This is a genomic window from Salinisphaera japonica YTM-1 (assembly GCF_003788585.1).
In the GTDB taxonomy this organism is placed as follows: domain Bacteria; phylum Pseudomonadota; class Gammaproteobacteria; order Nevskiales; family Salinisphaeraceae; genus Salinisphaera; species Salinisphaera japonica.
In genome coordinates, this window is the sequence record NZ_AYKG01000013.1 from 1 (window position 1) to 57,671 (window position 57,671).

50 protein-coding genes, 4 tRNA genes, 2 other RNA genes and 1 pseudogene (1 of these 57 running past the window's edge) are annotated in these 57,671 nt (G+C 65.2%); 20 read left to right on the top strand and 37 right to left on the bottom strand.

Annotation, left to right across the window (positions count from 1 at the left end; all coding sequences use genetic code 11):
• The 13 genes from SAJA_RS05550 to SAJA_RS05610 all read right to left on the bottom strand — a co-directional run.
• Nucleotides 1-283: GTP-binding protein (locus SAJA_RS05550; RefSeq protein WP_245963236.1), on the bottom strand; the 283-nt coding region annotated here is incomplete at its 3' end.
• 105 nt (nt 284-388) lie between these two features.
• A tRNA-Thr gene (locus SAJA_RS05555) sits at nt 389-463 on the bottom strand.
• A 32-nt stretch (nt 464-495) separates the two neighbouring features.
• Nucleotides 496-569, bottom strand: a tRNA-Gly gene (locus tag SAJA_RS05560).
• Nucleotides 570-678: 109 nt separating this feature from the next.
• Nucleotides 679-814, bottom strand: a non-coding RNA gene (locus SAJA_RS05565) — RtT sRNA.
• A gap of 45 nt (nt 815-859) precedes the next feature.
• Nucleotides 860-995: non-coding RNA, RtT sRNA (locus tag SAJA_RS05570), on the bottom strand.
• 45 nt (nt 996-1,040) lie between these two features.
• Nucleotides 1,041-1,125: transfer RNA gene (locus tag SAJA_RS05575), tRNA-Tyr, on the bottom strand.
• A gap of 74 nt (nt 1,126-1,199) precedes the next feature.
• Nucleotides 1,200-2,189, bottom strand: a complete 990-nt coding sequence (locus SAJA_RS05580; protein ID WP_123657678.1) for a transporter — start codon at nt 2,187-2,189, stop codon at nt 1,200-1,202.
• A 249-nt stretch (nt 2,190-2,438) separates the two neighbouring features.
• Nucleotides 2,439-2,514 (bottom strand) — tRNA-Thr (locus tag SAJA_RS05585).
• Between the two features lie 141 nt (nt 2,515-2,655).
• Nucleotides 2,656-3,663: a biotin--[acetyl-CoA-carboxylase] ligase gene (locus tag SAJA_RS05590; RefSeq protein ID WP_123657679.1), complete on the bottom strand. Its 1,008-nt coding sequence runs from the start codon at nt 3,661-3,663 to the stop codon at nt 2,656-2,658.
• On the bottom strand, nt 3,660-4,256 hold the full coding sequence (gene plsY / locus SAJA_RS05595) for a glycerol-3-phosphate 1-O-acyltransferase PlsY (protein ID WP_123657680.1): 597 nt from the start codon (nt 4,254-4,256) through the stop codon (nt 3,660-3,662). The genes SAJA_RS05590 and plsY overlap by 4 nt, the downstream gene beginning before the upstream one ends.
• Nucleotides 4,253-6,097 carry an AMP-dependent synthetase/ligase gene (locus SAJA_RS05600; RefSeq protein WP_184999759.1) on the bottom strand — a complete coding sequence of 615 codons (1,845 nt, stop codon included), beginning with the start codon at nt 6,095-6,097 and terminating at the stop codon, nt 4,253-4,255. The genes plsY and SAJA_RS05600 overlap by 4 nt, the downstream gene beginning before the upstream one ends.
• Before the next feature lie 4 nt (nt 6,098-6,101).
• Nucleotides 6,102-7,904, bottom strand: coding sequence for a M61 family metallopeptidase (locus SAJA_RS05605; protein ID WP_123657682.1), 1,803 nt, complete (start codon nt 7,902-7,904; stop codon nt 6,102-6,104).
• 115 nt (nt 7,905-8,019) lie between these two features.
• Nucleotides 8,020-8,679 (bottom strand): HAD family hydrolase, encoded by a 660-nt coding sequence (locus tag SAJA_RS05610; protein WP_123657683.1) that lies wholly within the window; start codon nt 8,677-8,679, stop codon nt 8,020-8,022.
• Between the two features lie 131 nt (nt 8,680-8,810).
• Here SAJA_RS05610 and murB point away from each other — a divergent pair, with 131 nt between their 5' ends.
• The 6 genes from murB (at nt 8,811) to SAJA_RS05640 (ending at nt 16,381) form a co-directional block, all read left to right on the top strand.
• Entirely contained in the window at nt 8,811-9,788 is a 978-nt protein-coding gene (murB, locus tag SAJA_RS05615; protein WP_123657684.1) for a UDP-N-acetylmuramate dehydrogenase, read from the top strand.
• Between the two features lie 198 nt (nt 9,789-9,986).
• Nucleotides 9,987-11,663 (top strand): acyl-CoA dehydrogenase family protein, encoded by a 1,677-nt coding sequence (locus SAJA_RS05620; RefSeq protein ID WP_123657685.1) that lies wholly within the window; start codon nt 9,987-9,989, stop codon nt 11,661-11,663.
• A 104-nt stretch (nt 11,664-11,767) separates the two neighbouring features.
• Nucleotides 11,768-12,205, top strand: coding sequence for a MarR family winged helix-turn-helix transcriptional regulator (locus SAJA_RS05625; protein ID WP_184999760.1), 438 nt, complete (start codon nt 11,768-11,770; stop codon nt 12,203-12,205).
• Nucleotides 12,205-13,599, top strand: coding sequence for a TolC family protein (locus SAJA_RS05630; RefSeq protein ID WP_123657687.1), 1,395 nt, complete (start codon nt 12,205-12,207; stop codon nt 13,597-13,599). Before SAJA_RS05625 ends, SAJA_RS05630 begins: the two co-directional genes overlap by 1 nt.
• Nucleotides 13,596-14,786 carry an HlyD family secretion protein gene (locus tag SAJA_RS05635; RefSeq protein ID WP_123657688.1) on the top strand — a complete coding sequence of 397 codons (1,191 nt, stop codon included), beginning with the start codon at nt 13,596-13,598 and terminating at the stop codon, nt 14,784-14,786. Before SAJA_RS05630 ends, SAJA_RS05635 begins: the two co-directional genes overlap by 4 nt.
• Nucleotides 14,783-16,381, top strand: coding sequence for a DHA2 family efflux MFS transporter permease subunit (locus SAJA_RS05640; RefSeq protein WP_123657689.1), 1,599 nt, complete (start codon nt 14,783-14,785; stop codon nt 16,379-16,381). The genes SAJA_RS05635 and SAJA_RS05640 overlap by 4 nt, the downstream gene beginning before the upstream one ends.
• 5 nt (nt 16,382-16,386) lie before the next feature.
• On the opposite strand, the gene SAJA_RS05645 is transcribed toward SAJA_RS05640, so the two are convergent.
• Together SAJA_RS05645 and SAJA_RS05650 are read right to left on the bottom strand one after the other, a co-directional pair.
• Nucleotides 16,387-17,235: an MBL fold metallo-hydrolase gene (locus SAJA_RS05645; protein WP_123657690.1), complete on the bottom strand. Its 849-nt coding sequence runs from the start codon at nt 17,233-17,235 to the stop codon at nt 16,387-16,389.
• Nucleotides 17,232-17,894 carry an NUDIX hydrolase gene (locus tag SAJA_RS05650; protein WP_184999761.1) on the bottom strand — a complete coding sequence of 221 codons (663 nt, stop codon included), beginning with the start codon at nt 17,892-17,894 and terminating at the stop codon, nt 17,232-17,234. Before SAJA_RS05650 ends, SAJA_RS05645 begins: the two co-directional genes overlap by 4 nt.
• Nucleotides 17,895-17,935: 41 nt before the next feature.
• On the opposite strand from SAJA_RS05650, the gene SAJA_RS05655 reads away from it, so the two are divergent.
• From SAJA_RS05655 to msrA, 3 genes are all read left to right on the top strand, one after another.
• The gene (locus SAJA_RS05655) at nt 17,936-18,313 is read left to right on the top strand and encodes a gamma-glutamylcyclotransferase family protein (protein ID WP_123657692.1); all 378 of its coding nucleotides are present in this window, start codon (nt 17,936-17,938) and stop codon (nt 18,311-18,313) included.
• A 30-nt stretch (nt 18,314-18,343) separates the two neighbouring features.
• The gene (locus SAJA_RS05660) at nt 18,344-19,699 is read left to right on the top strand and encodes an MFS transporter (RefSeq protein ID WP_221180136.1); all 1,356 of its coding nucleotides are present in this window, start codon (nt 18,344-18,346) and stop codon (nt 19,697-19,699) included.
• Between the two features lie 76 nt (nt 19,700-19,775).
• Nucleotides 19,776-20,414, top strand: coding sequence for a peptide-methionine (S)-S-oxide reductase MsrA (msrA, locus tag SAJA_RS05665; protein WP_123657693.1), 639 nt, complete (start codon nt 19,776-19,778; stop codon nt 20,412-20,414).
• A 285-nt stretch (nt 20,415-20,699) separates the two neighbouring features.
• On the opposite strand, the gene SAJA_RS05670 is transcribed toward msrA, so the two are convergent.
• Entirely contained in the window at nt 20,700-21,743 is a 1,044-nt protein-coding gene (locus SAJA_RS05670; protein ID WP_123657694.1) for an NAD(P)H-dependent flavin oxidoreductase, read from the bottom strand.
• 156 nt (nt 21,744-21,899) lie between these two features.
• On the opposite strand from SAJA_RS05670, the gene SAJA_RS05675 reads away from it, so the two are divergent.
• Nucleotides 21,900-22,514, top strand: coding sequence for a Fic family protein (locus SAJA_RS05675; protein ID WP_184999765.1), 615 nt, complete (start codon nt 21,900-21,902; stop codon nt 22,512-22,514).
• Between the two features lie 327 nt (nt 22,515-22,841).
• Here the strand turns inward: SAJA_RS05675 and SAJA_RS05680 are convergent, their stop codons facing one another.
• Genes SAJA_RS05680 through pyk form a run of 4 tightly spaced genes read right to left on the bottom strand, consistent with a single transcriptional unit; the run spans nt 22,842 to nt 26,909 of the window.
• The gene (locus tag SAJA_RS05680) at nt 22,842-23,771 is read right to left on the bottom strand and encodes a bile acid:sodium symporter family protein (protein WP_123657696.1); all 930 of its coding nucleotides are present in this window, start codon (nt 23,769-23,771) and stop codon (nt 22,842-22,844) included.
• Complete coding sequence (locus tag SAJA_RS05685; protein WP_245963237.1) at nt 23,768-24,376, bottom strand: Maf family protein; 609 nt, start codon at nt 24,374-24,376, stop codon at nt 23,768-23,770. Before SAJA_RS05685 ends, SAJA_RS05680 begins: the two co-directional genes overlap by 4 nt.
• 30 nt (nt 24,377-24,406) lie before the next feature.
• Entirely contained in the window at nt 24,407-25,480 is a 1,074-nt protein-coding gene (locus SAJA_RS05690; RefSeq protein ID WP_123657697.1) for a patatin-like phospholipase family protein, read from the bottom strand.
• Between the two features lie 7 nt (nt 25,481-25,487).
• Nucleotides 25,488-26,909 carry a pyruvate kinase gene (pyk, locus tag SAJA_RS05695; protein WP_123657698.1) on the bottom strand — a complete coding sequence of 474 codons (1,422 nt, stop codon included), beginning with the start codon at nt 26,907-26,909 and terminating at the stop codon, nt 25,488-25,490.
• A gap of 158 nt (nt 26,910-27,067) precedes the next feature.
• On the opposite strand from pyk, the gene SAJA_RS05700 reads away from it, so the two are divergent.
• A complete protein-coding gene (locus SAJA_RS05700) occupies nt 27,068-28,114 on the top strand; it encodes a LacI family DNA-binding transcriptional regulator (protein WP_221180137.1) in 1,047 nt (348 codons plus the stop codon).
• Nucleotides 28,115-28,120: 6 nt separating this feature from the next.
• On the opposite strand, the gene SAJA_RS05705 is transcribed toward SAJA_RS05700, so the two are convergent.
• Nucleotides 28,121-28,540, bottom strand: coding sequence for a cupin domain-containing protein (locus tag SAJA_RS05705; RefSeq protein WP_123657699.1), 420 nt, complete (start codon nt 28,538-28,540; stop codon nt 28,121-28,123).
• Nucleotides 28,541-28,594: 54 nt separating this feature from the next.
• Here SAJA_RS05705 and SAJA_RS05710 point away from each other — a divergent pair, with 54 nt between their 5' ends.
• Entirely contained in the window at nt 28,595-28,909 is a 315-nt protein-coding gene (locus SAJA_RS05710; protein WP_123657700.1) for a hypothetical protein, read from the top strand.
• Between the two features lie 1,063 nt (nt 28,910-29,972).
• Here the strand turns inward: SAJA_RS05710 and SAJA_RS05715 are convergent.
• Nucleotides 29,973-31,082: a nucleoside hydrolase gene (locus SAJA_RS05715; RefSeq protein ID WP_221180138.1), complete on the bottom strand. Its 1,110-nt coding sequence runs from the start codon at nt 31,080-31,082 to the stop codon at nt 29,973-29,975.
• 223 nt (nt 31,083-31,305) lie between these two features.
• Here SAJA_RS05715 and SAJA_RS05720 point away from each other — a divergent pair, with 223 nt between their 5' ends.
• Nucleotides 31,306-32,043 (top strand): lipid-binding SYLF domain-containing protein, encoded by a 738-nt coding sequence (locus SAJA_RS05720; RefSeq protein WP_123657702.1) that lies wholly within the window; start codon nt 31,306-31,308, stop codon nt 32,041-32,043.
• Between the two features lie 71 nt (nt 32,044-32,114).
• Here SAJA_RS05720 and nadA read toward each other — a convergent pair whose 3' ends face one another.
• The 4 genes from nadA to SAJA_RS05740 form a co-directional block, all read right to left on the bottom strand.
• Complete coding sequence (gene nadA / locus SAJA_RS05725; protein ID WP_123657703.1) at nt 32,115-33,059, bottom strand: quinolinate synthase NadA; 945 nt, start codon at nt 33,057-33,059, stop codon at nt 32,115-32,117.
• Nucleotides 33,060-33,130: 71 nt separating this feature from the next.
• The gene (nadC, locus tag SAJA_RS05730) at nt 33,131-33,979 is read right to left on the bottom strand and encodes a carboxylating nicotinate-nucleotide diphosphorylase (protein WP_123657704.1); all 849 of its coding nucleotides are present in this window, start codon (nt 33,977-33,979) and stop codon (nt 33,131-33,133) included.
• Nucleotides 33,948-35,567, bottom strand: a complete 1,620-nt coding sequence (locus SAJA_RS05735) for an L-aspartate oxidase (protein WP_123657705.1) — start codon at nt 35,565-35,567, stop codon at nt 33,948-33,950. Before SAJA_RS05735 ends, nadC begins: the two co-directional genes overlap by 32 nt.
• Before the next feature lie 59 nt (nt 35,568-35,626).
• Nucleotides 35,627-37,165, bottom strand: a complete 1,539-nt coding sequence (locus SAJA_RS05740; protein WP_123657706.1) for a hypothetical protein — start codon at nt 37,163-37,165, stop codon at nt 35,627-35,629.
• Between the two features lie 205 nt (nt 37,166-37,370).
• On the opposite strand from SAJA_RS05740, the gene SAJA_RS05745 reads away from it, so the two are divergent.
• Nucleotides 37,371-38,795 carry an MATE family efflux transporter gene (locus SAJA_RS05745; RefSeq protein ID WP_184999762.1) on the top strand — a complete coding sequence of 475 codons (1,425 nt, stop codon included), beginning with the start codon at nt 37,371-37,373 and terminating at the stop codon, nt 38,793-38,795.
• A gap of 43 nt (nt 38,796-38,838) precedes the next feature.
• Nucleotides 38,839-39,612 (top strand): hypothetical protein, encoded by a 774-nt coding sequence (locus tag SAJA_RS05750; RefSeq protein ID WP_123657707.1) that lies wholly within the window; start codon nt 38,839-38,841, stop codon nt 39,610-39,612.
• A gap of 56 nt (nt 39,613-39,668) precedes the next feature.
• Here SAJA_RS05750 and SAJA_RS05755 read toward each other — a convergent pair whose 3' ends face one another.
• From SAJA_RS05755 to sthA, 3 genes and pseudogenes are all read right to left on the bottom strand, one after another.
• The gene (locus SAJA_RS05755) at nt 39,669-40,604 is read right to left on the bottom strand and encodes a VOC family protein (RefSeq protein WP_123657708.1); all 936 of its coding nucleotides are present in this window, start codon (nt 40,602-40,604) and stop codon (nt 39,669-39,671) included.
• Between the two features lie 48 nt (nt 40,605-40,652).
• Complete coding sequence (locus SAJA_RS05760) at nt 40,653-41,045, bottom strand: hypothetical protein (protein WP_123657709.1); 393 nt, start codon at nt 41,043-41,045, stop codon at nt 40,653-40,655.
• A gap of 146 nt (nt 41,046-41,191) precedes the next feature.
• A pseudogene (gene sthA / locus SAJA_RS05765) lies at nt 41,192-42,580 on the bottom strand (Si-specific NAD(P)(+) transhydrogenase); the annotation flags it as partial.
• 113 nt (nt 42,581-42,693) lie between these two features.
• Here sthA and SAJA_RS05770 point away from each other — a divergent pair.
• Nucleotides 42,694-43,281, top strand: coding sequence for a C1orf50 family protein (locus SAJA_RS05770; protein ID WP_123657711.1), 588 nt, complete (start codon nt 42,694-42,696; stop codon nt 43,279-43,281).
• Here the strand turns inward: SAJA_RS05770 and SAJA_RS05775 are convergent.
• From SAJA_RS05775 to SAJA_RS05790, 4 genes are all read right to left on the bottom strand, one after another.
• Nucleotides 43,218-44,336, bottom strand: a complete 1,119-nt coding sequence (locus SAJA_RS05775) for a 3-deoxy-7-phosphoheptulonate synthase (protein WP_123657712.1) — start codon at nt 44,334-44,336, stop codon at nt 43,218-43,220. The two genes, SAJA_RS05770 and SAJA_RS05775, sit on opposite strands and share 64 nt — an antisense overlap.
• A 323-nt stretch (nt 44,337-44,659) precedes the next feature.
• Nucleotides 44,660-46,681 carry a bifunctional tRNA (5-methylaminomethyl-2-thiouridine)(34)-methyltransferase MnmC2/FAD-dependent 5-carboxymethylaminomethyl-2-thiouridine(34) oxidoreductase MnmC1 gene (mnmC, locus tag SAJA_RS05780; RefSeq protein WP_123657713.1) on the bottom strand — a complete coding sequence of 674 codons (2,022 nt, stop codon included), beginning with the start codon at nt 46,679-46,681 and terminating at the stop codon, nt 44,660-44,662.
• A 39-nt stretch (nt 46,682-46,720) separates the two neighbouring features.
• Nucleotides 46,721-46,996: a hypothetical protein gene (locus SAJA_RS05785; RefSeq protein ID WP_123657714.1), complete on the bottom strand. Its 276-nt coding sequence runs from the start codon at nt 46,994-46,996 to the stop codon at nt 46,721-46,723.
• Between the two features lie 202 nt (nt 46,997-47,198).
• On the bottom strand, nt 47,199-47,921 hold the full coding sequence (locus SAJA_RS05790) for a hypothetical protein (protein WP_123657715.1): 723 nt from the start codon (nt 47,919-47,921) through the stop codon (nt 47,199-47,201).
• A 103-nt stretch (nt 47,922-48,024) separates the two neighbouring features.
• Between SAJA_RS05790 and SAJA_RS05795 the strand changes: the two genes are divergently transcribed.
• Together SAJA_RS05795 and SAJA_RS05800 are read left to right on the top strand one after the other, a co-directional pair.
• The gene (locus tag SAJA_RS05795; RefSeq protein ID WP_123657716.1) at nt 48,025-48,447 is read left to right on the top strand and encodes a YbaN family protein; all 423 of its coding nucleotides are present in this window, start codon (nt 48,025-48,027) and stop codon (nt 48,445-48,447) included.
• 713 nt (nt 48,448-49,160) lie between these two features.
• Entirely contained in the window at nt 49,161-50,852 is a 1,692-nt protein-coding gene (locus tag SAJA_RS05800) for a BCCT family transporter (RefSeq protein WP_123657717.1), read from the top strand.
• A gap of 405 nt (nt 50,853-51,257) precedes the next feature.
• Here the strand turns inward: SAJA_RS05800 and SAJA_RS05810 are convergent, their stop codons facing one another.
• Nucleotides 51,258-52,175, bottom strand: coding sequence for a LysR family transcriptional regulator (locus SAJA_RS05810; RefSeq protein ID WP_123657719.1), 918 nt, complete (start codon nt 52,173-52,175; stop codon nt 51,258-51,260).
• 109 nt (nt 52,176-52,284) lie between these two features.
• Between SAJA_RS05810 and SAJA_RS05815 the strand changes: the two genes are divergently transcribed.
• Together SAJA_RS05815 and SAJA_RS05820 are read left to right on the top strand one after the other, a co-directional pair.
• On the top strand, nt 52,285-53,475 hold the full coding sequence (locus tag SAJA_RS05815; RefSeq protein ID WP_123657720.1) for a CynX/NimT family MFS transporter: 1,191 nt from the start codon (nt 52,285-52,287) through the stop codon (nt 53,473-53,475).
• The gene (locus SAJA_RS05820) at nt 53,457-54,797 is read left to right on the top strand and encodes a lipase family protein (RefSeq protein WP_123657721.1); all 1,341 of its coding nucleotides are present in this window, start codon (nt 53,457-53,459) and stop codon (nt 54,795-54,797) included. Before SAJA_RS05815 ends, SAJA_RS05820 begins: the two co-directional genes overlap by 19 nt.
• Nucleotides 54,798-54,804: 7 nt before the next feature.
• On the opposite strand, the gene SAJA_RS05825 is transcribed toward SAJA_RS05820, so the two are convergent.
• The 3 genes from SAJA_RS05825 to SAJA_RS05835 form a co-directional block, all read right to left on the bottom strand.
• A complete protein-coding gene (locus SAJA_RS05825; RefSeq protein WP_184999764.1) occupies nt 54,805-55,572 on the bottom strand; it encodes a metallophosphoesterase in 768 nt (255 codons plus the stop codon).
• Nucleotides 55,573-55,923: 351 nt separating this feature from the next.
• On the bottom strand, nt 55,924-56,946 hold the full coding sequence (locus SAJA_RS05830; protein WP_123657723.1) for a putative solute-binding protein: 1,023 nt from the start codon (nt 56,944-56,946) through the stop codon (nt 55,924-55,926).
• 57 nt (nt 56,947-57,003) lie between these two features.
• Nucleotides 57,004-57,671 carry the 3' portion of a putative solute-binding protein gene (locus tag SAJA_RS05835; RefSeq protein ID WP_245963238.1) on the bottom strand. 343 nt of this gene lie beyond the right edge of the window, so 668 of the gene's 1,011 nt are visible here — the last part of the coding sequence; the start codon falls outside the window, past its right edge; its stop codon occupies nt 57,004-57,006.

Genomic DNA, 57,671 nt, shown 5'->3' on the forward strand with positions numbered 1-57,671 from the left:
CGGTGATCATGTTCTTGACGTAGTCGGCGTGGCCCGGGCAGTCCACGTGGGCGTAGTGGCGCGCTTCACTCTCGTACTCGACGTGCGAGGTGGAGATGGTGATGCCACGCGCTTTCTCTTCCGGCGCCTTGTCGATGGCGTCAAACGCCGACAGGGTGGAACCGAACAGACGGTTCGATACAACGGTCAACGCGGCCGTCAGCGTGGTCTTGCCATGGTCCACGTGACCAATCGTGCCGACGTTGACGTGCGGCTTGCTACGCTCGAATTTTGATTTGGACATTGCCTCGCCTTTCGCTGTTTGGGCTTTACGAAAACGACCGGGTTAAACCACCGGCCAACCCATACAAGCGGCGCGCCTCGAAGAGCCCACCGCACACGTAAAAAATGGAGCCCACGACCGGACTTGAACCGGTGACCTCTTCCTTACCAAGGAAGTGCTCTACCGCTGAGCTACGTGGGCACACTGTTGACTCTCGACTCGACGAATCGAGTTGGAGCGGGCGACCGGGATCGAACCGGCATCATCAGCTTGGAAGGCTGAGGTTCTACCATTGAACTACGCCCGCGCGTCTCAACGACGACAGACTTTGGCCAATCGTAGCGCCCGTTGCAAGTCTGTATTTGATATGACCACCGCAGCGGGCCGGAAATTCATATCAACTCAATGTAAAGAGATGGTGGAGGGAGGAGGATTATTCAGCGCTTAGCGCTTCACCCTTCGGGCCAACACGCCTTGCGTGTTGTTCGTCGCAGCTTTCGCTGCGCCGTCGAACCTCTATCGGTTCGAAAACCCCCTGGATGCCTCTTCGCCTGTCGCCATCGACAGTTTTTTGCTACTACTTTCCTGATCTGGTGATGGTGGAGGGAGGAGGATTATTCGGCGCTTCGCGCCTCACCCTTCGGGCCAACACGCCTTGCGTGTTGTTCGTCGCAGCTTTCGCTGCGCCGTCGAACCTCTATCGGTTCGAAAACCCCCTGGATGCCTCTTCGCCTGTCGCCATCGACAGTTTTTTGCTACTACTTTCCTGATCTGGTGATGGTGGAGGGAGGAGGATTCGAACCTCCGAAGGCTGAGCCGACAGATTTACAGTCTGTTCCCTTTGACCGCTTGGGTATCCCTCCCCAATCGAGCGACGTATTCTGGCAACTCCGGCGTGATTGTCAACCGCTGATTTCACAACGCACGTACCGACGCCCTAGTAATAGATATTCAGCGCTGCCTGAGGCGCCACGGTAGCCGCGGTATTACGCCCGGCGGCCACAACGTTCGCGCCCACGATCACCCCGTAATGGCCGTTCCAGTTGTACTCCAGCGCCGGCGCGACAGAGATCGATTCGCTGGATCCACTGGTCGATCGAATCGGCGTGGCCAGACCGTTGGCGGCCTGCACGCCGCGAATCGACGCGCCGTCGCTATGCCCGTAGATGATATCGATAGCCGGTACCCAGTGCCGGGTCAGGCTGTACTCGAAGGCCAGATTTACGGCATAGCTGTCGCCGGTATCGATCTGGCCGTCGAAGCCGGACGGCGTGCCATACACACTCACCCCGCTGACCGAGGCATCGTCGAAGGCCGTGGTGTAAGTGACGTTGAGGCGGGTACGCAGAATACGCCCGGTCGGCATCCAGAAATATGTTTGCGTGAACACGCCAAAAGTGGATTCGAGCACGCCCGAGCCCAGCCCGTCCGCGATATTGCCGTCCAGCCCGTCGTATTTGCCGGTCGGAAACCCCTGCGCATAAGACAGCGATACGGTGGGCAAGAGACCGCCCTCGGTGAACTTGTGCAGCATGTAGTGAGCGCGCACAGTCATATCGCCGAGCTGCGGGCCACTGCTGGTGGCGCCACTGGCCGGAATGTTGTAGCCAAACGTCGGCAGCAGCGCGATCGACAGGCGATCGGTCAACCCGTACTGCAACAGCGTGACCGAACGCAGTGCATGACTATCTTCGACGTTGTTCTGGCTCCAGTCGTCGTCAAAGCTGGCGTACTGGATCGAGTCGATCAAATACGGCTCGATATCCCAGTGCCCCTTCGGCAGCGCGGTCGCGTTGGGGGCACTCAACGGCCCCGTGAACAACGCATCCCCCATGGCCTGGCGCTCGATTGACGCCGCCCCCGCCGTGGCCGAGACAAGACACAGGGCGGTCGCGGCCAGCACGGGCCGTGTTCGGTTACTCGTCATGACGATCACAGGATGAAAGGCCCGCAGACAGCTCGGCCGGTGTGATTTGCTGGCCCGCTGATTAAAAGCGCCAGCCCCTGAGCGCACGCGGTATATCCAGGCGGTCGTCGATTAACAGACCTGCCTGCCCCTACACCAATCGCGCGGTAGTCAGTCTACTCGTGCATGGCACATGAAGCAGCCAATCAGACAATAGACTTTCGTGGGATATGCTCCGACGCCGGTTCCCGGCATCGAGCGGACAAGAGATGGAGCCGGCGATCCGATTTGAACGGACGACCTGCTGTTTACAAGACAGCTGCTCTACCAACTGAGCTACGCCGGCATCAGGCGAGCGGTATTCTGAACGACTCGGCCAGTGCTTGACTAGGGTCTGTTGTCGTTTTATGCGATTCGCGTCTTGCAGGACACCTTGCGGACTTTCGACGAAAGCGACGCTCGCAAGAGACGCCAACAGCCCTACCCCTCACCCGCGCGGGGCGCGCAGACGCAGGCTGAGGTCGCCGGAATAGATCCGCTCGTATGTGCCGTCGTTGTCGAGGATCAGGCTGCCGTCGGCAGCCACGCCCCGGGCCACGCCGTGGCGTCGGCCGCCCGGCTCGAACAGGGTCACGGCTTGACCATACAGCACGTCGAAACCCGCCCAGCGGCTCTGAAAGACAACGAAACCGTTCAGCGCGAACGTATCGATCGCACGCAGCACCGCATCGATACAGCGCCCGGCGATCACGCTGCGCGCCGGCAGGTCGGGCACGTGATCGGCCAGGCGTGTCCATGCCTGATCAATCGGTGCAGCAGCAGCGCGCGGCATGGCCAGATTCAGCCCCAGCCCGGCCACCAGCCGCGTACGGGTCGTCGCCTCGGCACGCGCCTCGATGAGAATACCGCCGATCTTGGCCCGGCCGATCCATAGATCGTTGGGCCATTTCAGGCCCACGTCGGCCGCGCCCAAATCGCGCAGCACCTCGGCCACGGCCACGCCGATGGCCAGTGACAAGGCCCCCAACGCCCCGGCCCGGGGCGCCAGATCACGCCCGACAGACAGATACAGATTGGCCGCCATAGGTGATACCCAGGCCCGCCCGTCTCGCCCGCGCCCGGCAGTCTGTTGTTCAGCCAGACACGCCCGGGTCAGCCCGTCTTCACAGGCCCCGACATAACTGTTGGTCGAGTCGATCGATTGCAGCACCACCAGCTGATCGAGCATGCGGCCCGCCGCCACCTCGAGCGCGGCGCGCACGGCCGGGCCATTCAGAAGGTCGAGCGGCCCGGCGAGGCGATACCCGCGCCCGGTCACGCTATGGATGGCCAGGCCGCGCTGGCGCAGCCGGGCGATACGCGCCGAGATCGCGGCCCGGGTGACGCCGAGTGCCTCGGCAAGCACCGGGCCGCGATGCCAGGCCCCGTCGGCGAGCGCGGCCAGCACCGGATCAGGCGCCTCGATGTGATCAGATACGCCGACCGGCTGGCTCATCGCCGAATCCGCGGCTCTTGTCCCAGGCGCAGACGCACGATGTTCTCGCGATGGGTGACGACCAGCAGCACGCACAGCCCGCCGATCAGTGCCCGTACCGGCCCGTCCATGAACGCCGCGAGCAACGCAAAGGAACCGGCCACGGCCAGTGCGGCCAGACTGGCCAGGCTCACGATCCGCCGAGCCCAGAGCGTGGCGCCAAAGACCGCGAGCGCCGCCACGAGCACGACCGGCGCCAGAAAGACCAGCACGCCGGCCGCCGTTGCCAGCCCCTTGCCGCCACGAAATCCGTGGAAGACCGGCCACACATGGCCGACGACCGCCACGAAACCCGCCACCGCCGGCCACGGCATGATCGGCGCCAACGCAGCGGCCAGCCCGGTCGCCACGGCGCCCTTGAGCAGATCGAAGCCCAATACGGCCGCGCCATAGCCGCGCCCACCGATACGCCAGGCATTGCTCGTGCCGGCATTGCCGCTGCCCAGCCTGCGGATATCCGGCGCGGCGAATGCCCCGGCCAGCACCCGCGCCCCGGACACCGAGCCGATCAGGTATGCCGCCGCCAGTGCCGCGATGATGCCCACGACCGTCATCCGAGGTTCGTGTTTTCAGACACGTCAGTCTTGTCAGACGCTGCGCGACGCCCGTACAGCCGGTTGATAGCCGCGGCATAACGCTTGGCCACACGACGCCGGCGTACCTTGTCGGTGGCCGTGACCAGGCCGTTGTCCTGTCGCCAGGCATCAGTAACCACGGCCACGCGCCGAATCTGGGCATGGGCCGGAAAACCGGTGGTGAATTTGGCCAGGCGCTCGATGAAATAATTCTCCAGCCGGGCGCTGGCCAGTGCCTCGGGCGCGTCGGGATCCAGGCCCAGCCGGCGCATGATGGGCGTCAGCCGATGGGCCGGGCAGCTGACCACGGCCGCCAGTACGGGCCGGGCCTCACCCACCACGATGGCGCGCGTCACCAGCGGGTCCAGGCGCAGAGCCTCCTCCAGCGGTTCGGGCGAGGCTTTTTCACCCGAGGTCATCACGATGACTTCTTTCATGCGCCCGGTCAGATACAGCCGTTTCTTGTCCAGGCGGCTGACCTTGTCGCCGGTATGCAGCCAGCCGCCGGGCGAGAGCACCCGCGCCGTGGCCTCGGGATCACGCCAGTAGCCCTGCATGACGCTGGGTGAGCGCACCAGCAGCTCGTTGTCCGGCCCGACGCGTGTCGCCACGCCGGGCAATACCAGCCCAACGCTGTCGATGGCGTTGTCATCCACGCGATTGACGCTGACCACCGGCCCGGCCTCGGTCAGCCCGTAGCCCTGCAGCACCGGCAGGCCCAGCCCGATGAGCGTGCGCGCAACCGGATACGGCAACGCGGCCGCACCGGAGACCGCGATCTGCATGTCCGCGCCAAACAGGCGCAGACAACGCCGGGCCACGAAATACTGCAACAACGGCCACGCCAGATGGCCGAGCGCAAACCGCCCGCGGCCCTGGCGGCGCTCGAACACCGACTCGCCCACGTTGATGGTCGTGGCCACCAGACGACGAATCAGCCGGGGCCGGCGTGAGAGCCAACGATGCAGCTCGATATAGAAGCGCTCATAGATGCGCGGCACGCCGATCAGCGTGGTGACCGGCTCGCGCGCCAGCGTGAGACCCAGAAACCGCGGATGACGACAGAACACGATCCGGGCGCCGGTGATCATCGCGCGATAGATATCGGCCACCCGCTCATAGCTGTGCGCCAGCGGCACATACGACAGCGCGCACTCATCGAGCACGCCGGGCAGCACGTCGGCAACGCTCTGCGCGTTGAACAACAGGCTTGCGTGGGTAAGCATCGCCCCGCGCGCCCGGCCCGACGAGCCCGAGGTATAGATCAGGCTGGCCACGGTATCCGGCGCTGGCCAGGCCAGAGCCGGATCGGGCAACGCGCGGGCGCCGGCCAGGGCATCATCGGCGCTGGCCAGCCGGGGCGCCTGGGCCCACGTGCCGGTGAACACCAGCGCCGTCTCGAGCGCCTCACAGTCATCCGCGTCCAGAATCCGCGTTACCCAACTGGCCTTGACCGCCACCAGCACCCGGGCCTGGCTATGGGCGACCAGATGCGCGTTGCTGGCCGGCGTGTCGGCACAGAACAGCCCCACGCTCATCGCGCCCAGGCGCATCACGGCCTGCTCCACGCACAGCCATTCCGGTGAGTTGCGCAGCATGATCGCGACACGATCGCCGGGGATCACGCCGTGGGCGTGCAGTACGCGTGTCCAGGCGGCCACACGGGTTTCGGCCTCGGCCCAGGACAGCGTGCGCCAGGCGCTCTTGCGCGGCGAATAGAAGCGATAAGCAGGCGCATCCGGCGTAGCAGCCACCCGCGCGGCGAACAGCTCGCAGAGTGTGGTGGCCCCGTCGGCGGGTATCCAGTGCGCCGGGCGCATCGCGCTAGCCGCCTGCCGGCGCATGGCCCAACCAGGCCCGGCGACGGGCATGGGCCGCCGGCCCGGCCGCGGTATCGATCTCAAGCCGCCATTCCGGTGCCGCCGCGTCGCCGATGATCAACTCACGCTCGAGCAGCCGATCGTCGCGAAACAGGTGCAGGCGCAGACGTGCCCCGGCCGGGAGACGTGCCAGCGCCCCGGACAGCGTGGCCCCGGCCTCGATACCGTCGATGGCGATCAGCCGATCGCCCGGCGACAGCCCGGCTGCCTGTGCCGGCGAGTCGTCATAGACCACGCGGATCGGCGCGCCCGGCTGTTCGCTGCGGGCAATGCCCAGCCGGCCTTGCAGGATCGCGGCTTCGTCGTCGCCCGGTTGGCATGTGGCCGTGACGCCGAAGGCCGACAGATCCTCGGCCCAGGCGATATCCACCGGGCTGTTCAGGTAGTGCTCGAAGAACGGCGCCAGATCGATGCCTGCCCGGGCCGCCGCCCATTCGATGGCGATATCGGCCAGGGCGTTTTCCGGCGCCGGTATCTCGTGTGCCCCGTAGCGCTGCCAGGCTTGGCGCATCACATCATCCAGCGACAGGCCGCCGTCGCTGGCCCGGCGCAGTTTCAGATCCAGCGCCAGGGCCAACTGCGCGCCCTTGCCGTAATAGCTGATCACGGCGTTGGGCGTGTTCTCGTCGGGCTGGTAGAACTTCAGCCAGGCATCGAACGAGCTTTCGGCCAGGCTTTGTTGCCGCCCGCCCGGCGTGCGGGCGATACGCGTGCCCAACTTGGCCAGACGCTCAAGATAGCCTGCCTCGTCGAGAATGCCCGCACGCGCCAGCCCCAGATCATCGTAATAGCTGGTGATGCCCTCATAGGCCCACAAATCCCGGAAATAAGCTTCGCGCGATAGATCCGAGGCCGCCACGGCCGCCGGGCGAATCCGCTTGACGTTCCAGAGATGGAAATACTCGTGGCTGGCCAGGCCCAGCAGCGTTTCATAGGCCGTGTCGCGCCCGTGCGTCTCAACGGCGCGTGCGGCACTGGGCAGGCTGTGTCGCGCGATCTCCAGCACGCTGGATTCGCGATGCTCCAGGCCGCCATAGCCGCGGGCCACGACATGCGCGAAAAACCGATACTGCGCCGCCGGCAAAACGCCGAAAACCCGGGCCTGGGCTTCGCAGATGGCCGCCAGATCCATCGCCAGTCGGCGCGTATCGGCATCGTGCCCGCCCAGCAGGACAAAACTGTGCGCCACGCCGCGCACCGAGAAATCCACGGCCTCGATGGCACGCCCCATCGCCACCGGATGATCGATCAGATCATCGTAGTGATCGGCCACGTAGACACCGAAACCATCGGCCGCGATCTCGATCGGCGCGAGCGTGGTGACCAGCTGCCAGTCTGCCGGTGTTGCCGGCGGCACCAGCGCGACCCGTACCGGCACATCGCGCATGCCGTCCGGCCAGAGAGCCAGCGAGGTGAAATTGAAAAACCCGCGGGTGTCGTCGAGAAACGCCGCACGCACCGAGGCATCCCGGGCATAAAAGACACAGCGCACCGTCACGTCGGCCTGAGCGGGCGTGATCGCCCAGCGGCTGTGCGTGAGCGCGGTCGGGGTACAGGCCACATCACCGGCCCAGGCCTGGATCGACAACAGATGCCGGGCGAAATCGCGCAGGACATAGCTGCCCGGAATCCAGGTCGCCAGATTCAGGCCGAGCGTCTCGCCGGGCACGGCCGTGAACGACAGATCCACCGTGAACCGGTGTGCCGCGGGATCGCTGGGCTGTATTTGATAGAACAAGGACGACATGGATACTTCTTGGGCGACGAGACCGGGCGACCGGCGCGCAGTCGGTCGCAGTGCCCGCGCCCTGCCCACCGGTCGATGACGTGCCCAGTGTACGCCTATCGACCGGCGGCAGTGGCTACCAGCGCGCCACCTCGAGCCCGAGGCCGGCGACCTGATGAAACAGCCGCTTGGACGGGCACACCGCCACCCCGTGCTCGGCCCAGCCCAGCAGCGGCAGATCAGCGTGGGAGTCCGAATAGGCCGCCACACCCTGCCCGTCGGCGGGCATATCGGCCACAGTCTTCACCCGGCGTAGCTTCTCGTCGTCCCGGCAGTTGGCCCCGTCCATGCCGGCCAGTCGATCACGCCGATCCCACTTGGCCCGGGTGGCCAGCACTTCCTCGATCCCCAGGCGCCGGGCGATGGCATCGACATAGATATCGAAACTGGCCGAGGCCAGAATCACGCGAATGCCCTGGGCCTGATAGGCCCGCAGCTCGGCCAGGCCCTGCTCACGCATGCTGTCCTGCATGAGCTCTTCGACGAACTGGTCCACCCAGCCGGCGATACGCTCACGCGGCTCGCCGCCCATGAAGGCCTTGAGCATCTCGGTCTTCATCCACGTGCGATTGCCCCAGTGCCAGAACTTCAGCAGGTTCAGCGGCAGGCGATACAGCTTGAGGCTGCGGCGCTTGCGATACTGGCGCAGATAGCCAAACAGAAACGGCAGAAACGTGTCGTATTCCGTCAGCGTGACGTCAAGATCGAAGATGACGATACGAGGATGAAAAGCCAAGCCGGGCTCGTGGTTGTCGAGAAACGGCCTTCAGCTTACCCGAGGTGCTGCGCCCGCGTGGGCCGGCCGCGCTTGCAAAGTGACACGCCGACCCCGACCATTCCCGCATTGCCAGACCTTGTCAATTCGTCATGCGTAATCCGCGTCGCCCGAGCCGGGCCCAGCAGCGTGAGCTAGCCCGCCGTCTCGGCCCGGGGCTGCACCGCAACGTGGCGCTGGCCGGCCAGACCAGCTTCAAGATCGGCGGGCCAGCCGCCCTGTTGTTCGAGGCCACCACCGCCGAGGCCCTGGCCACCGCGGTGCGCGTAGCCCGCGAGCTGGATATCGATTATTTCCTGCTGGGGGCCGGCGCCAATATCCTGATCGGCGATCGCGGCTTTGCCGGGCTTGTGATTGCCAATCGCGCCCGGGGCGTGTCGGTACGCGGCACCTTCGTGACCGCGGCCAGCGGCGCGCTGATCTATCCCGACGTGATCGATACCGCCGTGGCCCATGACCTGTCCGGGCTCGAGCACTATGTCGGCATTCCCTCGACCGTGGGCGGCGCGCTCTGGCAGAACCTGCATTTCCTATCGCCGGCGCCGGCGCGCGAGCGCACGATGTTCATCGGCGAGGTGCTGCACAGTGCGGATATCCTGGGCGCGGACAACGTGCGCCGGCGCGTGGACGTGGATTACTTCGAATTCGGCTATGACCAGTCGGTGCTGCACGGGCGCGACGATATCGTGCTATCCGCCACGTTCGAACTCGAACCCGGCCACGGCGAAGCCCTGGCCCGCATCATGGACGAGAACCTGCGCTGGCGCGCCGAGCGTCACCCGCCGCTGGATGCCGAACCCTCGGCCGGCTCGATCTTCAAGAAGATCGACGGCATCGGCGCCGGCCGGCTGATCGACGAGGCCGGCCTGAAAGGCTTTGCCGTGGGCGACGCCCAGATCTCGCCCCGACATGCCAATATCATCGTCAACCGCGGGGCCGCCACCGCAGCCGAGGTCTGTGCGCTGATCATGCACGTCCAGAAACGCGTGGAAGCGACCACCGGCTACTGGCTGGAGCCCGAAATTTCTTTCGTCGGTGGCTTCGCGCCGATCAAGCGGATCGCGGCGTAACGTCATACCCGTGTCACGAACAGGGGTGACAGTGATTATTCAGCGCCGCGTCCCCTGTCGGCTCTGACGGGTTTCGAGGGTATGCCTCGTGCCGCAGCCGGCGCCGGCGACGTCCCGCGCCGGCTTTTTCATGCCCATGACACACAGCCCGCCGCGTGGTAAGCGTTAGCCGAGGCTTGATCTGATCGGTGTGCTGTCATGTTTCACGATGCCTATCGCCCGCGCGACGTATTCGATACCCATTCGGTAACCAATCAGCCCGAGGCGTTGATCGATTACAACGCCGCCGCGCGTGATCCCGCGCTTGTCGATGCGTTGCTGCGTGAGGGCGCCGCCTGGGGCCACGAGCGCCTGCTTGCCTACGGCGACGTGGCCGGCTCCACCCTGCTGCGCGCCGGCGCGCGTGCCAACGCCCATCCGCCCGAGCTTTTCCGCTACGACGCGGCGGGCCGGCGGATCGACGAGGTCGAGTTTCACCCGGCGTATCACAGCTGTATGCAAGCCGCCCGCCACCACGGGCTGCACGCGCTGAGATGGACGGACGCCCGCCCGGGCGCGCAGGTGCTGCGCAGCGCGCTGTTCTATCTGCATAACCAGTTCGAGGCCGGCACCGCCTGTCCCACCACCATGACGCATGCCGCCGTGCCGGTGCTGCGCCAGGCCGGCCCGGCCCTGGATGGCTGGCTCGACAAGGTGCTGGCCGCCGACTACGACCCACGCAACCGGCCCATCGCCGACAAGCACGCCGCCAGCATCGGCATGGGCATGACCGAAAAACAAGGCGGCTCGGACGTGCGCGCCAACACCACGCGGGCCAAGCCGATCGCCGGCGATCAGTATGCCCTGACCGGGCACAAGTGGTTCTTCTCGGCCCCCATGAGCGATGCCTTCATCGTGCTGGCCCAGGATCAATCGTTGCAGGATCGGTCGCCGGGGGCGGCCGCCGCGCTGTCCTGTTTCTTTCTCCCGCGCTGGCGCGAGGACGGCACGCGCAACGCCGTCGATATCATCCAGCTCAAGGACAAACTGGGCGATCGGGCCAATGCCTCGTCCGAGGCCGAGTTCCGGGAGGCCCAGGCCCGACGTATCGGCGAGCCCGGCCGCGGCGTGGCCACGATCCTGAACATGGTGGCCCAGACCCGGCTGGACTGCATGCTGGGCTCGGCGGCATTGATCCGCGCGGCTCTCGTACAGGCCATTCATCATGCCCGGGCCCGCGAGGTCTTCGGCACCGCCCTCGTCGACCAGCCGTTACAAGCCGAGGTACTGGCCGATCTGGCACTGGAATCCGAGGCCGCGCTGGCCTTGTCGATGCGTGTCGCCCGGGCGTTCGAGAGCCCGCGCTCGCACGAGCGGATGCTGGCACGCCTGGCCACGCCGATCGGTAAATACTGGATCTGTCGCAGCGCGCCGGCGGCGGTCAACGAGGCCCAGGAGTGTCTGGGCGGCGCCGGCTATATCGAGACCTCGATCATGCCCCGGCTGTTTCGCCAGTCGCCGCTGAACTCGATCTGGGAAGGCGCAGGCAACATCCAGTGCCTGGACATGCTGCGCGCCCTGGAACGCACGCCTGAAACCAAGACCGCCCTGTTCGATGAACTGGCCGGGGCCGCGGGCCGTCATCCCTTGTTCGATGCGCACGTGGCCCGGCTCAAGCAGGCGCTGACGGATACACCATCCCCTGCCGCGGCACGCCGGGTCGCCGGGGATACGGCCCAGGCGCTTCAGGCCGCGGTGCTGCTCCAGGGCCAGGCCGACTGGGTGGGGGCAGCGTTCTGCCAGGCAAGGCTCGGCCCACATGGGTCCCGGGCTTATGGCACCGCAGCGCTCGGCGCTCGTGCGCCCGCACTCATCCAGCGCGCCTTCCCCGGCTGACACGACATCATCGCCCGATGTTAAAAAGGTATAGACCAATAGTCTTGACGACTGACTATCTAGCTAGGCTAATATCCGGCTGTCAGATCATAAAACCCTTGGCCGTGTCTGTTCGTCTGCCCGACTCTATCCGTGCGCGTCTGCCTTATCTGCTCTCGCGGGCCTATCAACGCCAGCTCGTGTTGTTTGCCGAACACACACGCGAGCTGGATGTCTCCGGGCGTGAATATGCCGTGATGCTCTTGCTCGAGGCCCACGAGCGGCTCTGGCAGAGCCAGATCGCCGAGGCGTTGGGCCTGGATCGCACGACGGTGACCTATCTGGTGGATGCCATGGAAAAACGGGGCCTGGCGGCCCGCCAGCGCGATCCGGCCGATCGCCGGGCCCACGTGATCGCGCTCACCGCGGCCGGCACGGCTCTGCTGGCTGAACTCGCGCCGGCGGTGCGCGCGGCTCGCGACGAGCTGCTCGCGCCCCTGAGCGAACCCGAGCAGGAGCAGCTGCGCGATCTGTTGATCCGTCTGAATCAGGAGCCGGTCTGATGCACGCCACCCGACCCCGTCGCGCCCTGCTGCTGGCGCTGCTGTGCGTGGCCACAACGGCAGCCGGCGCGCCGACAGACAATGGCCGGCCCCTGTCGCTTCAGGCGGCGATCAACGGCGCGTTGGCCCGCAACGTCGAGCCCCTGTTGGCGCGTGCCAACCAGGCCGATGCCGCCGGCCAGCGGGTCACCGCCCGGGCCGCGTTTCTGCCGCATCTGTCGGGCCAGGTGTCACAACAACGTCGCCAGACCAATCTGGCGGCCCAGGGCTTTGATTTCGGCTCGGATCTGGGGGGCGGCGCCGGCGACGCGCTGGCGGCCAGCGGTATCGATCTGAATTTCCCGACCACGGTGACGTACAACGTCTTTGATGCCCGTGCGCATCTACGCCAGGCGCTGTTCGATTACAGCGCCTGGCAGACCTACAAACAAGCCAAGGTCGGCGAAAAAGCCGCCCGCGCGCGGCTCGAGGTTGCCGAAGAGCAGGTCGCCGCCCAGGCCGAGCTGGATTACGTGGCGTTGGCCTCGGCCAACGCCACGATCATGGCCGCCCGGGCCGATATCGATCAGGCCAAGGCCCTGTTGAAACTGGCCCGGGATCAGGAAACCGTCGGCGTGGCCACCGGGGTCGATGTAACACGCGCCCGCTCACGGCTGGCCGAGGCCCAGGCACGCTTGGCCCAGCGCCAGACCGAGGCGGCCCGTGCCCGGATAAGGCTGGCCCGTACCGTGGGCCTGCCGCTCGGCCGAGCCGTACAACTCACCGATACGCTGGTCTTTCGGCCCATGCCGCTCGGCACCGCCGACGGCGATCTGACAACCGCGTTCAATCAGCGCGCCGAGCTGACCATGGCACGGCTGCGTATCGATCAAAGTGAGCACGGCCTGGCTGCGGCCAAGGGCCAGCGCCTGCCCACGCTGGGCCTGGAGGCCGCCTACGGCGAATCCGGCAATACACCGAGCGAAAACGCCCGCCCGACCTATGCCGTGGGCGCCACCCTGAACGTGCCGATCTTCGACGGCGGGGCGATCAGCGGGCGTATCGATTCCGCAGCCAGCCAGCTCAACCAGCAACAGATCCGGTTTCGCGACACCCGCGACGAGATCGAGGCCGATGTGCGCACCTCACGCGAGACGCTGGGCACGCTTGATGCCCGGGTCCGGGCCGCGCGCGCCAACCAAGAGCTGGCTTTGCAAGAGCTCACACGCTCACAGGATCGGTTCGCCAACGGCGTGACCGACAACGTGGAGGTCATTCAGGCCCAGACCTCGCTGGCCGCGGCCCGCAGCCGCCGTATCGATGCCCTGGCCGAATACACCCGGGCCCGGATCAATCTGGCCGCCGCCCTGGGCCATGCCCGTCAATTCTCTCTCAACCATCCGATGCGCCCATGAGTGCCAGCGACAACGACACCGCGCCGACCGCCCACACGTCAGACGATGCGCCGAAGAAGAAGAAAGGCCGGCGCACGGCACTGCTCGCGGTGATTCTCGTCGCGATTCTGGGCCTGGCCTGGCTGGCCTGGTCGTATTTTCACCGTCACCTGGTGAGCACCGACGATGCCTATGTTCAGGCTGATATCGCCCAGATCGCGCCCCGCGTGACCGGCACGGTGGCCAAGGTCTTCGTGCGCGACAACGAGCACGTGGCCGCCGGTGATGTGTTGTTTACGCTCGACCCGGCCGACTACCAGACCGATCTGGCCAAGGCCGAGGCCAATCTTGAGGCCGCACGAGCCTCTTATGCCGCCAGCCAGCGCGATCTGTCGGTCACGAAGAAAACCTCGTCGGCCGATATCGACAACGCCCGGGCAGCGCTCGAATCGGCCCAGGCCGAGGCACGGCGCGCCCGGGCCGATGCCGCGCGTTACGACGCGCTTTACGACAAGCGCGAGGTCTCCGAGCAGTCATTGGATCAACGCCGGACTCAGGCCAGCCAGGCCGAAGCCCAGGTACGCCAGGCCCGCGCCCAGCTGGCACAGGCCCAGGCCTCGCCGGACCGGATCGAGTTCAAGGCCTCTCAGGCCTCGTCGGCCAAGGCCAAGATCGCCCAGGCCAAGGCCCAGCTCCGCCAGGCCCGGCTGAACCTGTCATATACCGAGCTGCGGGCGCCGCACGCCGGCAAGATCGCCCAGAAATCGATCGTGACCGGCAGCCACGTCAACGCCGGTCAGGCCGCCATGGCCGTGGTCGAAAACGATCCCTGGGTGGTGGCCAACTACAAGGAAACCCAGCTGGATCGCGTACGGCCCGGCCAGCCGGTGGCCATGGAGATCGATGCCTACCCCGGGCGTGAGTTTTCCGGCCGCGTGGAGTCGATCCAGGCGGGAACGGGGGTGACGTTTTCGTTGTTGCCGCCACAGAACGCGACCGGCAATTTCGTGAAAATCGTGCAGCGTGTGCCGGTCAAACTGGTTTTTTCAAAGCCTGACGAGCTGGACGGCCTGGATATTTCCCCGGGGCTGTCGGTCGTGCCCACGATCGATACCGCCGGCCCCATCGTGCCGGTCGATCACAGCACCACGGATGCCACCGCGGTGGCCACGCCACCGGCCGCCCCACGCCCCGATAACGCCTCATGAGCGACACGGCCGCCCACGAAGATCCGGCCGCAATCGCCGCGCGCGCGGAATATCCGGCCGGTCGCTGGCTGATCGCCGGCGTCGTGGGCCTGGCGGCCTTCATGGAGGTGCTGGATATCTCCATCGCCAACGTGAGCCTGGCCCATATCGCGGGCTCGCTGTCGGCCAGTCAGGATGAAGCCACCTGGGTGCTCACCGCCTACCTGGTGGCCAATGCCATCGTGTTGCCGGCCTCGGGCTGGTTTTCCCAGGTCTTCGGGCGCAAGCGTTATTTCATTGGCTCGATCGTGTGTTTTTCGATCGCCTCGCTGGCCTGTGGGCTGGCCCCCTCGCTGGGCTGGCTGGTGGTGTTTCGTATCATTCAGGGCGCGGCCGGCGGCGGGTTGCAGCCGGTGGCCCAGGCGATCCTGGCGGATTCCTTCCCGCCCAGCCAGCGCAGCATGGCGTTCTCGATCTATGGCATCGCCGTGGTCTTTGCCCCGGCGATCGGGCCCACGCTGGGCGGCTGGATCACCGATAACGTCTCCTGGCACTGGATATTCCTGCTCAACGTCCCGGTCGGCGGCGTGCTCATCGCCTTGTCGCTCGCGCTGGTCAAGGATTCGGCGGCCTATGAAAAAGCCCGCAAGGCCAAGATGGCCGGCGGTTTTCGCGTGGACTATATCGGCTTTGCCCTGCTCATCGTGGGCCTGGGGTGTCTGCAGGTGCTGCTGGATCGCGGCCAGCAGGCCGACTGGCTGGCCTCGCCGTTCATCACGACCATGGCGGTGCTGGCAGGTCTGTCGATCCTGGCGCTGATCATCTGGGAGCCCATGCAGGATGATCCGATCATGGATCTGCGGCTGTTCAAGTATCGCAACTTCGCGATCTCCAGCGTGATGATGTTCATGCTGGGCTTCGTGCTGTTCGGCTCGACGCTGTTGATTCCGCAGTTCGTCCAGCGCGTGCTGGGATATACGGCCACGCTCGCCGGGCTCGTGATCTCGCCCGGAGGCCTGGTGATCGTGTTCATGATGCCCATTGTGGGTGTGCTCTCGGGCAAGCTCGATGCGCGCTGGATGGTCGGCGGCGGGCTGGCTGTGGTCGCACTTTCCATGTTCCACATGACCACGTTCAACATGGACAGCTCGTTCACCCAGTTGGTGGCGGCACGCTGTCTGCAGACGCTGGGCCTGGCCTTCATCTTCATCCCGATCACCAGCATCGCTTATGTCGGCGTGCCGGCCGACAAGACCGATCAGGTCAGTGCGCTGGTCAATCTGGCGCGTAACGTGGGCGGCAGTGTGGGCATCTCGCTGGCCACGACGTGGCTGGCCCGGCGCGGGCAGTATCACCAGAACGTGCTGGTGGAAAACGTCACGCCCTATGATCACCAGACCCAGTCGTTGACCGATCAGCTCACTCAGCACTTCATGGCCGCCGGCGCCTCGATGGACGCGGCCCGGCAACAGGCACAGGCCACGATCGCCGATATGGTGGCCTCACAAAGCCAGCTGTTGTCTTTTCTGGATGACTACTGGATTCTGGGCGTGGTGATCGCGGCTCTCGTGCCGTTGTCGCTGTTCATGTCCTCGGGCAAGGAGCACAGCCACTAAGCGCGCTATACGGCGCGCCAGCCCCCGGGCGTCGAAACGGCAGCGCCCTGCTCGTCCAGATGAATCAGATGCGCCAGCACCTGACGCGCGGCGACCGGCACCAGTGCGGCTGAGAGCTCGGGATACAGTCGGCCCACCAGCGCCTCGGGCGACCGGGCATGGTCGCCGAGCAGCGCGGCGATCTGTGCCTCGCGCCTCAGACGATGGGCTTTGACCCGCGCGATCTCGCCCGATGCGTTGTCGATCAGGGCGCCATGGGCCGGCGCGATACGCCTGGGCGCCAACTCGGCCAGCCGGTCCAGCGTGGCCAGATAATCGGCCATGCGCCCATCGGGCGGCAGGATCACGACGGTGGCGGCCTGCATGAGCGTATCGCCGGCCAGCAGCAGACCCGTATTCGCGGCAAACACCACGTGATCGGCGGCATGGCCCGGGCTGTGCCACACGGTCAGCATCTGGCCGTCGGCCATGAGACGCTCGCCGTCGGCAAGCGGCCCATCGTTGACGATAGCGCTGTCGTGTTCGCCGCGTGTGTGCTTGGGCCAGGCCCGAATCGGTGCGCCGGTCATCTCGGCCAGCCGAGCCGCACCGGCGGCGTGATCGGCGTGGCGATGGGTCAGACAGATCGCCTGGATATCCGGGCCCGCCAGATCTTCAAGCGTGTCCAGATGGCCACGATCATCCGGGCCGGGATCGATGATCAACGTCTGGCGGGTGCCCACGATATAGCTGTTGGTGCCCGGCCCGGTCATGGGCGACGGGTTGGGGGCCAGTACGCGTGTGATACCGGGGGCGACACGCACGGGCCGGCCGGCGATCAAGGCCGGGTCATCGGTCGCGTGTTTATGGCTCATCGCCTGTCGCCGCCTGCGCTGTCATCCAGCCCGGCCAAGGCCGCGGCCACCGAACCAAAACCGACGAGCTGTTCCAGCGTGGCCCGGGTTGGCGTCATGAGCAGGCGCTTGCCGGCGCGTGCCTCGGCAAGCGCCTGGCCGGGCAATACCCACTCGGCCTGCGTGGTTTCATCGCCATCGGCCGTGGCGATCTGGCCGGCTGGGGCGGCTACGGCATAGAACTGGGTGGCATAGCGCTTGGGCGCACCGGCCGGCGTGGTCCAGTGGGCAAACGACACGAGCGCGTCGGTATCAAACGATAGCTCGAGCCGGCGACAACACGCGTGCCAGTCGATGTCGCCAGCACAGAGCGCGCCGCGCGTTGCGGCGATATAAGCGGGCGCGGTCGTTGGCTCGGCCGTGAGCGCGACCAACAGGCCGGCTTCTTCAAAACATTCGCGTATGGCCGCACGGCGATAAGCGGCGTCGGCACTCGCGCCGTGGTGATCGGCGGCGTCCACCGCCCCGCCGGGATAGACATCGGCATTGGCCCCGAAGACATGGCTGGCCGCGCGGCGTAGTAACAACACGCACAGCCCGTGCGGCGAATCGGCCAGCACGGCGACGGTGGCCGCCTGGCGAATCGCTACCGATGATTGCGGATAGGGGGGCTTTCGCATATTCGCTAGCATAGCGGTTTCTTGTTCTGTCTCGTTTGGCCATGACCGCAACCGATCTGGTGTTCGTCTACGGCACCCTGCGCCCCGGCGAGCGCAACGCGCACTGGCTGGCCGGCGCGCAACATCTGGGCCCTTCGGTCTCGCCGGCGGCCTATACGCTGTGTGACACCGGCCCGTATCCCGCCGCACTCCCCTATGGCCATACCGCCCTGGTGGGCGATGTCTATGCCGTGGATGCGACCACCCTGGCCGATCTCGATACGTTGGAATCCTATCCGGTGTTCTATTCGCGTCGCGTGATCGAGACCGATTACGGCCCGGCCTGGATCTATGTCTGGGCCGCCATGCGTAAACACGACTGGCCGGTGATCATCGAAGGCGACTGGGTACGCCGTAACACGCGCCCCGCCATCAACTGAATTGACTGCACGCCTGAAGGGAGAAACCGCGTGAGCACCACCCCCGCACGCGACAGCGCCACGACACCGCGGCCCGAGGATGGGCCGGTCCGCGATCTCTATGATCTGGTCACCGGCGACGAGAATGCTCGGGTCTGTACCGATATTTCCGAGTCGGCCTGTCGTGAGCAGCCGGCCAATTTCTTCATCCATCTGGTATCGCTGTTTGCCACCAAGGCCGGCGATCTGCTGGCCAGCCCCAAGCTCGTGCTGCCCTGGCTGTTGGCCAGCCTGGGCGCGCCGGTCTGGATGGCCGGCATGCTGGTGCCGATTCGGGAATCCCTGGCCCTGCTACCGCAGCTGGTCGTGGCCGGCTGGATACGCCAGGCCCCGGTGCGTAAATGGTTCTGGGTGGCCGGCTCGCTCGTGCAGGGCATGATGATCCTGGCCATGATCGGCACGGCACTCATGTTCTCGCCGGCCGTCGCAGGCCTGTCGATCCTGGCGCTGCTAGCTGTTTTTTCGCTGGGACGCGGCGTGTGCTCGGCCTCGTACAAGGATGTCCAGGGCAAAACGATCGCCAAGACACGGCGCGGCACGGTGTCCGGGTATGCGGCCAGTGGCGCGGGCGGGCTGGCCGTTGCCCTCGGCGTGGTGCTGTATGTTCTGCCCGGTGCCCGGAATTTCGCCCCGATTATTGGCCTGTTGGCGATCGCCGGCGGGCTTTGGCTGATCGCTGCCGGCGTGTTCGCCTGCCTGCGCGAGTTTGCCGGGGCCACCGAAGGTGCGGGCAACGCGCTTAAGACGGCGCTGTCGAGCCTGTCGTTGATTCGCGAAAAACCCGCTTTCGGACGTTTTATCGCCGTGCGTGGCCTGCTGATCGCAACCGCTCTGGCAGCGCCTTATTATGCCCAGCTGGCCCGCACCGCGGGCGACGCCTCGATCGGCCACCTGGCCGTGCTGCTTGGCCTGTCAGGCCTGGCCTCGTTGGTCTCGGCCCCGTTCTGGGGCCGTTTTTCTGATTATTCGGCACGCCAGGTGATGATACTGACCGGCCTGGCGGCCGCGGTGTTGAATGCCGCGGTCGCGCTCGTTGTCATCAGCGGTTTGGGCAGCTGGGCCGGGGTCTGGCCGTTCGCTGGCGCTTATTTCGTGCTGGCCGGTATTCATGCCGGCGTGCGCCTGGGCCGCAAGACCTATCTCACCGATCTGGGCAGCGCCGACGACCGGGCCCAGCTCACCGCTGTGGCCAACACCACGATCGGTATCATTCTGTTGGCCGGCGGCGGCGTGATCGCCGCGATCGGCCTGCTCGGAGCCGCTGCAGCCGTTGCCGCACTGGTGGTGCCCGCAGCGGCCGCGGCCTGGCTGGCCCGTGGCCTGCCGGAGCTGGAAGCCCGCGGCTAGATACCATCTAGACTGCCTCGATCACACGGGCGTCGGCGTATAGTCGGTTGTAACGCGCAACCCTACGTCGACGCTCATGAAACGAACTCTCTTATCCCTCGCCCTGCTGCTGACCGTGGCCGCACCGGCACTGGCCGGGCCACAGGATGCTTTCAAATCCAACGCCGGGGCCGATCAAGCCGTGGCGATCTTCGCCGGCGGTTGTTTCTGGTGCATGGAAGAAGCCTTTGACCCGATCAAGGGCGTGAAACAGACCATCAGCGGCTATACCGGCGGCCACGTGGCGGATCCGTCGTACAACGACGTCACCTCAGAAACCAGCGGCCACGCCGAGGCGCTCAAGGTGGTCTATGACCCGAGCCAGGTCAGCTACGACCATCTGCTTCAGGTGTTCTGGCACAACGTCGACCCGACCGATGCCAAGGGCCAGTTCTGTGACCGCGGCGACTCGTATCGCTCGGAGATCTTTGCCGTGAACGCCAAGCAGATACAGGCCGCCAAGGCCTCGAAGCAGGCGCTACAGCAGAGCGACAGTGCGCCCTCGCCGATCACGACCCAAGTCGTGCCGGCGGTGACGTTCTACCCGGCCGAGGCTTATCACCAGGACTATTACGAGAAGAATCCGCTGCGCTACAAGTTCTATCGCAACGCCTGCGGCCGCGATCGCACGCTGGACAAGCTCTGGGGTGAGGCGGCCCGTACGCCCGAGTCATAGGGCGTGTCGTCATAAGATAAGGCGGCGCACCGGCGGCCAAGCCGCGGCAAGACAAGGCATCGCGCGTGCAGCGTAGCCGTGCCACGTAAGAGAGCCAGGAGGATAACAATAACGCCGTATTGCCGCGGCTTGGCCACCGGCCCCGACGGGGTTGCTCGCGCCGGACGCGCCATGCCGCGTTACGGACCTTGACCTGATACGCCACGCTCGGCGGCCCGCGCCTTGCCTGACACGCCCGGCGCGGGCAATGCGACGTCATATCTCCTGACGACACGCCCCAACCGCTCAACTTGGCGAGATCATCTCGTCGACCAGCGCCAGGACCAGATCGCCCGCGGCCAGTTCGCGGCTTAGCGCCACGCCCTGGCCTGCCCAGTTCGGGGCATAGCGATGATCGCCGTTGGCCTTGGCCGCGGCGTGGAGCTGTTTGGCCGCATCGTAGGCCAACGGGTAATCCGGCACCCACGGCGCGCCCGGCGCGATATCGCTCTGGAACGGGCCGATGAGGCCCCGTGCCGGCCGGCCCGAGATCGCCTGCGTGATCTCGGTGGCCTGACCCATGCGCAGCGCATCACGATAGGCCGGTGCGGCCGCGGATTCCGGGCAGGCCACGAACGCCGTGCCCAGCTGGGCCGCGGCCGCGCCGAGGGAGAGCACGCCGCGGATGGCCACGCCGTCCATCAAGCCGCCCGCGGCGATGATCGGCAGGCTGTAGGTGCTTTCCAGAATCCGTAGCAGGGCCACGAGCCCGAACTCGGCATCGTTTTCAGCCTCGAAATTGCCACGATGACCGCCGGCCTCCACGCCCTGGGCGATCAGCGCATCGGCCCCGCCGTCCACGGCCTGCGCGGCCTCGCCCGGCGTGGTGACACAGATCCACACCTGGCCGCCGTAGTCGTGAATACCGTCGACGAGTGCCGCACTCGGCACACCGAAATGAAAGCTCACCACCGGCGGCCGAGTCTCGAGAATGACCACCTGCATGGCCGGGTTGTCGTTGATCGGCTGATAGATATTGGCCAGATCGTCCGGGACCGCGGCGCCCTGGGCCTGAAAATACGGCGCCAGATGCGCCAGCCAGGCCCGGCGTGTCTTGGCGCCACTCGCCGGCGATGCATGACAGAAGAAATTCACGTTGAACGCGCGATCGGTCAACGCACGCACGCCCTCGATCTCTTCACGGGCTTTTTCTGGCGAGGACGCGCCCAGCCCCAGCGAGCCCAGCGCCCCGGCCTCGGACACGGCCGCGGCCAGCGCCGGCGTGGTGACTCCGGCCATGGGCGCCTGAACGATGGGGTGGCGTAGCGAGAGTTGATCAACCAATGACACGAGCGCTCCGACAAAACCTTGTACGTCGTCGTAGGCTATTCTTTTGTTACCGGCAGGGAAACTGCCCGCAAGAAATACCCGATATTTCCCTCGTTAATCGCAAGTTCCACGCGGCAACGGCCGCTACATCGCCCCGGTTTTCCGGAGATCTATTTGATTGATCGTTATAAAATCGCAGGTGAGCAAGGCCGGTTCGAATCCGGCTCGAACGGCACGGTGCTGGAGAACAAGCTCGGTGTTATCGATCCGAACGAAATGAACGACGCCGAGCTTTATCTACTGCGCAGTCTGTACGAGGTCGTTTTTGTCGACGAGTTTCCGGAGCGACAGATAACCGTTATCGACCTGAAACGTTGGCACTATCGCTGGCTCGGCAACATTTATGGGTGGGCCGGAGAAGAACGCTCGGTCAATATGGCCAAAGATGGCTTCCAATTCGCGGCCGCCGCGCAGATTACTCGCCTACTGAACGTCTTTGAACGCGATTGCCTGGCGCGCTATACGCCCTGCACTGTATTTGACGATGAGATGCTGATTCAGGCACTTGCGGTCACACACGTCGAATTCATTCTTGTGCATCCGTTTCGCGAGGGCAACGGCCGTCTCGGCCGATTACTAGCGGATGTAATGACCTCCCAAGCAGGTCGCGGCCTTTTGGATTATCGACCATGGGATATGAATCGCCAAGCATATTACGCGGCAATTCAGGCAGGTGTGGGCTGCGATTATGAGCCGATGCAAGACCTGATGAGTGCCGCATTACATCGCTGAATCAATCGGCGAGGCTGAGGTGCCGGAATTTGTTCGAGTTTGTGTCCCGAAGTTTTGCGTTAACTACTTCGAACTTCTCACCCGTCTCCAATGCCGTCGAGCTGGCGACCGCGAGTCGAATAGCTGTGCGGCTCGGTTTTGAGCGCGATGCGTTAGGCGACTTATGCTGAAAGGCCATGCGATTTCCGCTGACGAGAACACCAACCAAAGTCTACCGCGCCAAAAGTAATAGCGATAGCGGCACCAATGAAGCGTATCTGGACGGTACCTCGGGAGTAGGCGCCGCTATGCTGAATACATTTGGACCAAGCCGCCAAGCACAAGCCTTCACGACCGAAACCGATCCAACCCGCGACAGACACCGGCCAGCGCCGCGCCGGACACGTTGTGCCAGACCGAGAAGATGGCACCGGGCAGGGCGGCCGCGGGGCCGAAGTATTGTTGGGCGAGTGCCACGGCCAGGCCAGAGTTCTGCATGCCGACTTCGATGGCCAGGGTGCGCGCGATGACGCTGTCGCGGGTGGCCAGCCACGCCAGCGTATAACCGGCCGCCAGCCCGATCGTGTTGTGCAGGATGACAGCCACGAGCACCAACGCGCCGAGAGTGGCGATATCGGCTGCGTTCAAGGCCACGATGATCGCGATCACCGCGCCGATGGCCGCCGCTGACAATAACGCACACCAGCCGTCACGCTCGGGCCAGCGCGGCCCGATCCAGCGATTGACCAGCATGCCCGCGGCCACGGGCGCGACCACGATCTTGGCGATCGAGACCAGCATGGAAACCACCGGCACGCCGATCTGGGTGCCGACATAGGCCCAGGTAAGCAATGGCGTGGCCGCCACGGCCACCAACGTGGAAATACTGGTCAAGGTGATCGACAGCGCCACATCCCCACCGGCGACAAACGTGATCACGTTGGAGGCCGTGCCACCGGCCACGCTGCCGACCAGCACCAGGCCCAGCGTCAATTCACGCGACAGGCCCAGGCCGTGGGCGATGACCAGTGCGGCCAACGGCATCAGCCCGTATTGCAACACCAGCCCCAGGATGACCACCGGCCAACGCGAGACGGCACGTTTGAAATCCGCGGCCTTCAACGTAAGCCCCATGCCGAACATGATCAGAATGAGAAACGGCACGATGAGAAACGCGCCCGGGGCGAACACCGCGGGCAACCCGTAGCCCGCGCCGGCCATGACGAGTGCATAGAGCGGAAAACCGAGCGCGATGGCCGTCGTGCCCGGCGCCTTCATCGCGCCACCCCATCGATGCCGGCCCGGCCCAGCGGGTCGAGGCCGATCTCGCGCAGGCGGGCGGCGGTTTCATACACCGGCAGGCCCATCACGGCCGAGAAACTGCCCGCCAGATGCACCACGAACTGCCCGGCCTGGCCTTGGATGGCATAGGCCCCGGCTGCGCCCTGGGGCTCGCCGGTGGCCCAATAAGCCGCGATCGTGGCCGGTTCCAGCCTGGCCAGCGTGACCTGGCTGATCACAGAGCTGACGTGTATCGGCACCCCCGGAGCAATCACGGCCAGCCCGGTGATCACCCGGTGAGTCGTGCCCGATAGCGCGCCGAGCATTCGCTGGGCATCGGCCAGATCGCGCGGTTTGCCAAACGCCTCGTCGCCGTGGGCGACGACCGTGTCCGAACCGATCACACACGCCTGCGGATAATCCGGGGCGATCGCACAGGCCTTGCCGCGCGCCAGGCGCTCGGCCAACGCCACCGAATCTTCGTCCGGATGCGGGGTTTCGTCAATATCGGCCGGGACGGCCGTGAACGACAGCCCGAGCTGTTCGAGCAGGCGCGCCCGTTGCGGTGAAGCGGAGGCCAGGACAATAGGCGTGTTGATCATGGCATGGGGCCTGTCGTCATGAGATAAGCCCTACAGTGGCTGGACATGATCCACCAGCTTATCGCGGGCTGCGAGATCAAAAAACGCATCGCGCATGCGCTCGCCGGCCGTCATGGCCTCACGCCATAAGCGTTGACGGGTGGCGTCATCGCCGGCGTGGCGATAGAAATCACGGCGCTCGGGCACGCGCCCGCCGGGCAGCGCTTCGCGCATGGCCGGCCCGGGGCCAATCATCAGAACGTGATCGGCGTGGCGCGGTCGGCGCCATTTCAGGCGCTTGTCCAACCAACCCGGCACCAGCCGATCCTCGAAGTGTGGCATGAGCACGATGGGGGCAGACGCCCCCGGTGCCAGCAACGGCTGATCGATGTGGTAATCGGTCAGCCCGCCGTCGCGATAGAGCCCGGCCGGGGCGCCCGCCGGGTCGTGTACCGCGTTCATGATCATCGGCACGTTGCCGCTGGCGAACAGCGCATCGAACAGATTGGCCTGCGAAAGTGCGACGGTACGCGTGGCGAAGCCTTCATTGGCCCACACCAGTTCACGGGCGCCGCGGGCGAAAACCACGCGTTCAAAAGCCAGCCCCAGGCCGACCCGATCCACGAGATTCGCCGCCGCGCTCAGACCCAGTGCAGCCCCGAGCCGCAGTCGATTATCGCTGGCTGCCAAGCCCTTGGAGCGACACGTCACCACATGCAGATCAAAACGCGGATTGGACAGAATGCCGCGGCGCACGCCGTCGGTGAGCGCGGTATCCAGGATACCGGCCAGCGTTTCGGTGATGACCCGAGCATCGGGTTTTTCGGCATAGGACTGGGCGATATAGCGCTGGGCAAGCGCATCGATCGCGCCCGCGGGATCATCTTCATGACAGGCCATGGCCCCGGCCCACGCGCCAATGGATGACCCGACGATGGGCAGGTGATGCGCATCACTCAGCCAGTCGGCGAACAGCGTGCGATGAAATGGCGCGATCGCCAGCCATTTCGGCCCGCCGGCCGCGGCGGCCACCGCGCCGATCCGGTCCGGCGTGAGCGCGCCCTCGGCCAGTGCGGCGCGGGCCGCCGGCCCGGCCTTGATCGTGAGCCAGCGGGCAGAATCCACGCCGTCGTTATTCGACGGTGACGATCTTCATGGCGTTGGTGCCGCCGGCACCGTTGAAGTCACCCTTGGTGACCAGCACACGGTCGCCCGAGCTGACGTCGCCGGTTTCCTTCAAACGGGCGATAGCCTCGTTAATGGGCCGCGAGCCGTCCATCTCGGTGGGCTTGAAAGCCACCGGATAAACGTTGCGACACAGCGCGAGATAGTTCTCGGTGTGCTGGTGCTGGGTCATCGCATAGATCGGGATATTGGTGTCCTGACGCGACATCAGCATGGCCGTGGTGCCGGACTCGGTCAGGGCCACGATGGCATCGGCGTGCATGTGGCGCGCCGTGTAGGCCGTGGCCATGGCGATGGCCTCGTCGGTGCGCCGGAAATGCGAGGCCAGACCGCTGGTCTTGCGTTCACGGATCGACTCGCGCTCGGCGCCCAGACAGATCCGGCTCATCGACTCGACCGTCTGGACCGGATATTTGCCCACTGCCGATTCCGCCGACAGCATGACCGCATCGGTGCCGTCGAGCGTGGCGTTGGCCACGTCCAGCACCTCGGCGCGCGTGGGCACCGGGTTCTCGATCATGGATTCCATCATCTGCGTGGCGGTGATCACCAGCCGGTTCATCTCGCGCGCGGTGGCGATGATGCGTTTCTGCACCCCCGGCAATTCGGGATCGCCGATCTCGACACCCAGATCACCACGGGCGACCATCACCACATCCGATGCCGCGATGATTTCATCCAGCGTATCGATGGCCTCGGCGCGCTCGACCTTGGCACACAGCCGGGCGCTGCCGCCGGCTTCAGAGAGCATTCGCCGGGCCTGGTGCATATCCGAGGCACTGCGCACGAACGACACGGCCAGGAAATCGACCTCCATTTCGGCAGCCAGCTTGATATGCCCGAAATCCTGTTCGGTCAGCCCGCCGGCCGACAGGCCGCCGCCCCGCAGGTTCACGCCCTTGCGGCCCGACAGCGTGCCGCCGACCTCAACCTCGGTGACGATCTGGGTCGCCGTGACCTCGGTGACCTTCAACGAGATCGCCCCGTCGTTGATCATCAAATAATTGCCGGCGCGCACATCGGACAGCAGCGGCTTGTAATAGATCGCCACCGCGTCCTTCGTGCCGGCATCACTGGCCATCTCGGTGTCCAGCGTGAAGGTCTGGCCGTTTTCCAGCTCGACCTTGTCATCGGCAAACGACTCGATACGAATCTTCGGGCCCTGCAGATCGGCCAGCACACCAACTGACTTGCCCAGCTCGCTGGCAACCTGTCGCACTGTGGACACGCGCTTTCTATGCGCGTCGGCGTCGCCGTGCGAGAAGTTGATCCGCACCACGTTGACCCCGGCCTGGATCAAGCGCTTGAGAACATCCGGGCTGTCACTGGCCGGCCCGAGCGTGGCTAGAATCTTGGTTTTTCTGTGCATGAGACGAATGCTAGCACTTTGTCGACGTGGCGGCAGGCCTTGAGGGTAACGGTCCCATGATTTGATCACCGGCTAAGGCGATTGTCTTATGGCAGCGGGGCACGCCGCGCGGCATGCTGGGCGGCTCGTTATTGAAACCGTTCCCAACCGGATCTGTCGTGTCGGACTCCTCTTCCATGCCGAAACGGCCCGGCGGCACCAGCCGGCGCCCGACCATTCGCGATGTGGCCGCGGACGCCAACGTGTCCAAGACCAGCGTATCGCGCTATTTCGGCGCCGAGCGCGAACGGCTGTCGCCCGAGCTCAAGGATCGTATCGAGGCCTCGGTCGAACGCCTGGGCTTTGCCCCGGACCGTATTGCGGCCAGTCTGCGCGGCGGGCGCACCCGCCTGATCGCCGCTCTCGTGGCCGACCTGCGCAACCCCTACAGCGTGGCCGTGATACGCGCCGCGGAAATGGCCTGTATGGATGCCGGCTACTCGCTGATGATCTGTAATACCGACAACGACCCGGCCACCGAGCGCCGTCAGCTGGCCGCCCTGGATGGCTACAGCGTCGAGGGCCTGATCGTGAACACCGCCTCGGGCGATGCCAGCGCGCTCTCGGAATTATCCGAGCAGGGCCTGCCGATCGTGCTGGTCGATCGACGGATTCCCGATCTGGCCTGTGATGTCATCGGCCTCGATGACGGCCAGGCCGTGGCCGACTGTGTCGATCACCTGATCGGCCAGGGGTTCACCCATCTATCGCTGGTCAGCGAGCCGGTCGCCGGCATCAGCCCGCGCGAGTCCCGCGTGGCCGGCTTTCGTGCGATCTGTCGTGATCGCGGCATCGACCACGACTGGCACGAACTCGAAGCCGACGCGCCCGGCGCCTTCGACCGGCTGGTCGCCGAGCGCTTGGCCGAGGCACCGAATACCGCGATTCTCACCGCCAACGGCGTGATGACGCTGGCCGTATGTCATGCCATGAACCGCGCGGGCCCGGATGCCTTCGCCCGGCTCGGCCTGTTGGGCATCGACGAGCTGGACTGGTGTGCACTGGTCGGCCCGGGCGTGTCGACGCTGGCCCAGCCGGTCGATGCCATCGGCCGCCATGCCGTGCGTGCCCTGCTCGGCCGGCTGTCCGGCACGCTGACCGCACCCGCCGGCGAACAACGCCTGCCCGGCCGGCTCATCCCCCGCGGCTCGACCAAGCGCGGCTGACCGGGTCTATAAATCGTCCAGATTCGACACGAAATCACGGCCCTTGGCCGCCGCCTTGTCGATGAACACCACATCATCGGGCGCGCGACGCGGCGTATCCAGGGTCAAGAACACAGCCGGGCCAGCCGCGATCTCGGTGATCGCGTGCACCACGCCGCGCTTGAACGTGACCATCTGCCCGGGCTCGATCAGCCGCGGCGTCTCGTCGTCGATCTGAAAACGCACCGCGCCCGAATACATATACAGATGCTCGTCACAATGCTCGTGGTAATGCGCCGGCAGCGGATGATAAATCCGAAACACCCGAGCACTGGCCTCGGGGCTATCGGTCAGATACGCATCGATCAGGATGGTTTCAGAAGTCTGCGGAAACCGCTCGGCGATCTCGGCGACGTCGTGAAAAGAAAAACGGGCGTTATCGGTCATGGGTCTCCGACTGGCAGATTGAACGTTTCTGTCTATTGAACGCGTTATAAGCCGATGCGCAAGCCCTATCCCGAAACGCCCGACGGGCGCTACTTCGTCGCCAAACGCCGGCTGTGGCGTAAGACCAATCCGCGCCTGGCTGCCGATACGGAAAAACGCTGGGTCTCAGAACTCATGTCCGCCCGTCGCGCGGTCAAGGCCGCCGGCGACGACGAGACGGCCGAACGCGCCGCCCGCGATCGCGTCCAAGCCGCCAAGGAAGCGCTCGGCGAGCGCGGGCCCGTTTGGTGGGACGACGGCGCGCCCGATGAAACCGGCACCCATCCAGAGAACTCGAGCTATGCCGCCTGGTGGGCGTCTGTTTCTTAGCTTGGGGCTTCGTTCTTCAAGGCATTTCGTCCGCAAATGCACGCGAATAGACGCGAATGTGGGTTTCGTGGGGCGGAAGTTTTCGAGTCATCGCACTCTGTGGCGCGGCCGGGCAGACTGGCGTAGGGCGTGCGTGGGCCGCGGACCTGTCGGGACCGTGGTGCGCGCGGGGCCGGCGGCTTTGATCCTAAATAACCGCAAATGAGCGGCGCGGTGTCTTGTCAGTGGCGTTGTGGGTGGCGTGTTTTAGGTCGGGGCTCCGTTCTTTGAGGCATCCTCGTCCGCAAATGCACGCGAATAGACGCGAATGTGGGTTCGGTGGGTCGGCGGCCTTCGAGTCATCGCACTGATTGACGTCTGGGACGGTTGGGCCTCGGGCATGCGTGGGCCGCAGGCCTTCCTCAATTCACGGGTGCGCGTTGGGCGGCGGCTTCGATCCTGAATGACCGCAAATAAGTGGCGTGGTGCATTGCCGGTGGCGTTGTTGGTGGCGTGTTCGAGGCCGAGGCTTCGTTCTTTGAGACGTTTGCGTGGAAATTTCTAGAGAACGAAACCTTTCACTACAAAAAACCGCGAATCAAAATCGAGCAACCAAGCCTGAAATATGATTTGCGGTCATTCGGGGCCGGAACCACCAAACCAACGCGTGCCGCCCGACCCCGTTACGTCCGCGGCCCTCACGCGCCCTGAGCCAGACTGCCCGGCCGCGCCATAGAGCGCGACGACGCGAAGACTGCCGCCCCACGAAACCCACATTCGCGTCTATTCGCGTGCATTTGCGGACGAAGATGCCTTAAAGAACGAAGCCAGGCGTTAGACAAACAACCAAACGACATACCGGCCATCCATTTGACGTCTCATTCGCGGTCATTCAGGAACAGCGCGGCTCAACCAACGCGCGCCACGGTCTCGCTAGGTCCGCGGCCCTAGCGCGCCTCAAGCCAGACTGTCGAGCCCCGCCACAGAGCGCGACGACGCGAAAACCGCTGCCCCACGAACCCCACATTCGCGTCTATTCGCGTGCATTTGCGGACGAATGCCTTAAGCAGCGAAGCCCGGTCAATCAATCGCCCGCCACGGGCGTGCCGTCATTGGCCAACGGGTTCTTCGAAGACGGCGTCGGTGCACGCATGAGTTCGATGAACCGTTTGTCGAAGGCGTCGCGATCCAGGGTCATCTGTACGGTGGCAAGCGGGCCGTGGTGCTCGGGCTTGGTGTCTTCGGTCCAGGCCAGGGTATTGCCATAGCTGGGGCCATGGCTCATGTCGGCATCGAGATAAAGGTTGCGCGCGTCGGTGACCAGCTCGGGATACAGCCAGCCCAGCGCCGCGATCTCGTCCCACATGTAATAGCGCTCGGTATCGAAGGCCGCCAGATAGTTTGCCGCCGGGGTATCAGCGCGCGTGATCTTGTCGTGCATGGCATCGGTATAACGGCTTTGCAACGAGATATCGATCGGCGTGACGATGATTCTGTGCCAGGCGGCGGTGAGCACTGCATGCGCGGCTTCGGGATCGAACCAGACATTGAACTCGTGGTTCGGCGTGGTGGTGAATTCCGGGTCATCGGTGACCGGTGAGATCGAGCCCCCCATGAACACCAGCTGCTTGGCCGTGTCCGCAAAGCTGGGATCCAGTCGCTGGGCGATCGCCAGATTGGTCAGCGGCCCGGCGGCATAAACGGTCACCTCGCCCGGATGGGCATGCACGGCATCGATGAGGAACCGGGCGGCCGCCTCGCGCGCGGGGGCGGTTTCCGGCGGGCCTTCAATCATGTCGGGCACCGCGTTCGGGTCGTCGGGATAAGCCGACGGATCGCTTCCATCACCACCCCAGGCGCCCAGCCAGGCGAGCTGGCCATAGAACGCCTGATTGGCCAGGGTTTCGGCCTTCGAACGTACCAGCGGGTGTACCGCACCTTCGTAGACCGGGATATCACGCCGGCCGAGGTATTCGAGCATGCGCAGCGTGTGCTGGGTTTCCGCGTGCATCCAGGCGTTGCCAGTGACCATGGCGATGCCTTCGACACGCACCTCGGGCGACTGGATCAGGGTCATCATCGACCGGATATTGGAGCCGCCCGGGCCGGAGCCGTCCTGGTCGATCACGACGCGCTCGACGCCCTGTGCCGGGCTCGTACCGATCATTACAAGAATCGCGAACGCCGTGATCACGGCTGTGCGTTGTTTGAAAAGCATGCGGGTGTACTGGCAGATGAGTGACCGGGAATGAAGATCAGTCTGCCACCTCGGCCCGTGCCTGTCCCGTGCGGGCGTGGATCGACGGCCGGCCCTTCCCGCGCTGTGGCCAGCGGCCTATGATGAGCCGAGTTGTCAGTGCCATTGGCACATAGCGCATCGACGAGCCGTGTCGGGGCGCATATCAGGGAGAAATCATATGGGTTCGTCTGTTGTCTTTCGTCGTCTCGCGCTGGCCGGGGCACTCGTCGCTCTGGGGCTTGTGGTGGGCTGTGCCAGTAATCGCGATCAAACACAGGCCAGCGAAACGGCCCAGCTACAGGCCCAGGCCAAACTCGCCGCGGATGCCACCACCGTGCTGCAACAGCAGATGCTCCAACCCAGCCAGGCGCGTATTCCCCGGGCACTGATCGAAAAAGCCCGCTGTATCGCGGTGTTTCCGACCGTGACCGAGGCCGGGCTCATCTTCGGCGGCTCGCGCGGCACCGGCTTGATCAGCTGTCGTCAGCGTACGGGCAATTACATGGATGCCCCGCCCGCGGTCTATACCCTGTCGTCGGCCTCGGTCGGTTTGCAGGCCGGGGCGGCGCAGTCGTCGGTGGTATTGCTATTCACCACGCTGCAGAGCACCCGCGCCGTGCTCGACTCGCTGGTCAAACTGGGTTCCCAGGTGGCGGTGTCGGCCGGGCCCAAGGGGTATGACCAGCCGATCCGCGATTCCGCGCCGATCGTGGCCTACGGCCTGTCCAAGAAAGGTCTGTTCGCCGGCCTGAATCTCAGCGGTAGCAAGGTCGCCTTCGACAAGACCCGTAATTCGGTTATCTATAACGTGACCGACCCGCAGCCGCGCGAAATCCTGCTGCAAACCCCGCAAGTGCCGCAATCGATGTCCAACTACGCCGAAGCGCTCGAGCAGTTCACCAACAGCGAAGGCTGATCACGCCAAGCCGTTGACGCTAAAAAGCCCGTCGTGGCGCCACGGCGGGCTTTTTGGGTTCCAGGCCGGCCTTATCCGATGGCCAACATCCGGTCGATGGGCCGCCGGGCGGCCTTGGCCATTTCCGGATCAACGCGTACTTCGTACTGGTCGTGGGCCAGGGCATCGCGCAGGTTGGTCAGCGTGGTCATTTTCATGTACTCACAGACCGAGTTTTCGTTGGCCGCGTAGAAGGTCTTGCCCGGATTCTCTTTTCTCATGCGGTGCAGAATGCCGGTCTCCGTGGCCACCACGAATTCGTCGGCCGCGGACTCGCGGGCATGGGTGAGCATGCCGGAGGTCGACTGCACGTGCGCCTCCTTGCAATCACCGTTGAAGGCCTGTTTCATCATGCAGGCAGTCGAGCAGCCACATTCCGGATGGATCAATACCTCGGCGTCGGGATGCTCGGCCTGTTTGTCGGCCAGGTTCATGTCGCCGATCTTTTCGTGCACATGACAGGCGCCGGGCCAGATATGCAGCTTGCGCCCGGTGATCATCTCGACGTAGGTGCCCAGAAAACGATCCGGCAGGAACAAGATCTCCTCGCTCTCGGGGATGGCGTTGATAACGGCCACGGCGTTGGACGAGGTCACGCAGTAATCACACTCGGACTTGATGGCCGCCGAGGTGTTCACATAGGCCACCACGGTCGCGCCGGGGTGCTCGGCCTTCCAGGCCACGAGCTGGTCGTAGGTGATCGACTCGGCCAGCGAGCAGCCGGCGTTCTCGTCCGGGATGAGCACGGTCTTGTCCTGGGCGATGATCGAGGCGGTCTCGGCCATGAAATGCACGCCGCAGAACACGATCATGTCGGCTTTCGTCGCCGCGGCCTGGCGCGACAGGCCCAGCGAATCACCCAGGTAATCGGCGATGTCCTGAATTTCGGGCCGCTCGTAGTTGTGCGCCAGGATGACAGCATTCTTGGCGGCCTTGAGGCGCTCGATCTCGGTGATCAGCTCGGCTTGTGATGGCATGACGTCGGTCTCCCCTTGCGTGCCGGCCGAGGCCGGCGTTTGATTTATTCTGTAGCCGCGGTCGGGCCGCGTCAGTCGATGGGCGCGATGCGCTGGCTGATATCGAAGGCCATGACCGAGTGCGTGAGCGCCCCGATCGAGATGAAATCAACGCCGGTGGCCGCGATGGCAACAATGCTGGCCTGCGATACGTTGCCCGAGGCCTCCAGGCGTGCGCGCCCGGCGACCCGGGCCACGGCCTCACGCATCATCGCCGGTGCCATGTTGTCGAGCATGATCATGGGTACCTCGGCGGCCAGGGCTTGATCGACCTCGGCCAGGCTCGTCGTTTCTACCTCGATGGCGATATCCGGCGCATAGCCCCGCACCGCAGCCACGGCCGCCGCAATACCGCCGGCCGCGGCGACATGATTGTCCTTGATCATGGCCAGGTCATACAGCCCGAAGCGATGATTCGTGCCGCCGCCCGCGGCGACGGCTTTCTTGTCCAGATCACGCAGGCCGGGCACGGTCTTGCGGGTATCCAGAATCCGGGCGGCATAGCCGGCCACGGCATCGACATAGCGCCGGGTTTCGGTGGCGATACCGGACATGCGCTGGGCGATGTTCAAGGCCAGACGCTCGCCGGAGAGCACGCCGTGGGCCGTGCCGGACAAGCGGGCGATCGTCTGGCCGGCGCGAACTCGCGCACCGTCGGCGACCTCGGCCTGCCAGATCAGCTGCGGGTCCAGGCGCTGGAATACGGCCCGGGCCTCGGCCAGGCCGGCGACGATGCCATCCGCCTTGGCGATCCAGCTGGCCTGCACCGCACGATCGGCGCCAAGCGTGGCCCGGGTGGTGACATCACCGGGCCCCAGGTCCTCGGCCAGCCACTGATCGATTCGGGCGCTATCCAGCGTTGTGTCTCGTTCTTGCTGCATCACCGACCCCCTCGTCGGTTGGGCTGCGGGCAGCGCTACTATGCCCGCCCGCTTGATCATCGACCAGTTCGTCATCGACCAGCGCATGGTCGCTACGCCGATGCACGCCGATGCTCTGACTACGCGCGGCGGCTGCCACCACGATGCGCTGCGACAGATCGGCCGTGCCCCGGTCCAGCCAGTCGTGATATTCACGACCGCGGCCCGGCGGCCAGCCGGTCGGTGTCTCGGCCAGTGCGGCCGCCGCACGAGCCAGGCCCGGTGCGTCGCGCAGCAGGCCGACATCGGCCATCAGAATATCGGCCCGCGCGGCACTGCGCCGGGCCTGATGATCGGCCCGGGCCGCGTTTCGATACGCCGTGGCGCGGGGCATGGCTTTCAGCGCGGGCGCAGGCCGGCGCCCGGCGATATCACGCACGGCCCGGGCCGCGAACACCAGACATTCGAGCAACGAGTTGCTGGCCAGCCGATTGGCGCCGTGCACCCCGGTGGCCGCGGTTTCGCCGGCCACATACAGCCCGTCGATACCGCTGCGCGCCGTGGCATCGGTCGCCACGCCGCCGATACAGTAATGCGCGGCCGGGGCGACCGGAATCGGCGTGGTCGTGATATCGATCCCGGCTGCGGCCACGCGGGCCAGCAGGCTGCCGAACTCGGCGGTCAGTGTCTCCTGATTCAAGTGGCGCAGATCCAGGCCCATGCACGGCACATCTTCAGCCGCGCACCGGGCGTGGATGGCCGCGGCCACCACGTCCCGCGGGGCCAGCTCAGCCCCGGGCGTATTCGCCAGAAAGCGCCGGCCGTGGGCGTCGACCAGCGTGGCCCCGGCGCCGCGCAGCGCCTCGGTCAGCAGAAAAGTCTGCCCGCTGGGGTCATAGAACGCCGTGGGATGGAACTGTACGAACTCCAGATCGGTGAGCCGGGCCCCGGCCTCCGCGGCCAGCATCAGCCCGCTGCCGTTGGCGCCCGGCGGGTTGGTGCTGCGGGCGAACAATCCCGCGTATCCGCCTGTCGCCAGCAACGTTGTGCCGGCATAAAGCCGCCGCGGCGCATACGCGGGCCCGCACAGCAGCTCGGCCCCCACCACCGCGCCGTTTTCACTTTGCAGCAGGGCCAGCACATCGGCGCGTTCGATGATCGTGACGTTGTCACACTCGGCCAGCCGGGCCTCGAGGAACTCGGTCAGCACACGGCCGGTTTCGGCCCCCTTGGCATGCAGCACGCGATGCGCGCCGTGCCCGCCCTCCAAGCCGCGCAGCAGGGTGCCGCTGGCATCGCGATCGAAGGCCATACCGGCTGCAATCAGCCCGGCCACGTGGGCCGCGCCTTCCTCGACGAGGATCTGCACGCGCTCGGCGTCACACAGCCCACGCCCGGCGGCCAGCGTGTCGGCGACATGATCGGCCAGGCGATCTTCGGGCGCGGTGACGGCGGCGATCCCGCCCTGGGCCCAGTAGCTCGAGCCCGAACGCAGCACGCCGCGGGTGACCACCGTGACCGCCAGCCCGGCACACGCCGCGCACCAGGCGCCGTACAGGCCGGCTGCACCACTGCCGACGATCAGAAGATCGGTGTCCTGTATTGCCATAGGAAACAGATGGGAGGGGTGGCACGGCGGTTGCCCGCCGGGTAACTACGCGCGCATGTTCATCGCAGATGACAAGCCGTATCGACGCGGCCGATTCCGGCCCGCCGCAGCCGGTCGGCCTCGAACGCGCCCAGGCCATCATCCAGCAGCCGGCGCAGGCCGGCCAGCTGCTCGCCGCTCGGCAGAACACGCCCGTTCATGAGCTTGACGCCGAAACGCACGAAGAAATTGTCCAACAGATCGCCCTCGCCTTCGAAGACCAGACGATTGTCGGTGCTGCGATCGGTCAGATCCAGTGCCAGGCGCGCCCCCGCGCCGTCATCGCTGTCGGCCAGGCGCTGCATGAACTGTTCGGCAAAGCTTGCCAGGTCCTTGGGCATGAGCGCATCAAGCATGCCCGTCGGCACGATACCGAAGGCCCGCCCGCTGGTCCGAGTGACCGGCACATCGTCAAGACGGCCCACGAGGTGGCCACCGCTGGCATCAGCGGTGAAGTGCCAATCGATCGTTAAATCATCGAAGGCGATGACCATGCCGTAGGCACGCATTCTTGCATTGATATCAGTGGAAAAATCGCCCCGGGCCGGCGTATCGCCAAGCGCCTGATCGGGCCGCGGCGCGCCGTCAGCGCTGGGCACGAGATGCCCGTCATCATCGACCCAGGCATCGACCGAAATCTGGCGGGCGCCCGAATCCACCGTGAACACCAGCCACTGGCCGGCGGCACTCGTGACCCGGATACGGGCCTCTACCAGGTCGGCCAGCTGGGCCATGTAATCATCCACCGCCGGATAGGCATCGGCCAGCTCACTCGCGTCGAGCGCGGCCTGATAATGCAGATGATGCACCCCGCCGGCGGTGGCCGGCACGCCGCGCAGCTGCTCGACGCGCCCGATACGGGCATACCAGGCCCAGGTTACGGGCAGGCCGTACCAGAGCTGGGCCATGAGGGGGCGATCATCCTTGGCCAGCTCGCCGAAGGCGCCGTTGGCTGCCTGCTGGGCAGGGCCCGGCGCGCTGATATTGGCCGGCTGCGCGCTATGCAGAATACCCAGGCCGGCGGCTTCATAGGCCCCTTGCCAGCCGATCGGGCCGATATTGGCGCCCAGGGCGCCGCGCACGGTGAAGGCATCGCCGCGATCGGCTTTTTCATCGGGCTTGGCCGCCAGGGTGGTGCGTATCGCGCCCAGGCTATCGATCGTTGCATCCGGCCCGTCGGCCACCGACAGGCGATAGATATCCCCGGCCGGGCGCGAGATGAAATACGCCGCACGCCACGGCGGGTCAGCCACTGGCAGGGCCTCGTAGAGCGCGTCCAGGTCATAATCGCGCACGCCTTTCCAGAGCGCGCCCCGCAGCTTCCTGGCCGCGGCATCGGGTTCGGCATGACCCACGATCAGCCGCTGCACGGCGATCACCCGGCCCAGATCGGCCAGCGCATCGCTGGCGTTGCCGTGGCGCGTCAACGCCACGAACGGCTGCCACTGATCGACCACGAGCGCGTCGTGACACGCGTTTTCGGCCGCGGCCACGGGCATGACCGTGCCCAGGCACAAGCCGAATATCAAAAGCCAACGTGTCCTGGGCCGATACGCCATACAAGCGGTCCTGTTAAGCCGGGCGAGTGATCGCGCGGGTATAAAGTCAACATACGCGATCACTCGCCCGGCGTGTACCGATCGACTCAAGAGCCGCACTCGGACAGACTACGCCGCCCGCCCTCGACATCATGGCCCGGGCATTGTTACCGCTACGTCGTTACCCGAGCATTGCCGCCAGGCGTTCGCGCCCCGCGTTTGATTCATGTCGCTGATACGTCATTCCCGGCTGTCGCGTATCGAGGCCCAGCGCCTGCTCCATTTGGCCTGGCCGATTCTGGGTGCCCAGCTGGCCCAGATGGGCATGGGCACGCTGGATGTGGCCATGTCCGGGCATGTGGATGCCACCGCCCTGGCCGCGGTATCGATCGGGTCGAGCATGTGGCTGCCGATCATGGTGGCCTTTATCGGTATTTTGATGGGCCTGACCCCGATCGTGGCCCAACATGTCGGCGCACGCGAGTGGGCCGCGGTGCGCCCGGCCCTCCACCAGGCACTCTGGGTCGCCGTGGCACTCGGCATGGCCAGCGGTTTCGCGCTTTTTGTATACGGCGATGCGCTGCTCGCGCTGTTTAAGATCCCGCCCGATGTCGCGCATCTGGCCGGTGCCTATCTGCGGGCCGTGGCGTTCGGGCTGCCGGCGATCGCGGCTTACGAAACGCTGCGTTTCTATTCCGATGCCCTCGGCCATACCCGGGCCTCGTTGTTGTTCGCGCTGGCCGGGCTGGTGGTCAACGCGATCACCAATGCGGTATTGATCTTCGGCGGGCCGGGGCTGGTCTCTTTTTTCGGCGCTGATCTGCCGCTGGGGCTGGCCGATCTGCCGGCACTGGGCGCGGTGGGCTGTGGCATCGCCACCACGATCAGCATGTGGACGATGCTGGTCGGGCTTTTCATCTACGCCCGCCTACACCCGGCCTATGCGCGGGCGCGTGTCGGTTCGGCCTTCAGCGCCCCGCGCACCGGCCTGATCGCCGAGCAGCTGCGGATCGGTGCACCCATCGGCGTATCGCTGTTTTCCGAGGTCTCGTTGTTCACGGCCATCACTCTGCTTCTGGCTGGCTACGGCGAGATCGTGGTCTCGGCCCATACGGTAGCGCTGAATTTCTCGGCGCTGTTGTTCATGCTGCCGTTATCGCTGGGCATGGCGCTTACGGTGCGCGTTGGCCAGGCGCGTGGGCGGGCCAAGTTTCGCCACGCCCGTTTCGTGGCTTTCAACGCGCTGGGCCTGGCCATGGTCGTGGCCGTGCTGCTGGATTTGATCCTGATCTTCGGCGGGCCCTACGGCGTTGCTTTGTATACCGATAACCAGGCCGTCGCGCATCTGGCCGTTCAGCTGTTGTTGATCGCCACCATCTATCAATTTTCTGATGCCGCGCAGGTCGCCCTTGCCGGCGCACTTCGGGGCTATAAGGACACACGAATCCTGATGTGGGTCACGCTTTTCGCCTACTGGCCGGTGGGCCTGGGCAGCGGGCATGTTCTGGCACGCGGCATCGACGGCGTATTCGCCGGGCTGGGCGTGTATGGCTACTGGATCGGGCTGATCGCCGGGCTGTCGGTGGCCGCGTTGTTGCTGACCGCGCGCCTGGTGGTCATTACACGGCCCCGTGTGGGCGATTCGATATAAAACCTTGTTAGATTGTCGTATTAATTCAGCGGAATGGTCTGTGATGTCTTTTATCTGCCGGGTTCTGCTGCCCAGCCTGTTGGCCGGCCTGGTGACAGCCATGGCCGGCTGCACCCCGCCGAACATGCGCGCGTCGACGCCGGTCGCCGAACCGGGCGCGACGAATACCAGCAGCACCCCGGCCGATCCCGCAGCCTGGATCGGGCGCTGGCACAGTGCGGACGGTGCCACGCTTGATATCCGCGCCCAGCCGGGCGACAACGACTACGCGCTGGTCTTTCACCGGCCCAGCCGGGTGGCCGTGACCCACGAGGCCCGAGCCACGGCCGGCCAACTGTTCTATCAGGCCGGCACGGTCCAGACCGCGTTACGCCCGGCCACCGGGGCCACCAGCGCGGATGCAAGCCAGCGTGCGCTGACCTATTGCCTGGCCACCCGCCCCGGCAACACCATCTATTGTCGACGACGCGATAGCGCTGATGCGCTGGCGCTTGCCCACGGCGCGTTCGTGGCCGTACGTCAAGAATGCGAGCAGGCCGGCCAGACCGAGACCCTCGTTTTCGACGGCCAGAGCCTTCGTCACCCGGGCCAGGCCCAGTGCGCGACCCGCGTCATCAGCCAACAGGGCATGATCTATTCGCTACAGGCCAGCTGTATCGGGCCCCCGGCAAGCGGGCCGGCCACGGCCAATGTCGTGGCCAGCACACCGGATACGCATCATCTGGCGCTGACCGCCCGCGGCCAGGACACACGGCTGTATCGCTATTGTGCGACCCGCAGCCTGCCCGGCCCGTTGCAGGCCGATACGCCAGACTGAGCCATAAAAAAGCGCTTGGCGAGGACTCGTATGAAACAGCAACAGGCCCTGAGGCCTCAGTCCAGCGCCGGCAGCTCGGCCTCGATTGCTGCCCGACGCGGTTCGTACTGGGGCGGCAGACGCAGCGCCTGGCCGAGCTCGGTGTCGTCTTCATCGACCCCGAAACCCGGCCCGTCGGTGGCGATCTCGAACAGCACGCCGCCGGGCTCGGTGAAATACACCGATTCGAAATACTGACGATCGATGACCGGCGTGGGATGCAGGCCCAGCCGGCGTGCCGCGGCGGCCAGCTCGGCCTGATGATCCTGATCGTGGGCGCGGAAGGCGATATGGTGCACCGAGCCGTGGCCGGTGCCGGCCGGCTGGGCCGTGGCCTGTAGTGCTAGATCGATATAAGACGATGGGCCCGATCCGCCGGTCGCGATATAGCGCTGCCAGTCGCTGTCTTCACGTTCGGCGCGATAGCCCAGGACGGTTTCCAGAACCTCGCGGGTGGCCGCCGGCGCCTGGCTTGCGATATCGATACCGGCAAACCCGCCGATCTGCTCGGGCTGTGGCACCGGGCTGTCCGGCCACAGGCAGGCTGTGCCCTGCTCGGCCTCGACCAGGGCGAAGGCAAACCCGTGCGGGTCGCGGGCCACCAGGCGCGGCGTATCGAAACGCAGGATACGAGCATAAGCCACGTCGTGTGCGTCCAGGCGGGCCGCCCAGGCATCCAGCGTACCGGCGGGCACGTGCCAGGCCAGCTCGCGGGCCTCGCCAACGCCGGCGCGCCCGGCCGCCACGTTGGCAAAGGCAAAGAACGTGAGGGCCGTGCCCGGCTGGCCGTACCGATCGCCGTAGTAGAGATGATAGGTGCCCGGATCATCGAAATTGACGGTCTTTTTGACTCGTCGCAGGCCCAGCGTTTCGGTGTAAAAGCGTGAATTGATCCGCGGATCCCCGCTGATCGCCGTCACATGATGCAGGCCCGGGCTGGGTTGATACGACATGGGCACGTCTCGACAAAGGGTAGGGTTCTAGGGGCTGTGACGCTCGGCTCAGGCGCCCCGCTGGGCACCACCGGCGCGGGCTTTCTCTGCCCGTTGCCGGATCTCGCGATGCACCTGATGGTTCAGATCAAAGCCTTCGCTGCGCGATTGCAGATGCCCGTAGGTGATATTGCGTGTCTGGCGGGTATAAAGCAGCTGCAGGCCGGCGGTATAGTCCTGCCAGTGACTGTCACAGCGCGCGAGCGCCGTGGTGGCCACGGTCTGGGGCTCGAAATCGGTGGTCTCGATCATGCGCGTGGCCTGGCGATCGGCACAGGTTTTGAAGGCTGCCTTGTCGGCCGCGATCTCATCGCGCAGCGACGGCGTGTCGCTACCGGTGGTGGCACAGCCGGCAAGCATGACGAGCGTGGCAAGCAGGCCGAGTGATGCGTGTCGACTCATCCGCCCGTCCCCGTGGGCAGGCTGTGTCCGTCGGGCGGGCCTTCCGGATCGCCGGGATCGGCGTGGGGCGTGGCGACATCGGGATCCATCTGCTCGATATCGGCCACGGGGGCTGCTGAGGCCGCGGGCACGCCGAACACGCCGTCGATACGGTTCAGCCCGTCGAGCGCGGCCGTGCGATACGCCTCGGCCATCGTCGGGTAATTGAACGTGGTGTTGACGAAATAATCGATGGTGTTGGCCGCGCCCTGCTGGCTCATGATGGCCTGGCCGATATGCACGATTTCCGAGGCCTGGTCGCCGAAGCAGTGAATCCCCAGCAGCTCGTGGCTGATCGGATCGAACAGGATCTTGAGCATGCCCACGGTATCGCCGGTGATCTGGGCACGGGCGGTTTCCTTGAACAGGGCCTGGCCGACCTCGTAAGGGCGCTTGGCCTCGGTCAGCTCGCGCTCGGTCGGCCCCAGCGAGCTGATCTCGGGGATGGTGTAGATGCCCGTCGGCACGTCGTCGACCCAACGAAACCCGTTGACGTGGATGGCGTCGGCGCTGGCCGAGCGGCCCTGGCCATAAGCCGCGCTGGCCAGGCTGGGAATACCGATGGCATCACCCACGGCGTAGATGTGCTCGATCTTTGTGCGATAGCGATCATCGACCGCCAACTGGCCACGGCCGTTGGGTTCCAGCCCCAGGGCCTCCAGGCCCATCCGGTCGGTATTGCCCGTGCGGCCGTTGGCCCAGAGCAGCGCATCGGCGCGCAGTTTCTTGCCGGATTTAAGATACAGCGTGACGCCGTCGTCATCGGCGGCAATACGCTCGTATTCCTCGTTGTGACGGATCAGCACGCCGTAGGTCAGGCGCAGGTGATACGACAGCGCGTCACTGATCTCGTCGTCGAGGAATTCGAGCAGGCGCTCACGGCTGTTGATCAGCTGCACGCGCACGCCAATGCCCGAGAAGATCGAGGCATATTCGCTGCCGATTACGCCCGCGCCGTAGATGATCATCGATCTTGGCGTAAACCCCGGCTCCAGAATCGTGTCCGAGTTGAACACCCGCGGATGCGAGAAATCCACGTCCGGCGGCTCGTAGGGGCGTGAGCCGGTGGCGATCACGGCCTGCTTGAAGGCCACGGTCTGGCGCGCGCCGTGGGCGTTGGTCACGCTCAAGGTGTTGGCATCCTCGAAGGCGGCATGGCCGTTAAGCACGTCGATGCCGTTGCGGGCATAGAAGCTGGCCCGCATATCGATCTGCTGGCCCACCACGCGATGCAGGCGCTCGAGCAACCAGGTCAAGGGCGCATCCGGCGTGCCCAGATCATGCAGCACACGCGAGGATTGAACCGCCAGCATCTGCTTGACCGCCTGGCGCAGTGCTTTCGAGGGAATGGTGCCGCGATGGGTACAGTTGCCCCCGACCTGATCGAGGCGTTCGACCACGGCCACGGCCTGGCCGTGCTTGGCCGCATTCACCGCGGCACTTTCGCCCGAAGGCCCGGTGCCGATGACGACGAGATCGTATTGCTTGTCGGCCATACTCGTATGATCGCGCGATAAATCGTTATCCTGATTGTCGCACGTCTGCGCGCCATGCAACGCAGGGCATCGCCCGGGCGTAACCCGTTTCTCGTTTTCACCATCCATCAGCCATGAACAAACCCGTAAACACCGACGGCAAGGGCCAGACGCCGGTGCTGGCGATCCTCAACGAATCCACGCGGGCTGCCGCGGCCGTGCCCGCCAAGCAGATTGATCAGGTCACGACCGAGCTGTTCACGTCGTTGTTCGTGCTGGAATCCGAGTTCGCGTTCAAGCCGGTGCCGGGCAAGCCGTATTATCTGTACCAGCAGGACACGCGCTTCTGGCTGGGCCTGACCGCACCGGACATGCTGGCCGAACGGGTGGCCGGGCGCTTCATCGGCACCGCCACGCTACAGCCGGATCTGACCTGGACACTGGCTTTGGCCGAGGCCGTGGCGGCCGACAGCCGCTTTACCGACTGGCTGGCCGATAAACGTGCGGCCTTCGAGCAGCGCCTGGGCGCAGCCGAGACGGTCGACGAGGTATTGCCGGTCTATGAATCCCGGCTGTCCTTCTATCGACGCGCCTCGGCCTTCGGCGTGGCCCACTCGCTCTCGCGCTCGATGAGCGCGGCCGGCATCAGCGGGCTGTCCTACGACGAGGCACGGGGCCTGCTGGCCGATGCCTCCGAGGACACCGACACACCGACCGGCTGAGCCCGCAGGCAGGCGGCGGCCTCACGCAACGCATCCGCGGTCGCGGCAAAGCCGAGACAGTCATCGGTCACGGACTGGCCATAGGTCATCGCCCCGCCGATCGATTGCTTGCCGTGAACCAGATGCGACTCGAGCATCACACCGGCGATACCGGCCTCGCCCGCACAGCGGCGCGCGACCAGATCGGCCAGCACGGCCGGCTGCCGGGCCGCGGTCTTGGCGCTGTTGGCATGGCTGCAATCCACGATCAGGCGCTCGGGCCACCCGGCCGCGGCCAGCCGGGCCAGCGCATCGGTGACGTGCTCACGGTCGCAGTTGGGCCCGTAGGTGCCGCCACGCAGAATCAGATGCGTGTCCGGGTTACCCGCGCTACGGATCATCGCCGGCGCCCCGGTGCGGTCCTGGCCCAGATAACACTGCGGTGCGCTGGCCGCCGCCATCGCATCACAGGCCGGCTGGATATCGCCGCTGGTGGCGTTTTTGAACCCGACCGGCAGGTCCAGATCCGACATGCGCTCGCGATGGGTCTGCGACTCGGTGGTCCGCGCGCCGATGGCCGCCCAGGCCAGCGTGTCGGCCAGGTATTCCGTGGCCGCGGGGCTCAATAGTTCGGTCGCCACGGGCAGGCCCATATCCGCGATATCGCGCATCAGCTCGCGCGAGAGCGACAGCCCCTTGGCCAGATCGCCCTGCTCGTTCATGTCGGGATCGTGCAGCAGCCCTTTCCAGCCGACGGTCGTACGCGGCTTTTCGACATACACACGCATGACGAGATACAGGGTATCGCCCACTTCGGCGGCCAGTGCAGCCAGGCGCGCGGCATAGTCGCGCGCGGCCTCGGGATCATGGATCGAGCACGGGCCACAGATCACCAGCAGCCGGTCATCGTGGCCGGCCAGGATCTGGCGAATGGTCTCGCGCTGGGCCGCGATCCGCTGGGCCGTGAGCGGCGAAATCGGCAGCTCGGCGCGCAGGGCAGCCGGCGTGGGCAGGGACGTGGTCCGAGCAGTCTCGGCCGCTGCGGCCTCAGCCGGGGCGATGGCAGATCGTGCCACGACGCACCTCCGTAAGCCGAACGATCAGTGGGGCGAACAAGGCCTGCCGGGGCGGATAGAAATCAGCAACAATCATGGTGTGTTCTCCTGCAACGAAAAAACCCCGACCGGGAGCCGGTCGGGGTTTCGTGTTGGGTCACACCAGACAGGCTCTCCGTTCGGGAGACGCCTGCCGGTTATCGGCTCAGGCGCCCGGGGTCATAAACCCGTAACGAATAAACCAATAACCCGAAAAAACCGACGCACACGCGCTTGCACCAGCGGCGAGAAGCCCCTGGCACGACATGCTGTCTTTTTCCGCGTGCCTCGTCATGACGCAAACGCTACGCCGAGCCACGTCTCGGCGCAAGCCGACCCTTGACGATCTGGCGTATCCACCAGCGCCCCGGATGGATCGCGGCCACCAAATCAGCCGCGATCGGCAAGGGCTCACCGGCCAGCTGGCTGGCCAGGATTTCCGCGGCCAGGGGCGCGCGCAGCAGGCCGTTGGAGCCGTGCGCCAGACTCATCGACAGGCCGGGCCAGAGCGCGCCCGAACGGGCGATCGTCTGGCGGGCATCGCGGGCCAGGTCTTGATAATCCTCGCGCCAGGCAGCGATGTCGGGTACGCCGCCCACGAGCGGCATCCGGTCATGCGAGACACTTCGAAACCGCGTACGGCCAACGGTTGCCGCGTGTTCGATCTGCGTGGCCGTTTCGGGAAGGACATCGGCCAGGCGGCGGCCGTTGTCGGCGTGGCCGGCCTCGGTCACGGCCAGCTCGGTGGCACGCGGGTCATAGGTCGCCCCGACACTGATCCGGCCTGCTTTAGCCGGGGTGATATAGCCGGTATCACAGACCACACAGGCCGGCGCTCGCGCTGCATCAGTCAGCGTAAAGACACTGGCCTGCCCGGCCACCGCCTGTTGCGGGGCGATGTCGCCGCACAGATAATTGGCCGCGCCGGCCGTGGCCAGTACGACGTGGTCGGCGTGATAAACCGCCCCGCTCTGTCCCTCGAGCCGCCAGCCCGGTTCTGATACGGCATTGCCGCGCGTCAGCGCCTCGATGTTGTCGATGACCGGGTCGATCCTATGCCGGGCGAACAGCGCGCGGCACAGCCCTGACGGATCAACGGTGCCGGCCCCGGGAAAAAACAGCCCGCCCTGTACGTCGCCGGCCAACGGCTGGCCGGCGTAGGCCGCGGCCTCGGCCCGGTCACAGGCCTGCAGGACCGTGGCCGGTAGCGACAGCCGCGCGGCCAGGCCTTGTTGGCGGCGACGTTCAGCCTCGCCTCGGGCCAGCTGCAAGACCCCGTCACGCCGCCAGAGTGTGCCCGTGTCGTCCAGATCAGCCAGCCATCGGCCGGCATAGCCCAGTGCCGCGAGATCAAAGCGGGTACGCGGGCTGGCCTCGGCGGCCAGGCGCGGGTTGAGCACGCCGTCGCGATTGCCCGAGGCGCCGTGGGCGATGCCCTGGCCGTCATAGACCGTGACGAGAAAACCGCGCCGGGCCAGGGCATCCGCCGCGGTGGCCCCGGCGATGCCGGCGCCGATGATCGCGATACGCTGTGCCCGCGGTACGGCTGGCACACGGCTGTACCAGGGCAGCTCGCGTGCTTCGGGCGGCGTGGGCCTGCCGGTATAGCGCGCGGCCAGGCAGTGTTTCTTGGCGCCGTGGCCGGGGCGGCGCTGGCAGATGAATCCCACAGCTGCCAGCTGCTCTCGTAGCGCCCCGGCCGCACTGTAGGTGGCCAGCGTGGCCGCCTTCGCGCTGTGGCCGGCGATAGCCCGGCACACGACAGGCGACCACATGGCCGGATTCCTGGCTGGCGCGAAGCCATCGAGAAACCAGGCATTCACGGTGCCGGTGAAGTCCGCCAGGCCGGCCTCGATATCGCCGAAATACAGATCGAGCGTGACGCGCTCATCCAGGTGCAGACGATGCGTACCCGCCACCGGCGCTGGCCATAACGCCGCGATTCGCGCCGCCTGGCTCGACAACGCAGGCCAGCGCGCCGTCATGCATGCCAGATCCGGCGCGGCCAGAGGGTGTGCCTCGATAGACACGATATGCAGCCGAGCGCCGGCCGGGGCATGGGCCGCGAACAGCTGCCAGGCGAGCATGACGTTGCGCCCCGCGCCAAAGCCGGTCTCGCCGATGACGAACAGATCACCGGCCGCCAGCGCCGTGAACCGCGCAATCAGCGCATTGCCGTCCACGAAGACATGACGTGATTCAGCCAGGCCATCGGCCTGCGAGCAATAGATATCGTCGTAGTCGGGCGCGCGGCTGCCTGCATCGTCGTGGATGACGCGCGCATGGGCCAGGCCCAACGGCTGATCGCGGCGCGCGCGATCGTTCATCGCATCATGATGGCCGGCTCGGGGCGCGTGGCTGCCGATCTATACGCGTTTGACGGCATGCACTTGGGTGATGCGTGACTGCGACTGGCCTTCGCCGGCACTCGGGTCTTCCGGGTCGAAATCGCTTTGCGAGATATATTTGAAGATCGAGATCGCAGCGATTACACCAATCCCCACAACAAAAGCGATCAGGACACAGCCGGTCTTGCCCATGCTGCGGTTGAGTTGGTTGCCACAGTTCTGACAAGCCTGGCGCCCGCGACTGACAGGCTTGTTGCAGTTCTCGCAATACCGGGTTTCGATCGGCTTGGCCATGAGCTTTCCTTGGTCGGTTCGCGCGATATGTCGCCAGAACGATGCCCTCGAGCGCGAACGTTTGTTCGAAGGCCCCGTATTTAAGCCGAATTAACCCGCCGACGCCAACCGGAAAACACGCCGATTTTTGCTGTATTGCACCGCAATCGCACAAAAAAACGGGCCCGCAGGCCCGTCGATCAATCGCCCGGTTCGGGGCCGATCACTGGGTCGAGATGAACGGTACGCTGATCTGGCCAAAGCGGTTGCCGCTCTCGGCATTAACCAGCGTTGCACGGAAGTCCACGCCGGCGATCTTGTCCGTGGGCACTTTCTCGAAGTACAAAAAGCCTTCGATCATGCCGCCCGGCTCAATCACGCCGTCCGGGATGGCGACTTCGCGCATATAGGGCGTGGGCAGCTTGACGTTGTAGTCGGCCCAGCGGCGGGTGTAGTTGTTGTAATAGCCCGAGTCATAGCCATAGGCCGTGCTGTAGGCGTTCATGCCGGGATAGCTCGACGAGTAATACGGTGCCACGGCAAACCCTGAAGACGTGAATCCGGGGCTGCCAACGACGTTGGCACTGCGCTCGACCGAGCCGTCGATGGCGATCGGCGGCAGGGCGGCAAACCGCTGACCGGTAGCGGCCGCCACCAGCGCGAAGTTGTCGTAGCTCAGGCGGATCGGCTGGTCGCTTTCGTTTTCGATGCGTACGTGCATCGGGGTCACATCGCGCAGCACGCTGGCGTCACCGTCCCACTGGCCGGTCTTGACCCGCATCTGGACGCCGTTGACCGCGTCCACCACGCTGCGATTGCTGTCGCCGTTGGGCCCGATCGATGAGGCCGGCTTGAGATTCACGCCGCCGCCGCAGCCGGCCAAAGCCAGAACGGCCAGTGTCGTGGCCAGCGTGGCACCGGTCGAAAAATAAGAACGAATCGTCATGAGTTTTCCTTTTGCTCGTTGAAACTTGGCTGTTCAAACACGCCTTAAGCGTCGCGGCCAGGCGTGTGGTGTGCGCCATGAGCGAATCTGCCAACATGTCAGCATGTCGTCTTCGTCAACCAAACATAGGCCGCAGGCCGTCAACAACCGCGGGCTGCGCTGGTTGTATCGCGCCGTGGCCGGTTTTTTCATCGCCCTGGCCGCGATAGGCGTCGTGTTGCCGGTCTTGCCCACGACGCCGTTTCTGATCATCGCCGCCTGGGCCGCCGGCAAGGCCTCGCCGGCGCTACGCGCCAAACTGCGCAGTCATCCGACCTACGGCCCGCCGCTTCGACGCTGGCAGGATCACGGAGCGATCAACCGGCGCGCCAAGATTCTGGCGTTGTCATTGATGACCGCAAGCTGGGGGCTGGTCTGGCTGACGGTCGACAAGCTCTGGCTCATTGGCCTGGTCGGCGCCATTCTGGTCACGGTCGGCGTGTTCATCGCCACGCGCCCCGAGCAGACCGACCGGCCCGGCGACTGATCCAGCCCGCCGGCCGCTGCTCGGCGCGGCCAACACCCGAGCGCGGTTTTACGGTCCGAGTCGGCACGTCTGCTACTGCGGGTTTCGACCCCGTCGTTCAGCGCTGTCGCGACGACATGGATGCCCAGCTGGAGATCGGCACGGCCCTTATTTTGCATGCGATACGATCGAGACCGTTCTACGGTGCGGCTTCTGGTTTGGTTAACGCGTCGCTCAATATTCAATTGACAACAACATTTCTACCCCAATCCGACAATCCGTACTCGCACGGACGGGCGATACACGCGCCGGCCCAGGGCGTGTCGTCATAAGATAAGCCGGCGCACCGGCGGCCAAGCCGCGGCATGACAAGGCATCGCGCGTGCAGCGTGGTTATTCCGCGTAAGCGAGCTAGGCAGATAACAATAACGCCGAATTGCCGCGGCTTAGCCACCGGCCCATTCGGGTTGCCCGCGCCGGACGCGCCATGCCGCGTTACGGGCCTTGACCGTGGCGGGCCACGCTCGGCGGCCCGCGCCTTGCCTGACACGCCCGGAGCGGGCAATGCGACGGCATATCCTATGACGACACGCCCCAGGATGCCGCCTTCGGGGATATGGCTGCATGGCACAGCTAAACATCGGTTTTGCAAAGCAAAATTAGACGTGTTCCTCTTATAACAGCATTCGGCGCGTTGTCGCGACGATGCTCATGTCTCTAAAAGAGGGTTTTTAGTGAACGAACCACGTGGCAGTAAGCAGGTTGTTTTTTTCGGCGCGGCATCGGTGATCGCCGTGCTGGTGGCACTTGGTGCCGCCGCACCCGAGGCGTTCGGCAATATCGCCGGTGCGGCGCTGGATACGGTGTCGCACTATGTGGGCTGGCTGTATCTGATATCGGTATTCGGCTTCGTCGTCTTTCTCATCTGCCTGGCTGCCAGCAAATACGGCAAGATCCGGCTGGGCTCGCCCTATAGCGAGCCGGAGTACAGCTTCTTCTCTTGGGTGAGCATGCTCCTGGCCGCGGGCTTTGGCGTGGGCCTGGTGTTCTATGGCCTGGCCGAGCCGATCCTGCACTACGTGCATCCGCCCTACGACGACATGCCCGGTTCCACCCCGGAAGCCGCGCGCTATGCCATCCAGTATTCTTATTTCCACTGGGGGCTCAGCCAGTGGGCAGGCTTTGCGATCGTCGGCCTGATCGTGGCTTATTATCAGTTCCGCAAGGAGCAGGAAGGCCTCGTCTCGACCGTTCTGGCCCCGTTGACCAACAAACTGCCCGAGAAAAGCCATGCCCCGGTCAACAACGCGGTCAATATCTTTGCGGTCGTGGCCACGGTCATGGGCGTGGCCACATCGCTGGGCCTGGGCGTGCTGCAGATCAACGGCGGCCTGCATCAACTGATCGGCGTCAGCGAAGGCTTTTTCTGGCAGTTCGTGATTCTGGCCATCATGTGTGTCTGCTACACGGTGTCCAGCTATACCGGGCTGGACAAGGGCATCCAGTGGCTGTCCAACATCAATATGGTGCTGTGCCTGGGCTTGATGGCCTGGGTGCTGTTCACCGGTCCCACGATGTTCATTCTGAACACCATCGTGGTCGGCCTCGGCGATTATCTGCAGAACTTCATCGGCATGAGCCTGCGGATGAACCCGTTCCGCGCGACCGGCGAAGACTGGATCAGCTCGTGGACGGTGTTTTACTGGGCGTGGGTGATCGCCTGGTCGCCCTTCGTGGGCACCTTCGTGGCGCGCGTATCCAAGGGCCGCACCATTCGTGAATACGTTGTCGGCGTGCTGATCGTGCCCTCGATCCTGGCCTGTCTGTTCATCGGTGTGTTCGGCGGTGCCGCGCTGCATATGGAGCTGTTCGGCGATGCCTCGGGCCAGCTGGCCAGTGCGGTGGACACCAACATCACACAGGCGCTGTTCACGTTCTTCGAGATGATGCCGTTCTCCAACGCGCTGTCGGTTCTGGCCATGGGCCTGATCTTCATCTTCCTGGTCACATCGGCCGATTCGGCCTCGTATATCGTGGCCCAGATGACCGATAACGGCTCGCTCGACCCGCCGCTGTACAAGCGCCTGACCTGGGGTCTGCTGATGGCTGCCATCTGTCTGACGCTGATCGCCGCGGGCGGGCTGAAAGGCCTGCAGACCGGCTCGCTGCTGTCGGCCCTGCCGTTCATGATCATTCTTTATCTGATGGTCTATGTCCTGACCACCGAACTGCGCGATGACCGACGTCGCATGCTCATGGAGCTGCACGAGCAGTACAAGGAAATGCCGGTCGGCGCCGATGCGTTCGAGGCCCGCGATATTCTCAACGACGTCTGGGAAGACGACGACCTGGAGGATGCCGACGCGGCCAACATGCAGTCCGGCTATCACATCAAGGACGACGATTCGTCGAGCGACAAGACCTGATCACCCGGTCTGATATCCAGCCCTCATCGCCTTGGCGATGGGGGCTTTTTCGTGTTGATCGTGCGCAAATGAATACAGGCGGTTATCCGCCGATGAACGCCGATGCGCGCCGATAAAAAGATGATGGCCTGTGATTGCAGGCCGGTCGAAAAAGCCGTTCATCCGCAGATTGCACAGATGTCACGGATTAAAAGACAAGCGCTTTTGATCGATCAACCGGGCGAGTGCGACGACTCGCGGCGCATGACATCAAGCAACCCATCTGCGTCATCTGCGGATTGTCTTCCTGCCTGTATTCGTTTGTTTTGTTGATTCAGCGCGGATCGGCGGATTGTCTTTTTTATTAGCGCTCATTAGCGTTCATTCGCGGACAGGTTTCGCGAACGCGTCGCCCAAGCCGCGCGCTCAAACGATCCGCTCGCGCGCAATAGCGATGATGCGCTCGCGCAGCCAGCGGTGGGCCATATCGTGGTGATCCAGCGCGCCCCAGGCCATGCCGATCTCGAAACCGGGCAGATCGATCGGCGGCGGCTGGACCACCAGGCCCAGATGACGCGCCTGATAGCGGGCAATACGCGCTGGCAGGGCCACGATCATGTCGGAATGGGCAATCAGCTCGCGCGGCAACTGATAATGACGGGTAAGCACGCTGATCGTGCGCGAGAGGCCGCGGTCGGCCAGGGCTTCGTCAATACGCGACAGGCCCACGCCGGTCTGGGTGATCAACACATGACGCTGCGATAGAAACGCCTCCAGCGTGAGCGTGCCGCCGGCCGCGGCCAAGGCTGGGTGATCGGCCCGGATCAGACAGGCCAGGCGATCGGTCCATAGCCGCTGCTGATGAAAATTGGCCGGCAGACGCCCGAATTCATTGACCAGAAAATCTGCTTCACCGCGCTCGATCTGGTCGATGGCATCCGAGCCGGCCGACAGGATATTGAGCGCGATATTGGGCGCCTCGTCCTCGAGCACATCCACGATATGTGGCATCAGAATCGAGGCGGCGTAGTCGGTGATCAATATCGTGAACAACCGCTCGGCCGTTTCCGGCTCGAAGGCACGGTTGGGCGCGATCAGCGCTTCCATCTCGGCCAGCACGTTGCGCACCGGGCGGTGCAGCTGGGCGGCCCGGGCCGTGGGCTGCATGCCCCTGGCCGTACGTACGAGCACCGGATCACCCAAGAGCTTGCGCAGCCGCTTGAGCGCATTGCTCATCGCCGGCTGGGTGATATCCATGGCGCGTGCGGCACGAGTCACGCTCTGCTCGCGCAGCAGCGCGTCGAGCATGACCAGTAGATTCAGATCGACATCCCGGATGTTCATGCCGCCAATATAACGTGACGGCGGCTGGTAAAAACCGGGCCGCATGCCCAGAATACCGGCGCTATACAACGACCGTCGTGTCTAGGCGGTCTGCTTTCGGTTATCGGTCATGTCCAGCCAGTCTGTCGCACCTGCTTATAAAACAGCCCCCTGGCTGACGCTGGCCGGGCTGTTGCTGGTCGCGCTCAACCTGCGGCCGGCGCTGACCAGCGTGGCGCCGGTGCTCGGGGCCATCGGCGATGCGATGGGGCTGGGCTCGATCGGTCAGAGCGTGCTGACCACCCTGCCCGTACTGTGCCTGGGGCTGGCGGCACCGGCGGCCCCGCGAATGGCGCATCGTCTGGGTGCCGAGCGGGCGGTACTGGTCGTGCTGGCCGTGCTGGGCGCTGCCCTGGCCGTGCGGCCGTTCATCGGTGTGGCCGGGCTGTTTGTCGGCACGGCGGTGGCCGGCGGGGCAATCGGCATCATGGGCGTCCTGCTGCCCGGCCTGGTCAAACGCGATTTTCCCGATCAGATCGGTCTGATGACCGGTCTTTACACCATGCTGCTCAACCTCGGCGCCGCATTGGCGGCCGGGGCGACCGAGCCACTCCGGCTGGCGTTCGATAACGATTGGCAGGCCGCACTGGCCTTCTGGCTGGTGCCGGCGGTGGTGGCTGGCGGGCTGTGGTGGTCACAGCTGGCACCGCGGCCACAAGCAACCCGCCCACGGCGCTCGGGCCGGCGGCTGCTGGCCGAGCCCCTGGCTTGGCAGGTTACCGCTTTCATGGGCCTGCAGTCGTCGCTGGCCTATATCGTGTTCGGCTGGCTGCCCACCATTCTGGTCGATCGCGGCATGCAGCCGGTGGCCGCAGGGCTGGTGTTATCGACCTCGATTCTCGTGCAGGTGGCCAGCGCGCTCGTCGTGCCGTGGGTCGCCACGCGCCTGGCCGATCAGCGCGCCGTGCTGGTGGCGGTGCTGGCGGTGACGCTGACCGGTCTGGCGGGCTGTCTGTATGCGCCGCTGGGCTGGATCTGGCCGGTGGCCGTGGTCCTGGGGCTCGGCCAGGGCGGCAGCTTCTCGATGGCGTTGACGCTGCTTGCCCTGCGCGCGCCCGACGCCGACTCGGCGGCCGAGTTGTCCGGCATGGCCCAGGGCGCGGGCTATGTCATGGCCGCGATGGGCCCGCTGGCCATCGGCGTGATTCATGACTGGCGCGGCAATTGGGCTGCCTGTGGCGCACTGCTCGCCGTGATCGGCCTGGCCGCGATGATCGCCGGGCTGGGTGCCGGACGGAACCGATGGATTACGCCCGGCTAGGCGGCGTCGTTGTCGCTGTTCTAGCCAGTTTTCTGGCCGGTTTTCTGGCCGGCTTTCTGGCCGGCTGTGCCCACGGCCCGGTCGGTGACGCCGCCCCGGCACCGCCGGGCCTGGCACAACCCCAAACTGACAACACAACGTGGGCGCCCGTGGCCTGGCCGTCGCCGGGTTCCTCCGTCCGCAGGCCGGCCAACGATCCGTTTTATCGCCAGCCGGCCGATGTACGCCTGGCCGGCCTGGCACCCGGCACGATCATCCGTTATCGCCCGATTTCTCCGCGCTCTTATCTTTTCGGGCATGTGCCGGCCCGAGCCTGGCAGTTCGTCTATCGCAGCCTGAACACGCACGCGGCCCCGGTGGCCGATGTGGGCACCCTGCTTGTCCCGAGCCCGGCGCGCCCGCGTCTTTTGTCTTATCAGGTCGCCTATGACGCGCTCAACCCGATTTGTAATCCGTCTCAGGAAATCCTCCGCGGCACGCTGATCGAGCAACGATTCATCTCGGCCGCACTCGCCGACGGCTGGCCGGTGGTACTGCCCGACCACGAAGGCCCGAACATGGCTTATCTGTCGGGGGCCCAGGCCGGCCATGCCGTGCTCGACGGTCTGCGTGCGGCCCAGACGCTGCTGGGGCGCGCGGATACGCCGATCGGCCTTTGGGGCTATTCCGGGGGCGGGTTCGCCACGCTCTGGGCAGCACAGATGGCCACCGACTATGCCCCGGAGCTGGCTGTTACCGGTATCGCGGCCGGTGGCGTGCCGGGTGATCTGGATGTCGTGGCCCGGCATCTCGACGGGCGCGCCTTTGCCGGCATTTATTTTCAAGCGTTCTTCGGCCTGGCCAATGCCTACCCGTCGATCGATCTGGACAAACTGCTCAACGAGCGGGGAGAAAACGTACGACAACGCCTGGCGCACAGCTGTCTTGGTCAACTGTTATCCGGTGTACGCGATCCGTTGTTATCGGGCTTGAGCTTTGCCTCATTTGCCGATTACAGCACCCGAGACGCGCCGCGCGACACGCCGGCCGTGCAGGCGGCGCTGGCGGCCAATCGCCTGGGCGAGGCGCCGCTGGCCGCCCCGCTGTATTACTACCACGGCCGGATTGATCCGATCATCGGGCGCGATCAGGCACGCAAGATGCTCTTGCGCTACTGTCGGCGCGGCGTGTCGCTCACCTACGACTGGGCACTCGGCGAGCATATTCTGGCTGCGCTCACCCAGGCCGATGACGCACTGGCGTATCTCAACGCACAGGCCGATAGCCTAAAGGCGATCGCCGGCCCGGGCTGCAAGGATCTTGAAGGCGACGGTTCGGGTTAGACCGGGTTTAGCCAGCGGTCCAAGCCGTCTCGCGAACCTGCCCCGATCGATCGATTGACCACAGCCGGCCGTCGGGTAAGAGTTCGGCGAGCGTCAGCGCGCCGTCTGCCGTGAAGACACCGGTATCCAGCCAGCGACGGTTGGCCACGGCAAGCGGCGCGGCCAGGGGCGTATGGCCGTGAAAGATGACGTCGATGCCGGTCACACGCGCCAGCGAGGTGTTTCGACGTGCGCCGGGCCGCCCCAGGGCCGATAACGTATGGCGCGACCAGAGCGCGGTGTCCTTGATTGGCGCCTCACCCAGGCGCGTGACGAAATCTGCCCAGTCGGCCATACCGATATCAGCATGCACGAGACCGACGCGCGCCCCGGTTTCGATCGTTATCGTCATCGCCAGCGGCAGGCTCGCAGCACGCTGGCGATGGGCGGTCAGTGCCTGCGTATCCAGCTGGCGCGACCAGGCGCCGCCATTACTCAGCCATAGCGCCTCGGCATTGGCGGGGGCATTGGCTGCATGGGCATCCAGCATCATCTGCTCGTGGTTGCCCCGGACCGCGAAACACCAGGGTGCATCGACAAGCTGCAGCGCAGCCGCGCTATCCGGCCCGCGATCGATCAGATCCCCCACGGAAAACAGACGATCCCGTGACCGGTCGAAGCCCACATGGGCGAGCAACCCCTCAAGCTGTCGAAGGTATCCGTGGATATCACCGACGATGAAATCACGCCCGTCATGGTTACACCCGTGGTGCTGAACGGTGTCGTCGTCGGTCACATCATTTCTCAATCAGGTACGCAAAGCCACGAAGCGATGCCCGCAATCGATGCAATATCGAACGTTTGGGCGTCGAAACAAGCGTCGTATAACACCGCGTTTAAGCGGCGCTGTCCCGAAGCTCTGGCATTTAGGACAGTTGTTATGCATGTGCATTCCCCCGTTAGCACGCGTCCAACCGATCGCGCGGTGCGATCTTTCGTTTTTAATATCGTCAGTCGTCTTATCTTTTCATTTTCATATGAAGATTTTATAAATCGGCAAGCGCCGGCTCACGGGTCATCCGCGGCCGGTTGATCCACTCGGCTTATTCAGGACGCAACGATCAGCCCGGCACGGCCTTGGGCTGTTTCAGCGTATGGAGCCGCCCTCGGCGTTCGTGCTGCATTCGGCGAGCGCGCCGTCGGTGTCGCATCGGATCTTTTTCAGCAGATGCTGCATACGATGGCTGTACCAGGCGTCGTCCCACAGCTGCTGACGAATATCGCCCAGCATGCGGCGGTACTTGGTTTCGCGCTGGCCGTTGATATGAACCCAATACCGATCAGGGATCGTCCTGTCGGCTTTTTTTACCAGTCGAATCGCTCGATCCCAGCCTTCATCGACGGCGTAGCGTCTGGATGCCGCCGCGAAGTCTTCTGAAAAACGATCGCTTACGACCACCATCTGCAGCGACAGCATACCGAGCACAAAATCGGCCACACCGCCGCTATCGCCAAGCCCCTTGTAAAGCTCCAGCGGCTCGTAGGCGATGGCCGGCGCATACGCCATATCCACACTGTGGTTATTGAACATCGGCCCGAAACTGGCAATACTCGCCGGCACGGGCGACGCCCCGGCCACGTTGGCCACAACGCTGGCCTGCTTGTCGTAGCCGATGACGGCCACCTTCTTGCCGGCCGCGGCTTCCAGGCTGTCCAGAAAACCCTTGTCGCGTGAAAACAGATAGACCTTGCCCCCTGGCAAGACGCCGGCCACCGTATAGGGCCCTTCGCTCATCAAGTCAGCGGCCTTGTCGCTGGCCATGACCCGAATCGCGGTATGTTGCTGGGCATAGGTCTGCAGGCCGCCCACCATGTCCAGGCTGCCGGCGAAATCGACGAACTGCTTGGTTCGTATACCGGTCAGCCCGGCCGCATCACAGCGTCGGGCGCGTAAATCCTTGGCCACGACGCCTTCATCGGTATAGGCGGATAGCTTGAAGTCCACCCCTTTCGAGCGCGCCCAGATCAGATAATCCTGAAACTGCTGGGCGACCATGCCGTTGGCCCCGACCGGGTCGAACAGACACAGGGTGCGCTCGATCGGCGCCGCCGTGGCCGAGCCGGCGAGACCAGGCAGCACCTGGCCGGCCAACACCACGGCAAAAGCCATCGATCGCAGCGATCGATGGCTCCTTGCCTGCTTGAGAAAGCGGCTGGCCACGGCGGTTTAGTTCACCGCCCCGCCTTCAGATTCCAGACTGCACTCGGCAAGCCCGGGCTGCGAGTCACAGCGGATCTTTTTCAGCAGATGCTGTGCACGATGGCTGTACCAGTTCTGGGCCCACAGCTTCTCGCGGACGTTACGAAACAGCTCGCGATATTTCTTGTCGCGCTGATCGTTGATATGCACCCAGTATTTGTCGGGCAGCTGATCCTCGGCGCCGGTCACACGTCGCAGGGTGGAGTCGAACATGTTGTTAAACACCCAGCTACGCGACTTCTGGCCGAAGCCGTCGGGAAAACGATCCGCGTGGATCAGGATCTGACCGGACAGCATACCGAGCACGAAATCCGCGATGCCGCCGTTCTCGCCAAGCCCCTTGTAGAGTTCGAGCGCGTTGTAAGCGAAGGCCGGGGCATAGGCCAGATCCACACTGCCGTTATTGAACATCGGCCCGAACGATGCGATCGATGCACCCACCGGCGAGGCACCGGCCACGTTGGCCAGCGTCGAGGCCTGCTTGTCGTAGGACAACACGGCGACTTTCTTGCCCGCGATATTGTCGATGCTGTCGAGCAACTGCTTGTCACGCGAGAACAGGAACGCCTTGCCCAGCGGCACGATACCCACGACTTCGTAGCCGTCGGACTTCATGTACTCGGCCGCCTTGGGGC

Coding starts and splice junctions, on each gene's coding strand:
- SAJA_RS05580 (WP_123657678.1), bottom strand. CDS start 2,189: ATGACGAGTAACCGAACACGGCCCGTGCTGGCCGCGACCGCCCTGTGT.
- SAJA_RS05590 (WP_123657679.1), bottom strand. CDS start 3,663: ATGAGCCAGCCGGTCGGCGTATCTGATCACATCGAGGCGCCTGATCCG.
- plsY (WP_123657680.1), bottom strand. CDS start 4,256: ATGACGGTCGTGGGCATCATCGCGGCACTGGCGGCGGCATACCTGATC.
- SAJA_RS05600 (WP_184999759.1), bottom strand. CDS start 6,097: ATGCGCCCGGCGCACTGGATACCCGCCGACGGGGCCACCACACTCTGC.
- SAJA_RS05605 (WP_123657682.1), bottom strand. CDS start 7,904: ATGTCGTCCTTGTTCTATCAAATACAGCCCAGCGATCCCGCGGCACAC.
- murB (WP_123657684.1), top strand. CDS start 8,811: ATGCGTAATCCGCGTCGCCCGAGCCGGGCCCAGCAGCGTGAGCTAGCC.
- SAJA_RS05620 (WP_123657685.1), top strand. CDS start 9,987: ATGTTTCACGATGCCTATCGCCCGCGCGACGTATTCGATACCCATTCG.
- SAJA_RS05630 (WP_123657687.1), top strand. CDS start 12,205: ATGCACGCCACCCGACCCCGTCGCGCCCTGCTGCTGGCGCTGCTGTGC.
- SAJA_RS05635 (WP_123657688.1), top strand. CDS start 13,596: ATGAGTGCCAGCGACAACGACACCGCGCCGACCGCCCACACGTCAGAC.
- SAJA_RS05640 (WP_123657689.1), top strand. CDS start 14,783: ATGAGCGACACGGCCGCCCACGAAGATCCGGCCGCAATCGCCGCGCGC.
- SAJA_RS05645 (WP_123657690.1), bottom strand. CDS start 17,235: ATGAGCCATAAACACGCGACCGATGACCCGGCCTTGATCGCCGGCCGG.
- SAJA_RS05650 (WP_184999761.1), bottom strand. CDS start 17,894: ATGCGAAAGCCCCCCTATCCGCAATCATCGGTAGCGATTCGCCAGGCG.
- SAJA_RS05655 (WP_123657692.1), top strand. CDS start 17,936: ATGACCGCAACCGATCTGGTGTTCGTCTACGGCACCCTGCGCCCCGGC.
- msrA (WP_123657693.1), top strand. CDS start 19,776: ATGAAACGAACTCTCTTATCCCTCGCCCTGCTGCTGACCGTGGCCGCA.
- SAJA_RS05680 (WP_123657696.1), bottom strand. CDS start 23,771: ATGAAGGCGCCGGGCACGACGGCCATCGCGCTCGGTTTTCCGCTCTAT.
- SAJA_RS05685 (WP_245963237.1), bottom strand. CDS start 24,376: ATGATCAACACGCCTATTGTCCTGGCCTCCGCTTCACCGCAACGGGCG.
- pyk (WP_123657698.1), bottom strand. CDS start 26,909: ATGCACAGAAAAACCAAGATTCTAGCCACGCTCGGGCCGGCCAGTGAC.
- SAJA_RS05705 (WP_123657699.1), bottom strand. CDS start 28,540: ATGACCGATAACGCCCGTTTTTCTTTTCACGACGTCGCCGAGATCGCC.
- SAJA_RS05710 (WP_123657700.1), top strand. CDS start 28,595: ATGCGCAAGCCCTATCCCGAAACGCCCGACGGGCGCTACTTCGTCGCC.
- SAJA_RS05720 (WP_123657702.1), top strand. CDS start 31,306: ATGGGTTCGTCTGTTGTCTTTCGTCGTCTCGCGCTGGCCGGGGCACTC.
- nadA (WP_123657703.1), bottom strand. CDS start 33,059: ATGCCATCACAAGCCGAGCTGATCACCGAGATCGAGCGCCTCAAGGCC.
- nadC (WP_123657704.1), bottom strand. CDS start 33,979: ATGCAGCAAGAACGAGACACAACGCTGGATAGCGCCCGAATCGATCAG.
- SAJA_RS05735 (WP_123657705.1), bottom strand. CDS start 35,567: ATGGCAATACAGGACACCGATCTTCTGATCGTCGGCAGTGGTGCAGCC.
- SAJA_RS05740 (WP_123657706.1), bottom strand. CDS start 37,165: ATGGCGTATCGGCCCAGGACACGTTGGCTTTTGATATTCGGCTTGTGC.
- SAJA_RS05745 (WP_184999762.1), top strand. CDS start 37,371: ATGTCGCTGATACGTCATTCCCGGCTGTCGCGTATCGAGGCCCAGCGC.
- SAJA_RS05750 (WP_123657707.1), top strand. CDS start 38,839: ATGTCTTTTATCTGCCGGGTTCTGCTGCCCAGCCTGTTGGCCGGCCTG.
- SAJA_RS05755 (WP_123657708.1), bottom strand. CDS start 40,604: ATGTCGTATCAACCCAGCCCGGGCCTGCATCATGTGACGGCGATCAGC.
- SAJA_RS05760 (WP_123657709.1), bottom strand. CDS start 41,045: ATGAGTCGACACGCATCACTCGGCCTGCTTGCCACGCTCGTCATGCTT.
- SAJA_RS05770 (WP_123657711.1), top strand. CDS start 42,694: ATGAACAAACCCGTAAACACCGACGGCAAGGGCCAGACGCCGGTGCTG.
- mnmC (WP_123657713.1), bottom strand. CDS start 46,681: ATGAACGATCGCGCGCGCCGCGATCAGCCGTTGGGCCTGGCCCATGCG.
- SAJA_RS05785 (WP_123657714.1), bottom strand. CDS start 46,996: ATGGCCAAGCCGATCGAAACCCGGTATTGCGAGAACTGCAACAAGCCT.
- SAJA_RS05790 (WP_123657715.1), bottom strand. CDS start 47,921: ATGACGATTCGTTCTTATTTTTCGACCGGTGCCACGCTGGCCACGACA.
- SAJA_RS05795 (WP_123657716.1), top strand. CDS start 48,025: ATGTCGTCTTCGTCAACCAAACATAGGCCGCAGGCCGTCAACAACCGC.
- SAJA_RS05810 (WP_123657719.1), bottom strand. CDS start 52,175: ATGAACATCCGGGATGTCGATCTGAATCTACTGGTCATGCTCGACGCG.
- SAJA_RS05815 (WP_123657720.1), top strand. CDS start 52,285: ATGTCCAGCCAGTCTGTCGCACCTGCTTATAAAACAGCCCCCTGGCTG.
- SAJA_RS05820 (WP_123657721.1), top strand. CDS start 53,457: ATGGATTACGCCCGGCTAGGCGGCGTCGTTGTCGCTGTTCTAGCCAGT.
- SAJA_RS05830 (WP_123657723.1), bottom strand. CDS start 56,946: ATGGCTTTTGCCGTGGTGTTGGCCGGCCAGGTGCTGCCTGGTCTCGCC.